This is a genomic window from Gordonia neofelifaecis NRRL B-59395 (assembly GCF_000192435.1).
Taxonomy (GTDB): Bacteria; Actinomycetota; Actinomycetes; order Mycobacteriales; family Mycobacteriaceae; genus Gordonia; species Gordonia neofelifaecis.
Map to the genome: position 1 here is coordinate 1 of NZ_AEUD01000010.1, position 56,164 is coordinate 56,164.

General features: G+C 68.6%; 54 protein-coding genes, 1 tRNA gene and 1 pseudogene (1 of these 56 cut by a window edge). 35 read left to right on the forward strand and 21 right to left on the reverse strand.

Going from position 1 to position 56,164, the window contains the following annotated elements; genetic code table 11:
* Window positions 1-390 (reverse strand): DUF222 domain-containing protein (locus SCNU_RS11950; RefSeq protein ID WP_009679636.1); only part of this gene is annotated, 390 nt, incomplete at its 3' end.
* A 112-nt stretch (window positions 391-502) separates the two neighbouring features.
* Complete coding sequence (locus SCNU_RS11955; RefSeq protein ID WP_009679637.1) at window positions 503-1,105, reverse strand: DNA-3-methyladenine glycosylase; 603 nt, start codon at window positions 1,103-1,105, stop codon at window positions 503-505.
* Here SCNU_RS11955 and SCNU_RS11960 point away from each other — a divergent pair.
* Window positions 1,104-1,541: a type II toxin-antitoxin system Rv0910 family toxin gene (locus SCNU_RS11960; RefSeq protein ID WP_009679638.1), complete on the forward strand. Its 438-nt coding sequence runs from the start codon at window positions 1,104-1,106 to the stop codon at window positions 1,539-1,541. The two genes, SCNU_RS11955 and SCNU_RS11960, sit on opposite strands and share 2 nt — an antisense overlap.
* Before the next feature lie 9 nt (window positions 1,542-1,550).
* Here SCNU_RS11960 and SCNU_RS11965 read toward each other — a convergent pair whose 3' ends face one another.
* Together SCNU_RS11965 and SCNU_RS11970 are read right to left on the reverse strand one after the other, a co-directional pair.
* The gene (locus SCNU_RS11965) at window positions 1,551-2,294 is read right to left on the reverse strand and encodes a sunset domain-containing protein (protein WP_009679639.1); all 744 of its coding nucleotides are present in this window, start codon (window positions 2,292-2,294) and stop codon (window positions 1,551-1,553) included.
* A gap of 66 nt (window positions 2,295-2,360) precedes the next feature.
* Window positions 2,361-2,433: transfer RNA gene (locus SCNU_RS11970), tRNA-Arg, on the reverse strand.
* Between the two features lie 190 nt (window positions 2,434-2,623).
* On the opposite strand from SCNU_RS11970, the gene SCNU_RS11975 reads away from it, so the two are divergent.
* The gene (locus SCNU_RS11975) at window positions 2,624-2,776 is read left to right on the forward strand and encodes a hypothetical protein (RefSeq protein ID WP_009679640.1); all 153 of its coding nucleotides are present in this window, start codon (window positions 2,624-2,626) and stop codon (window positions 2,774-2,776) included.
* Between the two features lie 14 nt (window positions 2,777-2,790).
* On the opposite strand, the gene SCNU_RS11980 is transcribed toward SCNU_RS11975, so the two are convergent.
* The 7 genes from SCNU_RS11980 to SCNU_RS20040 all read right to left on the reverse strand — a co-directional run bounded on the left by SCNU_RS11980 (window position 2,791) and on the right by SCNU_RS20040 (window position 10,672).
* A complete protein-coding gene (locus SCNU_RS11980) occupies window positions 2,791-5,508 on the reverse strand; it encodes a fumarate reductase/succinate dehydrogenase flavoprotein subunit (protein WP_009679641.1) in 2,718 nt (905 codons plus the stop codon).
* Window positions 5,505-6,266 carry an ABC transporter ATP-binding protein gene (locus SCNU_RS11985; RefSeq protein ID WP_009679642.1) on the reverse strand — a complete coding sequence of 254 codons (762 nt, stop codon included), beginning with the start codon at window positions 6,264-6,266 and terminating at the stop codon, window positions 5,505-5,507. The genes SCNU_RS11980 and SCNU_RS11985 overlap by 4 nt, the downstream gene beginning before the upstream one ends.
* Complete coding sequence (locus SCNU_RS11990) at window positions 6,263-7,081, reverse strand: ABC transporter permease (protein ID WP_083812601.1); 819 nt, start codon at window positions 7,079-7,081, stop codon at window positions 6,263-6,265. The genes SCNU_RS11985 and SCNU_RS11990 overlap by 4 nt, the downstream gene beginning before the upstream one ends.
* A 47-nt stretch (window positions 7,082-7,128) precedes the next feature.
* Window positions 7,129-8,508, reverse strand: coding sequence for an ABC transporter substrate-binding protein (locus SCNU_RS11995; protein ID WP_009679644.1), 1,380 nt, complete (start codon window positions 8,506-8,508; stop codon window positions 7,129-7,131).
* Window positions 8,509-8,555: 47 nt separating this feature from the next.
* The gene (locus SCNU_RS12000; RefSeq protein ID WP_009679645.1) at window positions 8,556-8,783 is read right to left on the reverse strand and encodes a 4Fe-4S dicluster domain-containing protein; all 228 of its coding nucleotides are present in this window, start codon (window positions 8,781-8,783) and stop codon (window positions 8,556-8,558) included.
* 23 nt (window positions 8,784-8,806) lie between these two features.
* On the reverse strand, window positions 8,807-9,553 hold the full coding sequence (locus SCNU_RS12005) for a GntR family transcriptional regulator (protein ID WP_009679646.1): 747 nt from the start codon (window positions 9,551-9,553) through the stop codon (window positions 8,807-8,809).
* A gap of 222 nt (window positions 9,554-9,775) precedes the next feature.
* Window positions 9,776-10,672, reverse strand: coding sequence for a DUF4189 domain-containing protein (locus SCNU_RS20040; protein WP_009679647.1), 897 nt, complete (start codon window positions 10,670-10,672; stop codon window positions 9,776-9,778).
* A 104-nt stretch (window positions 10,673-10,776) separates the two neighbouring features.
* Here SCNU_RS20040 and SCNU_RS12015 point away from each other — a divergent pair, with 104 nt between their 5' ends.
* Together SCNU_RS12015 and cobF are read left to right on the forward strand one after the other, a co-directional pair.
* The gene (locus tag SCNU_RS12015) at window positions 10,777-11,601 is read left to right on the forward strand and encodes an SDR family oxidoreductase (protein ID WP_009679648.1); all 825 of its coding nucleotides are present in this window, start codon (window positions 10,777-10,779) and stop codon (window positions 11,599-11,601) included.
* 17 nt (window positions 11,602-11,618) lie between these two features.
* On the forward strand, window positions 11,619-12,359 hold the full coding sequence (gene cobF / locus SCNU_RS12020; RefSeq protein ID WP_009679649.1) for a precorrin-6A synthase (deacetylating): 741 nt from the start codon (window positions 11,619-11,621) through the stop codon (window positions 12,357-12,359).
* Window positions 12,360-12,369: 10 nt separating this feature from the next.
* Here cobF and SCNU_RS12025 read toward each other — a convergent pair whose 3' ends face one another.
* Entirely contained in the window at window positions 12,370-13,119 is a 750-nt protein-coding gene (locus SCNU_RS12025) for a 3'(2'),5'-bisphosphate nucleotidase CysQ (RefSeq protein ID WP_009679650.1), read from the reverse strand.
* A 70-nt stretch (window positions 13,120-13,189) separates the two neighbouring features.
* Between SCNU_RS12025 and SCNU_RS12030 the strand changes: the two genes are divergently transcribed.
* Window positions 13,190-14,074, forward strand: a complete 885-nt coding sequence (locus tag SCNU_RS12030) for a DNA-formamidopyrimidine glycosylase family protein (protein ID WP_009679651.1) — start codon at window positions 13,190-13,192, stop codon at window positions 14,072-14,074.
* Window positions 14,075-14,077: 3 nt separating this feature from the next.
* Here the strand turns inward: SCNU_RS12030 and SCNU_RS12035 are convergent, their stop codons facing one another.
* On the reverse strand, window positions 14,078-15,283 hold the full coding sequence (locus SCNU_RS12035; RefSeq protein ID WP_009679652.1) for a DUF4185 domain-containing protein: 1,206 nt from the start codon (window positions 15,281-15,283) through the stop codon (window positions 14,078-14,080).
* A 102-nt stretch (window positions 15,284-15,385) separates the two neighbouring features.
* Window positions 15,386-16,732: a DUF4185 domain-containing protein gene (locus tag SCNU_RS12040; protein ID WP_009679653.1), complete on the reverse strand. Its 1,347-nt coding sequence runs from the start codon at window positions 16,730-16,732 to the stop codon at window positions 15,386-15,388.
* 134 nt (window positions 16,733-16,866) lie between these two features.
* Here SCNU_RS12040 and SCNU_RS12045 point away from each other — a divergent pair, with 134 nt between their 5' ends.
* The 3 genes from SCNU_RS12045 to SCNU_RS12055 all read left to right on the forward strand — a co-directional run bounded on the left by SCNU_RS12045 (window position 16,867) and on the right by SCNU_RS12055 (window position 20,051).
* On the forward strand, window positions 16,867-17,607 hold the full coding sequence (locus SCNU_RS12045) for an SDR family oxidoreductase (protein WP_040518322.1): 741 nt from the start codon (window positions 16,867-16,869) through the stop codon (window positions 17,605-17,607).
* A gap of 44 nt (window positions 17,608-17,651) precedes the next feature.
* The gene (gene pgi / locus SCNU_RS12050; RefSeq protein ID WP_009679655.1) at window positions 17,652-19,349 is read left to right on the forward strand and encodes a glucose-6-phosphate isomerase; all 1,698 of its coding nucleotides are present in this window, start codon (window positions 17,652-17,654) and stop codon (window positions 19,347-19,349) included.
* A 96-nt stretch (window positions 19,350-19,445) separates the two neighbouring features.
* Window positions 19,446-20,051: a hypothetical protein gene (locus tag SCNU_RS12055; RefSeq protein WP_009679656.1), complete on the forward strand. Its 606-nt coding sequence runs from the start codon at window positions 19,446-19,448 to the stop codon at window positions 20,049-20,051.
* 173 nt (window positions 20,052-20,224) lie between these two features.
* Here the strand turns inward: SCNU_RS12055 and SCNU_RS12060 are convergent, their stop codons facing one another.
* Window positions 20,225-20,581: a chorismate mutase gene (locus SCNU_RS12060; protein ID WP_009679658.1), complete on the reverse strand. Its 357-nt coding sequence runs from the start codon at window positions 20,579-20,581 to the stop codon at window positions 20,225-20,227.
* 61 nt (window positions 20,582-20,642) lie between these two features.
* Here SCNU_RS12060 and SCNU_RS12065 point away from each other — a divergent pair, with 61 nt between their 5' ends.
* A complete protein-coding gene (locus SCNU_RS12065) occupies window positions 20,643-22,475 on the forward strand; it encodes a TgpA N-terminal domain-containing protein (RefSeq protein WP_040518355.1) in 1,833 nt (610 codons plus the stop codon).
* Window positions 22,476-22,669: 194 nt separating this feature from the next.
* Complete coding sequence (locus tag SCNU_RS12070) at window positions 22,670-25,174, forward strand: UvrD-helicase domain-containing protein (protein WP_009679660.1); 2,505 nt, start codon at window positions 22,670-22,672, stop codon at window positions 25,172-25,174.
* Between the two features lie 100 nt (window positions 25,175-25,274).
* Here the strand turns inward: SCNU_RS12070 and SCNU_RS12075 are convergent, their stop codons facing one another.
* The gene (locus SCNU_RS12075; RefSeq protein ID WP_009679661.1) at window positions 25,275-26,189 is read right to left on the reverse strand and encodes a M23 family metallopeptidase; all 915 of its coding nucleotides are present in this window, start codon (window positions 26,187-26,189) and stop codon (window positions 25,275-25,277) included.
* Between the two features lie 382 nt (window positions 26,190-26,571).
* On the opposite strand from SCNU_RS12075, the gene sucC reads away from it, so the two are divergent.
* From sucC to SCNU_RS12115, 8 genes are all read left to right on the forward strand, one after another.
* The gene (gene sucC / locus SCNU_RS12080; protein ID WP_009679662.1) at window positions 26,572-27,735 is read left to right on the forward strand and encodes an ADP-forming succinate--CoA ligase subunit beta; all 1,164 of its coding nucleotides are present in this window, start codon (window positions 26,572-26,574) and stop codon (window positions 27,733-27,735) included.
* 16 nt (window positions 27,736-27,751) lie between these two features.
* Entirely contained in the window at window positions 27,752-28,654 is a 903-nt protein-coding gene (gene sucD, locus SCNU_RS12085; protein ID WP_009679663.1) for a succinate--CoA ligase subunit alpha, read from the forward strand.
* Window positions 28,655-28,754: 100 nt separating this feature from the next.
* Window positions 28,755-29,345 carry a hypothetical protein gene (locus SCNU_RS12090; RefSeq protein ID WP_009679664.1) on the forward strand — a complete coding sequence of 197 codons (591 nt, stop codon included), beginning with the start codon at window positions 28,755-28,757 and terminating at the stop codon, window positions 29,343-29,345.
* On the forward strand, window positions 29,338-29,778 hold the full coding sequence (locus SCNU_RS12095; RefSeq protein WP_009679665.1) for an RDD family protein: 441 nt from the start codon (window positions 29,338-29,340) through the stop codon (window positions 29,776-29,778). The genes SCNU_RS12090 and SCNU_RS12095 overlap by 8 nt, the downstream gene beginning before the upstream one ends.
* 81 nt (window positions 29,779-29,859) lie before the next feature.
* Window positions 29,860-30,576, forward strand: a complete 717-nt coding sequence (locus tag SCNU_RS12100; RefSeq protein WP_009679666.1) for a DUF5336 domain-containing protein — start codon at window positions 29,860-29,862, stop codon at window positions 30,574-30,576.
* Between the two features lie 143 nt (window positions 30,577-30,719).
* Entirely contained in the window at window positions 30,720-30,920 is a 201-nt protein-coding gene (locus SCNU_RS20630) for a hypothetical protein (RefSeq protein ID WP_009679667.1), read from the forward strand.
* A 52-nt stretch (window positions 30,921-30,972) separates the two neighbouring features.
* Window positions 30,973-32,286, forward strand: a complete 1,314-nt coding sequence (locus tag SCNU_RS12110) for a carboxyl transferase domain-containing protein (protein ID WP_083812602.1) — start codon at window positions 30,973-30,975, stop codon at window positions 32,284-32,286.
* Between the two features lie 13 nt (window positions 32,287-32,299).
* Window positions 32,300-32,914, forward strand: a complete 615-nt coding sequence (locus SCNU_RS12115; protein WP_009679669.1) for a TetR/AcrR family transcriptional regulator — start codon at window positions 32,300-32,302, stop codon at window positions 32,912-32,914.
* A gap of 246 nt (window positions 32,915-33,160) precedes the next feature.
* Here the strand turns inward: SCNU_RS12115 and SCNU_RS12120 are convergent, their stop codons facing one another.
* Window positions 33,161-34,255 (reverse strand): oxidoreductase, encoded by a 1,095-nt coding sequence (locus SCNU_RS12120; RefSeq protein WP_238526440.1) that lies wholly within the window; start codon window positions 34,253-34,255, stop codon window positions 33,161-33,163.
* Between the two features lie 56 nt (window positions 34,256-34,311).
* Window positions 34,312-34,827: a nuclear transport factor 2 family protein gene (locus SCNU_RS12125; protein WP_009679671.1), complete on the reverse strand. Its 516-nt coding sequence runs from the start codon at window positions 34,825-34,827 to the stop codon at window positions 34,312-34,314.
* Between the two features lie 149 nt (window positions 34,828-34,976).
* Here SCNU_RS12125 and SCNU_RS12130 point away from each other — a divergent pair, with 149 nt between their 5' ends.
* The 12 genes from SCNU_RS12130 to purH all read left to right on the forward strand — a co-directional run bounded on the left by SCNU_RS12130 (window position 34,977) and on the right by purH (window position 49,998).
* Entirely contained in the window at window positions 34,977-36,548 is a 1,572-nt protein-coding gene (locus SCNU_RS12130) for a carboxyl transferase domain-containing protein (RefSeq protein ID WP_040518324.1), read from the forward strand.
* Between the two features lie 11 nt (window positions 36,549-36,559).
* Window positions 36,560-38,608: an acetyl/propionyl/methylcrotonyl-CoA carboxylase subunit alpha gene (locus SCNU_RS12135; protein WP_009679673.1), complete on the forward strand. Its 2,049-nt coding sequence runs from the start codon at window positions 36,560-36,562 to the stop codon at window positions 38,606-38,608.
* 70 nt (window positions 38,609-38,678) lie between these two features.
* The gene (locus tag SCNU_RS12140) at window positions 38,679-39,827 is read left to right on the forward strand and encodes an acyl-CoA dehydrogenase family protein (RefSeq protein WP_009679674.1); all 1,149 of its coding nucleotides are present in this window, start codon (window positions 38,679-38,681) and stop codon (window positions 39,825-39,827) included.
* Window positions 39,824-40,354 carry a MaoC family dehydratase gene (locus SCNU_RS12145; RefSeq protein WP_009679675.1) on the forward strand — a complete coding sequence of 177 codons (531 nt, stop codon included), beginning with the start codon at window positions 39,824-39,826 and terminating at the stop codon, window positions 40,352-40,354. Before SCNU_RS12140 ends, SCNU_RS12145 begins: the two co-directional genes overlap by 4 nt.
* Window positions 40,351-41,187 carry an HpcH/HpaI aldolase/citrate lyase family protein gene (locus SCNU_RS12150; protein ID WP_009679676.1) on the forward strand — a complete coding sequence of 279 codons (837 nt, stop codon included), beginning with the start codon at window positions 40,351-40,353 and terminating at the stop codon, window positions 41,185-41,187. The genes SCNU_RS12145 and SCNU_RS12150 overlap by 4 nt, the downstream gene beginning before the upstream one ends.
* Window positions 41,188-41,264: 77 nt before the next feature.
* The gene (locus SCNU_RS12155) at window positions 41,265-42,941 is read left to right on the forward strand and encodes an AMP-binding protein (RefSeq protein WP_009679677.1); all 1,677 of its coding nucleotides are present in this window, start codon (window positions 41,265-41,267) and stop codon (window positions 42,939-42,941) included.
* Window positions 42,938-44,875 (forward strand): acetoacetate--CoA ligase, encoded by a 1,938-nt coding sequence (locus tag SCNU_RS12160; protein WP_009679678.1) that lies wholly within the window; start codon window positions 42,938-42,940, stop codon window positions 44,873-44,875. The genes SCNU_RS12155 and SCNU_RS12160 overlap by 4 nt, the downstream gene beginning before the upstream one ends.
* A 107-nt stretch (window positions 44,876-44,982) precedes the next feature.
* Window positions 44,983-45,936, forward strand: a complete 954-nt coding sequence (locus SCNU_RS12165) for a DUF5336 domain-containing protein (protein WP_009679679.1) — start codon at window positions 44,983-44,985, stop codon at window positions 45,934-45,936.
* A gap of 184 nt (window positions 45,937-46,120) precedes the next feature.
* Complete coding sequence (locus SCNU_RS12170) at window positions 46,121-47,509, forward strand: cell division protein PerM (protein WP_009679680.1); 1,389 nt, start codon at window positions 46,121-46,123, stop codon at window positions 47,507-47,509.
* A 45-nt stretch (window positions 47,510-47,554) separates the two neighbouring features.
* Window positions 47,555-47,737, forward strand: a complete 183-nt coding sequence (locus SCNU_RS20445; RefSeq protein ID WP_139025986.1) for a hypothetical protein — start codon at window positions 47,555-47,557, stop codon at window positions 47,735-47,737.
* 108 nt (window positions 47,738-47,845) lie between these two features.
* Entirely contained in the window at window positions 47,846-48,427 is a 582-nt protein-coding gene (purN, locus tag SCNU_RS12175; RefSeq protein WP_050792820.1) for a phosphoribosylglycinamide formyltransferase, read from the forward strand.
* Window positions 48,424-49,998, forward strand: a complete 1,575-nt coding sequence (gene purH / locus SCNU_RS12180; RefSeq protein WP_009679683.1) for a bifunctional phosphoribosylaminoimidazolecarboxamide formyltransferase/IMP cyclohydrolase — start codon at window positions 48,424-48,426, stop codon at window positions 49,996-49,998. The genes purN and purH overlap by 4 nt, the downstream gene beginning before the upstream one ends.
* A 216-nt stretch (window positions 49,999-50,214) precedes the next feature.
* On the opposite strand, the gene SCNU_RS12185 is transcribed toward purH, so the two are convergent.
* From SCNU_RS12185 to SCNU_RS12195, 3 genes are read right to left on the reverse strand one after another with little or no spacing between them, the layout of a single operon-like run.
* A complete protein-coding gene (locus SCNU_RS12185) occupies window positions 50,215-50,916 on the reverse strand; it encodes a hypothetical protein (RefSeq protein WP_009679684.1) in 702 nt (233 codons plus the stop codon).
* A complete protein-coding gene (locus SCNU_RS12190; protein ID WP_009679685.1) occupies window positions 50,913-51,839 on the reverse strand; it encodes an ABC transporter ATP-binding protein in 927 nt (308 codons plus the stop codon). Before SCNU_RS12190 ends, SCNU_RS12185 begins: the two co-directional genes overlap by 4 nt.
* On the reverse strand, window positions 51,836-52,228 hold the full coding sequence (locus SCNU_RS12195) for a GntR family transcriptional regulator (protein WP_009679686.1): 393 nt from the start codon (window positions 52,226-52,228) through the stop codon (window positions 51,836-51,838). Before SCNU_RS12195 ends, SCNU_RS12190 begins: the two co-directional genes overlap by 4 nt.
* A 96-nt stretch (window positions 52,229-52,324) precedes the next feature.
* Here SCNU_RS12195 and SCNU_RS12200 point away from each other — a divergent pair, with 96 nt between their 5' ends.
* The 5 genes and pseudogenes from SCNU_RS12200 to SCNU_RS12220 all read left to right on the forward strand — a co-directional run.
* Window positions 52,325-52,720: a YchJ family protein gene (locus tag SCNU_RS12200; RefSeq protein WP_040518362.1), complete on the forward strand. Its 396-nt coding sequence runs from the start codon at window positions 52,325-52,327 to the stop codon at window positions 52,718-52,720.
* Window positions 52,721-52,908: 188 nt separating this feature from the next.
* A pseudogene (locus SCNU_RS12205) lies at window positions 52,909-53,698 on the forward strand (ABC transporter permease).
* Window positions 53,695-54,744, forward strand: a complete 1,050-nt coding sequence (locus tag SCNU_RS12210) for a taurine ABC transporter substrate-binding protein (protein WP_009679690.1) — start codon at window positions 53,695-53,697, stop codon at window positions 54,742-54,744. The pseudogene SCNU_RS12205 and the gene SCNU_RS12210 overlap by 4 nt, the downstream one beginning before the upstream one ends.
* Entirely contained in the window at window positions 54,725-55,510 is a 786-nt protein-coding gene (locus tag SCNU_RS12215; RefSeq protein ID WP_040518325.1) for an ABC transporter ATP-binding protein, read from the forward strand. Before SCNU_RS12210 ends, SCNU_RS12215 begins: the two co-directional genes overlap by 20 nt.
* A gap of 35 nt (window positions 55,511-55,545) precedes the next feature.
* Window positions 55,546-56,164: the 5' portion of a TauD/TfdA dioxygenase family protein gene (locus tag SCNU_RS12220; protein ID WP_009679692.1), read on the forward strand. It continues 251 nt past the right edge of the window; the window shows 619 of its 870 coding nt (coding positions 1-619); the start codon lies at window positions 55,546-55,548; its stop codon lies off the right edge, out of view.

The window sequence follows — 56,164 nt, forward strand, 5'->3', positions numbered from 1 at the left end:
GATCGCCCCCTCGGCGACCGCGGCAGCGGTGTCGGGGAGTACCGGCGCCAACGTCTCACCCGTCAACGCGGTGAAGCGGCCGATCGCGGCGGCGCTAGTGCGACGCCGCGTCGCTGCACCGTCACCCAGCCGCAGTCCCTGCGCCAGGTAGGAGTGCACCGACAGGTAGCCGGCTTTGCGGTAGGCGCCGCGGTCGGAGATCTCGACCAGCAGTGCCGCGTCGAGGCCGTCGAAGCGGCGGTGAGTCCGCTCCAACGACTCCGACACCGACAGCAACGCGTCCTCGGACACCGCCGCCAGCGGCAACCGCGCGAACCGGGCGACGACCGCGTCGAGCAGGGCGGCGAGCTCGGCCGGATCATCCGGCAACTCGACTACGCTGCCATTCATCCCACTCATCCGGCTCACCCCCTCGGGACCCTGCACTCCGGCGTTCGAATCTATGTCTGAACACTAGCGCGACCCTCTGACAATTTCGGATCCAGCGACTTGCGACGAGCCCTTACGCCTTCGGATGTCGTCGGTACGCCGAGACCGACGGCTCCCCGTCGAGCCAGAACCGCCACGGCCGGTCGGCGGCCAGTCGGACCCCGACGCGCGGGCCCGAGCGGATCCGCTCCGCGGCGATCGTCTCGGAGGCCGGAAGCAGGTGCACGCCCTTCGCGTCGAGCAGATCGGTGTGCAGGTCGGCCTTGGTGATGCCCAGCGCTCTGGTGAGATTCCCAGGCCCGCGGGCGAGCAGATGGTCGGCCACGTCGCCGCGGCGGTCGTGGGCCAGGGCGAGGCCGTCGACGATCGCACCGGCGCGGATCAGGACCGCCGAACCCCGGCCCTCCGGGCTCGTGACGATGTTCGCGCAGTGGTGCGTGTGGATCTGGTACACGTACAGCCGATTCGGCGGCCCGTACATGATCTCCGAGCGGGCGGTGCGCTTGAACGCGTGCGACGCCGGATCGTCCGGGCCGTTATAGGCCTCCACCTCGGTGATCAGCGCGGATACGCCGTGACCGACGAACACTCGGCCGAGGAGTGCACGGGCGGACGCCAGGACGGGCGGGTCCTGATCTACCTGTGACGACTGGTTGCGGTTAGTCTCTGTAGCCATGGCCAAGACCAGTGATTCGATTCATGTCGCGCTCTCCCCGGAAGACGCTTTCGCGTGTGCCGCAGACCTCGAACGGTACGACGACTGGCTCGTGCTCCACGACGGCTGGCGCAGCCCGCTGCCCGCCGCCGACGAGCTGAAGAAGGGCACCAAGGTGTCCTCGGTCGTCTCGGTGAAGGGCGCGCGCGTGCGCTTCGCGTGGGAGATCGAGAAGTTCAACCGGCCGGGCGAGGTGGCACTCAAGGGCAGCGGCAAGGGTGGCGTCAAGGCCAAGATCAACCTGCTCGTCGAACCCGAGGGCGACGGATCCAAGGTCACCTTCCTCATCGACCTCGGCGGACTGCCGCTGATCGGACCGGCGGGCAAGGCCGCCGCGATGGCGGTGAAGGGTGACATCGAGAAGTCGCTCGTCAAGTTCAACGAGCTGTTCGGGTAGTCGGACGCGTCATCCGTCGGCAGGCGCGAAGCCGCCCTTGTCGGCGGTCGGCGCCGTCGCGAACCAGAGATCGGGAGTCACCGACTCGTAGTCGGGATGAGCCGGCCGGTAGTAGAGCCCGGACTCGGTGACCGCCTTGATCGGATAGCCGTCGGGCGCTCGCATCGGATCGTCGTGCAGTGGTCGCGATGCGCCGATGGGCAGCGGCACCGCCCCGCCCTCGGACGGGACACGTGCTCCCGGACGCGCGGGCACCGCGGCCGCGGCGGCGGCCGCCTTCGCCTTGTCGGCCCTGGCGATCGCGCCCGCGGCGCTCGACTCCGTGCCGTCGGCGAGTGCCTTCAGTCGGGCGGCGCGCTCGTCGGAGATCGGCGGGAAACCCGGCCCGGTCGCGGGCGCGAACGTCGCGTAGTCGTAGGAGTTGCGCCCGCGCAGCCACACCAGGATCAGCCCGACCACCGGGACCAGCAGAAGCAGCATCCACCACCATGCGGAGACGTCGTCGGAGTCGGAGTCCTCGGCCTCGGCGACTGGTCCGTGCTCGTCGGCTGCCTCGATCGACAGGACTTCAGCGACCGAGGGATCGTCGGAGTCGGTCACCAGCGGGACGCCGGGGAGCGGCTCGTACGAGGCGTCGTAGATCGCGGGTAGCGAGTCGTTCTGCGCATCCGCGTGTACGGGGGCGGTGACCGACAGCGCGGCGGTGGCCGCGACAGCGAGTGCGATGGTGAGGGCGCGGGTACGCGACGTCATCACTGGTGGATCCTCCTGAGCTGAATCGCACTGGAAAGTGCTTCGCTCAAGACTCTAGACACTGCGTGCTCCCGGCAGGATTCGAACCTGCGACACCCGCTTTAGGAGAGCGGTGCTCTATCCCCTGAGCTACGAGAGCGGAGACCGGCTGTGTCGTGGCAGCAGTCCGGTGGTCGGCTGCCGGGCCGGTCGCGTCGACGGCGCAGGTGGGGATTGCGTCGCCGACGAGAGCAGTCTACGTGAGGCCTTTCGGGCCGGTGGGGTCGACCAGAAGCAGGTGATTGCACCGGGGTCTGGAAAGCATCCCGGAATGCGCATAGCGTGAGGTCATGGCTGATTCAGAACACGAGACCCACACGCACCCCGACCACACGCACGGACCCGACTGCGGCCACGAGGCGGTGGAGCACGACGGGCACATCGACTACATCCACGACGGGCACCGCCACTCACCGCACGGCGACCACTACGACGAGCACTGAGCACCGACTTCAGGTCACCGCGCCGCGGCCCGTACATCGGCGTCCTCGTCGTGGCCGGCGAGGGCCATGAGCTCGGCGACGTCGGGGTGCTCGGACCAGGGCCGGAGCGTCTGAACGGCCGCTTTGCGGACGTCACCGTGACGATCGGTCACCAGTTCCGCGAGAGCGGCGACGGTCTTCGGTCCGGGTGCCACCGCCAGCCCGGTCGCCGCGCCCTTGCGGACCTGCCAGGCGCTGTCGCGCAGGGCTTTTCGGAGCACGTCGCCGTCGGTCTCGGCGTCGCCGAGAGCGGCGAGCGCGGTGAAGGCAGCCGCTCGGACCAACGGGTCGATATCGGTCGACAGCTCCCGTAAGGTGGCGGCGCCGTCGCCGATCGTCGCCAGACCCTGGGCCGCCACCACTCGAACCTCGCGGTTGGCATCCCGGGCCGCGACCGCGACCGACGGCGCGTCGTTCAGCGAGACCAGCCCGCGGATCGCTTCGATGCGAACACGATGATGCGGGTCGGTCAGGGCCCGATCGAACAGACCGGGCTCCGCGGCCTTGAGCGACCGCAGGAGATCGAGGACCCCGGCCCGGACCAGATGGTCCTCCGAATCCGCCACCTCGTGGAGGGCTGCGACGAACCCGGCCTCGGCGGACAGGATCTCGACCAGTTCACGGAGAGCCTCGACAGCGGTGCGACGCACGGCGGCATCCGGGTCGGACAACGCGGCAGCCAGCGCTGAGTCGAATCCGTCGGGAGTGTGCTCGGTCAGCGTGGCCAGCGCTGTGCGGCGCACCGCGGGATCCTCGTCCTCGAGATAGTCGGTGAGTTCCTCGACCGTGACCGACTCCATGCGGACCAGCTCGGCGATCCGCGGCGACAGCGGCTCGTGCGTCGCCGGGGTTTCGGGGCGGGTGTCGTCCGGGACCGGGCCAGGGGTCCCACCGACGGTGACGGCGGGGCCGACGCCGCTCCGGGGCTGCTCCACTGCGATCACCGAACGATCTTGCGGCGGAATGTGATTGAGGCCCTCGACGGGAACGAGGTACGGCGCCACCGGGCGACCGATGAACTCCATCGCTCCGCCTGCATTCTTGCGGACGTTGAGGTGATAGCCCCACCGCGCGTCGTCGCGATCGGGGAGGTCGTCGCGCTGGTGGTACAGCCCCCATCTGCTCTCCGTGCGTGTCAGCGAACTGCGGGCGGCGAGTTCGGCGCAGTCGCGGATGAAGTTCACCTCGGCGCAACGCATGAGCTCGTGCGGAGTTCGCCCGCCCATCTGCGCGATCTCGCCGCGCATCCGCTCGAACGTCTCCACCGCGATGCCGAGTTTGTTCGACGTCTTCGGCGGCGCGACGTAATCGTTGACGAATCGCCGGAGCTTGTACTCGACCTGTGGCTGGGGCGGCCCGTCGGGATTGCGCAACGGCCGGTAGATCAGCTCGTGAGCGTCTGCGATCTGGTCGGCGGGCAGCTCACCCGGCGCCGGGGTGTGCTTCGCGCGGTCGCTGGCGTGGCTGCCCGTCAGCTCGCCGTAGACGAACGCGCCGATCATGTAGTTGTGCGGGACGCAGGCCAGGTCGCCCGCGGCGTAGAGTCCGTCGACCGTCGTCGCCCCGTTCTCGTCGACCCAGACCCCTGAGGCGGAATGTCCACTGCACAAACCGATCTCGGAGACGTGCATCTCGATGTCGTGCGTGTGATAGCTGTGGCCGCGATTCGCGTGAAACGTTCCGCGCGTCGGACGTTCAGTGGTGTGCAGGATCGATTCGAGGGTGTCGATGGTCTCGGTCGGCAGATGCGAGACCTTGAGATAGATCGGGCCGCGGGCGGAGTCGATCTCGCGGACCACCTCCTTCATCATGTCTCCGGACCAGTAGTCGGAGTCGACGAATCGATCTCCGTCGGCGTTGACCTGGTAGCCGCCGAATGGGTTGGCGACGTACGCGCAGGCGGGGCCGTTGTAGTCCTTGATGAGCGGGTTGATCTGGAAGCACTCGATGCCGCTCAGCTCGGCTCCTGCGTGGTACGCCATCGAGTACCCGTCGCCGGCATTGGTCGGATTCTCGTACGTGCCGTACAGGTAACCGGAGGCCGGCAGTCCGAGCCGTCCGCAGGGGCCGGTGGCCAGGATGACCGACTTCGCGCCGATCACGTAGAACTCGCCGGTGCGGGTGTGCAGCGCCGCAGCGCCGACGGCACGGCCGTTCTCGGTGAGGACGCGCACCGGCATCAGCCGGTTCTCGATGGTGATCTTCTCGCGCATGTCACGACGCCGAAGGACGCGGTACAGAACCTTCTTGACGTCGCGGCCCTCCGGCATCGGCAGCACGTACGAACCAGACCGGTGCACCCGGCGCACCGCGTACTCGCCGTACTCGTCCTTCTCGAACTTCACGCCGTACCGCTCCAGACGCGAGATCATGCCGAATCCGCGCGTCGCGGTCTGATAGACGGTCTTCTGGTCGACGATGCCGTCGTTGGCGCGGGTGATCTCGGCGACGTAGTCCTCGGGCACCGCCTTTCCCGGGATCACCGCGTTGTTCACGCCGTCCATCCCCATCGCCAGCGCGCCCGAGTGCCGGACGTGCGCCTTCTCCAGAAGGAGGACGTCGGCGCCGTTCTCGGCAGCGGTCAGGGCGGCCATGGACCCCGCGGTGCCTCCGCCGATCACCAGGACGTCGCAGTCCAGGCGATGCGCAGCCGAGACTGCCGGTGCAGTGAACTCTGCGTGTGCTGCGGTCATCGGTTCGTCTCCTGTGGTGTCGAAAGTGTGTTGTGCGCGGTCAGGGCTTCGATGACGGCGGCCCGTGCGCCGTCGTTGGCCGGGCTCGCCTGCCGCGGCCGTGGAACGTCGACGACTCGCCGGACTGGCTCACCTGCGGCACCGAGGACCACGACACGGTCGCCGAGCAGGACGGCCTCGTCGACGTCGTGCGTGACGAACACGACCGTCGCGGGATGGGCGTGGAGGGTACGGATCAACAGTTGCTGCATGGAAGCCCGCGTCTGGGCGTCGAGCGCTCCGAACGGCTCGTCCATCAGCACCACGCGGGGTGCTCCGGCGAGCCCGCGCGCCAACTGCACGCGCTGCCGCATGCCGCCCGACAACTCGCGTGGCAGATGGTCGCCGAAACCGTCGAGGCCGATCTCGGCGATCCACCGATCCGCCTCCGCCGACCGACGGGCCCGTGGCACACCGCGCAACTGGAGGGCGAGCAGGATGTTCTTGCGAACGGTCCGCCACGGGTGGAGGGCGTCGTCCTGGAACACCATGGCCCGATCGCGCGAGGTGCCGACGATCGCCGCACCGTCGGCGGTGACGGTTCCGCCGTCGAGGGGACGCAACCCGGCGACGGCGCGCAACAGGGTGGACTTCCCGCAGCCCGAGGGCCCGGTGACGACCAGGATCTCGCCTGACGCGATGGTGAGCGACAGTCCGTCGACGACGGCCCGGTCGCGGTGCTTGAGGATGAGGTCGGAGATGTCGATGGTGGTGCTCATGGTCGCCCTTCTCCGCGCGGGAGCCACCGGGTGATGCGGCGTCCGATCAGCTCGATCGCTCCCGAGGTCGCCGCGCCGAGGGCGGCGATCGTGAACATGCCGACGAACACACCGGGGTAGTCGACGACGGTGTAGCTCTGCCAGGTCTGGTAGCCGATGCCGAGCCTGCCCGAGACCATCTCGGCAGAGATGAGGCAGATCCATGCCACTCCGATTCCGACCGACAGACCGCCGAACACGCCCGGTGTGATGCCCGGCAGGATCACTCGAAGGAGCACGTCGCGGCGCGTGCCGCCCATGGTCAGGACCGACTCCTCCCAGATGGTCGGCAGCGCGCGGACCGCATGCCGGGTGGAGACGATGATCGGAAAGACGGCCGCGACGCAGGTGATGAAGACCATGCCCGACTCGTCACTGGGGAACACCAGGATCGCGATCGGAACGAGGGCGATCGCCGGGATCGGCCGAGCCAGTTCGGTGAGTGTTCCCACGGTGTCGCCCGCGGCCTGCGAACGGCCCAGCGCGATACCGAGGGGCACGCCGACCACCGCGGCGAGGGCGAAGCCGCTGCCGATCCGGATCAGCGACTGCGCGATGTCGATGTAGTACGCGTCGGTGTGCAGGCGCGCCCACCAGGCGGACGCCACCTCCGTGGGGGACGGGACCGTGTCGAAGTGGAGCCAGAACACGACGTCGCCCGCGGCCAGGAGCTGCCAGACGCCGACGGCGACCAGGACCGTCGCGACGCGCAGCGCCCAGCGGCGCGCTGAGTGTCCGCCGCGGTGACCGGGATCGGCGGTCGGAGTCACGGGCATGTCGAGGGGCCGCTGGGCCGGCGGTGCGGCGGCGATCGTCGGCGTACTCACGGCGTCACCTGCGAGACGGCCTCGTCGTAGGTGACGGGGGCGGCGTCGGGATGGGTCGAACGATACTTCTCAGCACTGTCCGACGTGGTGAACGCCTGGAACCGATCTCCCTCGCGGAGCCAGACCGCGTGATCGGCGAACCATCGGGTTCCGAGCACCGGGTCGGTGACGTATGCGGCCTTCACCGCGGTTCCGTTGTTGCGGGCGGAGCGGATGAGACGTAGGACCCCGGTGTCGTCGGAGGTCTTGGTCGCCCGCGATCCGCCGTACCAGACCTCGCCGACGGCGACCGACTCGTTGCCTGCGCGATCGACCAGCGCCCGATAGTCGCCGCCGGTGGCGGCCACCGCTCGGCGCAGCGGACCGTCGTCGACGAAACTCGACAGATCGACGGGGTTCGGGAAGCTGCCGATCGAGGTCAGATACGGAAGGTCGTCGGCGAGAGCAGCGGTCAACGAGGGCTTGATCGCGGGGTTGAAGTCGGTGCCGCCCGGTCCGTTGTAGAGGTACACGACTTCGGCGGGCAGTCCGCTGTGCTCGGCGACCTGCTCGGCGGCCTTCAGCGGATCGTGGACGAGCGCGGCGGTCGCGTCGAGCTGAGCCTTCAGGAATGCTTCGACCACTTCGGGCTGCTGCTTGATGAACGAGTTGCGGGCGATCGTTCCATGCAGGGTGGGCCGTCCGAGCTCGGCGCCGTCGTAAACCAGCTTCGCCTTGTGCTGGAAGACCAGCAGCCCCGGCCACGCGACGAACTGGGCGAGTGCGTCGACCTTGCCGCTCTCCAGAGCTGTGGCGCCGATCTGCGGTTGCTGATTGGTCACATCGACGTCGCCTGCCGGAATCCCGGCTCGATCGAGAGCGGCGATCGCGGTGCCGTGTCCGGCCGAACCGACGCTCGCCGAGACGCGCTTGCCGCGAAGGTCGCTGACGGATCTGATCGGCGAGTCCGGACGCGTGACGATCATGTTCAGCGACCCGGTGGGCGACGACCCGGTGATCGACAGGATCGAGGTCGCTGTCGAATCCGACGCATTCGCGCGGGAACCGTTGACCAGCAACGGATAATCGCCCATCGATCCGATGTCGATCTTGCCCGCGATCATCCCGGTCGTGATCGGTGCGCCGGTGTCGTAATCCTCCCAGCGAACGTCGTAGGTCTTACCGTTCGCCTTGCCGAGTTCGGCGAGCCGTCGCTCGAAGTCTCCGCGTGCTCTCAGGAGGGTTCCCGCGGTGACGGTGTTGATCGTCTTCGACTGATAGCCGACGACGATCGGTGTGGTGCCGTCCGCGGCGTCAGACGACAGGGAGCAGGAACTGGCGCCGACCACGACGGCTGCGGCGATGACCGGTGCCAGGAGATGGCGGACTCTGGGCATGACGGATCCTCACAAAGACAGAAGGGGAGCGAAAGGGGGTTCGGACTTCAGCGGAGCAGGTACGGCATGTTCACGGTGACGGCACCGGTGGGGCACCGGATCGCGCAGGGGCCGCAGTACCAGCACTCGTCGACGTGCATGAACGCCTTGCCCGACTCCGGATTGATCGCCAGCGAATCGAGGGGGCACGCCTCCACGCAGACGTTGCATCCCTCGATGCAGAGGGACTCGTCGATGGTCACGGGGACGTCGACGCGGTTGGTGACTTGAGCCATGGGGGATCTCCGATCTCGAAGGGTCAGTGTTCGGATGCCGCGCGCAGCGCCGTCGCATGGAGCGTGATGCGGTCGCTGCGCATCCGGATGTACTCCAGGTCGACGGGGCGTCGTTCCGGGCCGAGTGCGGTGAGCCGTTCGATCAACAGCAGTGCGGCGCCCGGCGGCACGTCGAGGATCGCGGCCGAATGCGGGTCCGCGGTCGCGGCTTCGACGCTGTGTCGTGCGGAATGGAGTGGTCGGCCGGTGCTGTGCTCGATGAGGCCGAACACGTCGTGGTTCTCGAGGTCGAGCCCGAGCAGCGGGACGCCGACGTCGGGCACGAGATAGGTGAGGTCGAGGCTCACCGGCTCCTGGTCGAGAAAGCGCAGCCGCTCGATGTAGACCACGTCGGCGGACGGCTCGAGATGCAGTCGTCGTGCGACGGCGGCCGGGGCTCGAACGATCGTCGCGACCCGAATCTCGTTGCGGACGCATCCGTACCCGGCCAGCGTCTCCGAGAGACCGCAGAGCTCATCGATTCCGTGCTCGGCCCGTCGACGGGCGACGCGGGTGCCGACTCGGGGGCCGCGGTCGATCCGTCCCTCCGCGGACAGCAAGGCGAGAGCATCGCGGATCGCATTGCGCGACACCCCGAACTCGTCGGCGAGACGTTGTTCGTCGAGTCGATCGGCGCGGTCGCCGCGGTCGATTCCGCGCCTCAACACGTCGGCGACGAGGCGCGCGGCGTCGGCCCTGCGTCGACGATTCAGGTCAGGCGATTTCGGCATGGATGGGAGCCTAAGGGCACCCGCGCGACCATCCGCTGAACGTTGATTTCAGTCGTCGACGGCTACCGGAAACCCGCCATCTCGACACCGGAGATCATGCCACTGACCTGCGGGGATGTATGCCTGATCGGCGAATGCGCCACCCGATGGGCGCGCTCGGGTAATTCAATTCAGCGCGGGCCTAAATGCGGCCGGCGAACGATGACGCGGTGAGGCGCCTGCTCACTGCGCGTTCGCGGTGCACTGCACCGTCAGCAGCTTCGGATCGGCGCCCTTCACCTGCCCGATCGCGGTGTCGATGGCGCCCTGGCGGGTCGCCGCCCAGCCCCATCCCCAGTAGAGGTTCTCCTGCGACTGCGCCACGGCACCGCAGGCGTTCCAGAATCGAAGAACGGTCTCGCACGTGGAGGCGCCGCACTTGCTCATCGCCGCGCTGACCGCGGACTCCTCGGTGAGGTTGTTGATCGAGTAGCCGATGTCGCCAGTGGTGCGCGAGATCGCGATCGAGCCGTAATAGGTGGTGGACGACGTCGTCGGGACGGCCGGTGGAACGTTCGGATACGACGGCGAGTACGACGGAGACGGCGACGACGTGGGCGGCGTGGAGTACGGCGTCGACGTCGACCCCGGTGACTCGGGTGCCGACGACGAGGTGCCCGCCGCGTTGTGGGGCGTGCTGTCGTCGCCGCGCGTGCCGAACCAGACCGCGATGCCCGCGCCCAGCAGCACGAGCACGGCGATAGCGGCGATCACCGGGACGTGTCTGTTCGACGACCCGTTCCCGGTCGGGGGCTGCCCGCCGCCCGGGTACTGGCCGTACGGCTGCTGTCCGTACGGAGGCTGCGTGGGCGGCGGTCCGTACGGCGGCTGACCGTACTGCGGAGGTCCGCCGTACTGGGGCTGTCCGTACTGGGGCCCGCTCGGTGGCGGCCCGCCGTATTGCGGTCCGTTCGGCGGCGGCCCGCCGTACGGGGGTCCGCTCGGAGGAGGCTGCTGCTGCCCGTACGCGGGCCCGATCTGCGTCTGGTCGTAGGCGCCCGGCTGCGCGTCTCCGTACGGATTCTGCTGGGGATCGCCCTGCGGTCGATCGCCGGGATACGGGCCGGGCTGCTGGTTCATGCGATAAGCATGTCACCGACGCGGGCCGGTTGCGATCCCCGGTACGACGAACGGTGGACACAGTGTCCGCGCAGCGCCGATGGGCCCCCGCTACCGTAGGGGCCATGACCAAATCGATCACCGGGCAGCGGACTGTGCTGGTCACCGGAGCGAGCAGTGGAATCGGTGAAGCCGTCGCACGACAGTTCGTGGCACTCGGGCACAAGGTGTACGGCACCAGCCGGAACCCGGACGCGGTGGCGAACCCGATCCCCGGAGTCACCTACGTCCGTCTCGACAACGAGGACTACGCCTCGGCGACGGAGTGCGCGGCAGCGGTCGGCGACCTCGACATCCTCATCAACAACGCGGGCGAGAGCGCGGCGGGCGCCTTCGAGGACACGCCCATGGACGCCGTCGAGCACCTGTTCAAGGTCAATGTCTTCGGGCCGGTCGCGCTGACCAAGGCCGTGCTTCCGCGGATGCGTCATCGACGGACGGGGACCATCGTGATGGTCGGATCGATGCTGTCGAGCTTCCCCGTCGCGTTCCGCACCAACTATGCGGCCACCAAATCGGCGCTCAAGGGCTATGCGATGGCTCTGCGCCGCGAGGTCGCGCCGTACGGAATCCGCGTCACCACAGTGGAGCCGGGCACCATCGCCACCGGCATCGGCGATCGTCGCACCATTCACATCAAGCCGGACTCGGTCTACCGGGAGGAGTACGAGACCCTCGCCGCGGCGACGCGGCGCAACGAGGCGAAGGGGATCTCGGCGGCGTCGATGGCCGCGCAGATCGTCGAGGCGGCACTGGCGGAACACCCGCGTCCGCTGTATGCCCGCGGCAATCGCGCGCCGGTCGTCTTCACCCTTCAGCGCTTCGTGCCGCGGCAGCTGGTGCTGGACCTGACCGCGCGCATCCACGGCCTCAAGAAGGTGCGACCCTGAACGCGACACTGCTCCGGGTGATCGGCATCGGTCCCGGCTCGCCGCGCCAGATCACCTTGGAGGCGGTCGACGCGATCGCCGCTACCGACGTCTTCTTCGTCCTCGACAAGGGTTCCCGCACCAGCGAACTCACGGCGCTGCGCGAGGGGATGCTGGCCGCTCACGCGGCACCCGGTCATCGACTCGTCGCCGTTCCCGATCCCCCGCGCGATCGGTCACCCGCCGACTACGAGGCCGAGGTCCGGCGCTGGCACACCGCCCGGGTCGACGCCGTGGAGGCAGCCGTCGCGGACCATCTGCGGCCGGGGGAGACCGGCGGTTTCCTGGTGTGGGGCGATCCCGCCCTTTACGACTCGACGCTCCGGATCCTTGCGCAGCTCGCCGAACGCGATGGCCGGGAGATCGACGTCGAGGTGATCGCCGGCGTGACGAGTGCGTCCGCGCTGACCGCGGCGCACGGGATCGTCGCCCACGGGGTCGGTGAACCGATCCTGACCACGACGGGCCGACGGCTCGCGTCGACACCGGACGGCGCCAACCTGAATCAGATCGTGATGCTCGACTCCGACCTCGCGTTCCGGGCGACCGCAGCGGCCGACGACATCGTGTACTGGGGCGCTTATCTCGGTACCGAACACCAGATCCTGGTGAGCGGACGCGTAGCGGACGTGACCGCGGAGATCGAGGAGAAACGCGCCGAGGCACGAACGCGCCTCGGCTGGATCATGGACATCTACCTGCTGCAGAAAGCGCGCTGAACCGCTCGGCTCACCAGGGCGTCGCGACGGCGTCGAGGACCGCGTCCGCGATCTCCGGGCGGCAGATGATGAAGTCCGGCATGTACGGCTGCGGGTTGTTGTAGACGATCGGCCGACCGTCGAGACGACTGCAGTGCAGGCCTGCGGCGAGAGCGACGCCGACCGGGGCGCAGTTGTCCCACTCGTACTGGCCGCCCGAATGCACGTAGGCGTCTGCGTCGCCCCGCACCACCGCCATCGCCTTCGCCCCCGCGGAGCCGATGCGCACCGCGTCCATCCCGAGCCGGTCGGCGACGGCGGCCGAATGGTACGAGTGGCCGTAGCGGGACACCGCCAGTCGACCGGTGAGCGGTCCGTCGGCCGGCGGAACGTGGTCGCTGCGGAACACCTCGCCCTTCGCGGGCAACGACACCGCAGCCACCTCCGGATGCCCGTCGACCGTCAGCGCGACGTGCACCGCCCAGTCGGAGGTGCCCATGGAGAACTCGCTCGTGCCGTCGAGGGGATCGATGATCCACACGCGCTCGGCGGTGGCTCGGTCACCGACGTCCTCGGCCTCCTCCGAGAGCACCGCGTCGTGGCGACGATGTCGGGACAGCACAGTCGAGATCCAGGCCTGCGCCATCGCATCGCCGACGTCGCCGATCAGGCGGCCGTCGAGCAGGTCCCGATGACGGACCCCGAGGAGGATCTCACCCGCGCCCTCCGCGATGGCTGCGGCGAGTTCGGCGTCGGAGATCGCGGGGGAGGACGGGCGCATCCTCTAACTAGAACACACGGCCGATTGGCGGCGGCGTGAGATTGTCAGGGGTGTAGCGCACACTGGGGACATGCCGGAGCTTCCCGAAGTGACCGCCATCGCGACGTTTCTCGACTCGCGCGCAGCCGGGCTGCCCATCCGCCGGGTCGACGTCGCGTCCCTCGCTGTGCTGAAGACTGCCGACCCGCCGTACACCGCGCTCGCCGGCCGCATCGTGTCCGCGGTCGACCGGATCGGCAAGTACCTCGTCATCCGCACGGCGCCCGGCGCCGGGGAGGCCGACGTGGAGATCGACCTGGTGATCCACCTGTCTCGCGCCGGCTGGGTCCGCTGGAGTGACGCACTGTCGCAGACGCCGCCGAAGCCGGGCGGCAAGGGACCGATCGCGCTGCGCGTGCACTGCGGGCTGCCGGGCGAGGGCTTCGACGTCACCGAGGCCGGGACGCAGAAGCGACTGGCCGCGTGGATCGTCCGGGACACCGCCGAGATCGAGCGGATCAGCAGTCTCGGTCCGGACGTGCTCGGCCTCAGCCGCGACGAGTTCGGCGCGATCCTGGCGGGCAGCACCGCACGCATCAAGAACTTGATCACCGACCAGCGGGTGATCTCCGGAGTCGGCAACGCCTACTCGGACGAGATCCTGCACACCGCGAGACTGTCGCCGTTCGCGACGTCGAAGTCGATCTCCGACGACCACGTCGACGACCTCTACGAGGCGACACGGTCCGTGCTGCTCGGGGCGATCGAACGACTCGAAGGGCAGGAGGTGGCGCGACTGAAGTCGGAGAAGCGGACCGGGCTGCGCGTGCACGCCCGGACCGGGATGCCGTGCCCGGTCTGCGGCGACACCGTCCGCGAGGTGTCCTTCGCCGACCGGTCGTTCCAGTACTGCCCGACCTGCCAGACCGGTGGCAAGGTGCTCGCCGACCGGCGGATGTCGCGCCTCCTCAAATGAGGATCACCGCACGTTGGTGCGGACCAGCAGCACGTTGTAGTCGTCCCAGCGGCTGGCGTTGAAGTACAGCTCGGGTCCGGTTCCGCGCAGGGCCGGTGAGTTCGGCAGCATCATCGGCGCGTAGAGCTCCAAGCTCGACGGCGCGACGAGCCGCGGCGGGCTCCACGGTCCCTGCGGTGAGGACGCGGTGCGCAGCCGCACGCCGCGCGGACTGTCGAGCATCACGTACTTGTTCAGGACCGGGCTCCAGTTCACCGACAGCTCGGTGACCGGGCCGCGGACGATCGGGCGCGCGGCGTCGGGTGTCGGCGCCCAGCCGCGGCCGGTCCAGTACTCGTACTTGCCGAGATCGAGGATGTCCGACGGCCGGAACCGTGCCACGTAGGCGGGCCCGAAGCGGCCGTTGGGCGTTCCGTACTGGAACACCCAGCCTGCGTCGGCGCCGCTGCCCTTCACGTACGCGCTCTGCTGGAAGTTCGCGTCACCCGCCTGCATCGACGGCGAACCGGCCCCGAGCGGGACGGTGACGCCCGCATTGATCCGGATGGTGTTCTGCGGGGTGAACCAGCTGTGGCCGTTGTCGCTCGAGACCGCTGTCGCGGAGTAGTTGGTGTACCAGACGCTGGGCGGACCCCAGGCGCGGACCGACATGTAGTTCACGTACTGCTTGCCGTTGATCGAGATGCCCGCGGTGGGGATCGTCGTCTTCTCGATGCCCTCGAAGCCGAGAGCACCGAACATCTGTCCGGCGTAACCGCCGCCGTCGAGGCGGAGACCGTCGGCGAGGTTCTGGTCGCCCGACCGCAGCAGTGCGTTGTGACGCCACTGCTGATCGCCGGTCAGGCAGTTGCCGAACGTGTCGCCGAACGCGAGGAGGGTCTGCCCGCGGCCGTTGTCCCAGGCGACGCCGACGTCGGTGCCCGAGACGCCGAACCGGCCGAACGTCTTGTTCATGCTGCGCGGGCCGGTGACCCACGCGACCGTCTTGGTGCGACCGCTGTCGTAGACCGGCATCGCCTTCTGCGGACCTGCCGCCGCGCCGATCTTCGGCAGGAACCGGCCGATCAGCGGAATCGGGACGATCGGCCCGCTGTTGCTGCACGCGCGAGCGTCGGCGACACCAGGTGTCGCGACGGCGGTCAGCGCGGATGCGGCGACGATGGCACCGGCGAGCAGAGCCTGGAACGAGCGGTGTCTCGGACGGCGCATGATTTCCAATCTGTGGCAGGAGTGTTGATCGTGCCTTCCTTGTTAACAGGCTTCTCAGCTCTCGTACAGGAACCGGGCCATCACGAAAGGGACTCGAATGCGTCAGCGAGACAACCGGGATCGGACTAATGCGACGTTGTAGTCCTTCCACAGGCTGCCGTTGAAATACAGGTCGGGACCCGTTCCGCGCAGTGCCGGCGACTGCGGAAGCATCATCGGCGCGTACAGGCCGACCGTCCCGGGAACCAGGGTTCGCGGCGCGCTCCACGGACCTTCCGGGTGATCCGCGGTCCGGATGCGCACCGCGGTCGTGCTGTCGAGCATCACGTACTTGTTCAGGTACGGACTCCACGCGACAGACAGCTCACTGATCGGCGCCCGGACCACCGCGGCCGCATCGCCTGCGGGCAGCTCGTCGATGGAGTCGGCCCACCGATCGCCGGTCCAATACTGATACTTGCCGAGGTCGAGGACGTCGGCCGAGCGGAAACGTGTGAGGAAGGCCGCGCCGAAGCGGCCGTTGGGGGTACCGAACTGGTACGTCCATCCCGCCTCGTCCCCGTGTCCGGCGACGTAGGCGCTCTGCTGGAAGTTCGTGTTCGCGGCGTGGACCGAGGGCCAGCCGTCCGGCAGCGGGACCGTGACGTTCGCGTTCACCCGGATCGTGTCGAGCGCGGTGGTCCACGTCTGACCGTTGTCCGACGACACGGCGATCGCCGAGAAGTTGGTGTCCCAGACGCCCGCGGGTCCCCAGTGCCGCACCGACATGTAGTTGAGGTACTGCTTACCGTCGATCGCGATCGCGGCGGTGGGGATGGTGGTGATCTCGACGCCGTTCCAGCCGATCGCGCCGATCATCTGACGGGCGAGCTGTGGCGCGTCGGCCGAGACCGACGCGCCGGAGGCGATGTCGCCGGGGACACCGTCGGGCACGGTGATCCCGTCGGCGAGGTCGTCGTCGGTGGTGCGCAGCAGAACATTGTGGCGCCACTGCTGGCCGGAGGCGCTGCAGTCGCCGAAGGTGTCGCCGAAGGCCATCAGTGTCTGGCCGGCGCCGTTGTCCCAGGCGATGCCGAGGTCGGTGCCGGAGATCGCGAATCGGGAGAAGGTGCGGTTCCGGCTGCGCGGTCCGGTGACCCACGACCGCAGGCTGGTCGTGCCGTTGTCGAACCAGGGCAGTGGCCCCTGCGGTCCTTGCGCGCCGTCCGACGAGCCGGAACCCGATGAGCCGAGGGAGCCGGACGATCCGAGCGATCCGGAGTCCAAGGACCCGGATGAACCCGATGAGCCCAGGGAGCCGGAGTCGAAGAACGGGAGGGACGAGCCGTTGCCCTGATTGCCGCACGGTGCCGCGGCGGCCTCGCCGACGAACGGGACGGCGGCGAGCAGAGCGGTGGCAAGGGAGGCCGCGGTCGCCGCCGCGATCGCGTTGCGCCTGAGCAGGCCCATGCGGAACTCCTGTTACGAAAGTTACTGGTGTGGCAGAAGTGACTAAATTCTCAGAAATGTTCCCATTCGCGACAGCTGGAGTGCAACCGGTCACTGCGAGGAGAGGCCGGATCGTGACCGGTAGATTCGGCGGCATGATTCGCGACAAGATCATCATCACCGGAGCGAGTTCGGGACTCGGCGAAGGCATGGCGCGCGAGTTCGCCGCGCGCGGACGGAGTCTCGGCCTCGCGGCCCGTCGGATCGATCGTCTGGACGCGCTCGCGAGCGAGCTCGAGCCGTCCGCGGCGGCGGTCGCCGTCGCGCAACTCGACGTCACCGACGTCGACGCGGTGCCCATCGCCTTCGACGCGCTCGCCGAGGAACTCGGCGGCGTGGATCGGGTCATTGTGAACGCCGGGCTCGGCAAGGGTGCGCCGATCGGGACCGGTCACGCGGCCGCGAACATCGAGACCGTGCAGACCAATCTGGTGGGTGCGCTCGCGCAGATCGAGGCCGCGATGGCGATCTTCCGCAGACAGAATCACGGCCACCTGGTGCTCGTCAGTTCGATGAGCGCGGTGCGCGGGCTGCCGAAGGCGCAGGCCGCGTACTCGGCGTCGAAGGCCGGCGTCTCGGCGCTGGGCCAGGGGCTGCAGGCAGAGCTGGCGGGCAGTCCGATCGCCGTCACCGTCCTGCTGCCCGGCTACATCGAGACCGATATCAATCGCGGTGTGAAGACGTCGATGATGACCGACACGGAATCGGGTGTGAAGGCGATGGTCGCCGCCATCGAATCCGAGCGTTCGCGGGCCGCGGTACCCGCCTGGCCGTGGACGCCGATCTCCTGGGCGCTACGAATTCTGCCGGATTCTATATCGGCGAGATTGATATAGCCACACGTCGCCAACATCTCAATCGACCGCATAATGTGGGGCCAATGATGACGAATCTGCGCGGACGGCTCGACGGGGGCGATGAATTCGACATCACGTCGACCGTCTCGTGGCACGCGCTGGCTGCTCACCAGCAGCATATGTACTCCCTCCACCTGCGAGAACTGTTCGTGATGGACCCCGATCGGGGTCGCGAACTGGTGGTCGACGCGGCTGACCTGCACATCGATTTCTCGAAGAATCTGATCACCCGCGAGACCGTCGAGCTGCTCGCCGCACTCGCTCGGGAAGCGGGGGTCGAAGAGCAGCGTGACGCGATGTTCGCGGGCGCCCACCTCAATACGTCGGAGGATCGGGCGGCGCTGCACATCGCCCTGCGACTGCCGCGCGACGCACAGCTCATCGTCGACGGACAGGATGTGGTGGCCGACGTCCACGACGTGCTCGACCGGATGGGCGACTTCACCGATCGCGTGCGCGGCGGGGACTGGACCGGGCACACGGGCAAGCCGATCACCGACGTCGTGAACATCGGAATCGGCGGCAGCGACCTCGGGCCGGTGATGGCGTACGAGGCGCTGCGGCACTACCGGCACCCCGGGATCACCGGACACTTCGTCTCCAACAGCGATCCGTCGGACCTCGTGTCGGTGCTCGCCGGGCTCGATGCCGAGACCACGCTGTTCGTCGTCTCGTCGAAGACGTTCACCACGCTCGAGACCATCACCAATGCGACGGCGGCGCGGTCGTGGCTGCTGAGCCGGCTGGGGCTGTCGGACGGTGACTCCGACGCCGTGGCCAAGCACTTCGTCGCAGTCAGCACCAACGCCGACGAGGTGGCGAAGTTCGGCATCGACACCGACAACATGTTCGGATTCTGGAACTGGGTCGGCGGCCGCTATTCGATCGACTCAGCCATCGGACTGTCGTTGATGATCGCTATCGGCCGTGAGCTGTTCGATGAGTTCCTCGCGGGATTCCACGCAGTCGACGAGCACTTCCGCACCGCGCCGCTGGAGCAGAACGCGCCGGCGATCCTGGCTCTGGTCGGCCTCTGGTACTCCAACTTCTGGGACGCGCAGTCGCAGGCGGTGTTGCCCTACTCCAACGACATGGCGCGGTTCCCGGCCTACCTGCAGCAGCTGACGATGGAGTCGAACGGCAAGACGGTGACCGCGGGCGGCCATCACGTCACGTCGCCGACCGGCTCGATCTATTGGGGCGAGCCGGGGACCAACGGCCAGCACGCCTTCTACCAGCTCCTCCACCAGGGGACCTGGCTGATCCCGGCCGACTTCATCGGCTTCGCTCAGCCGCTCGACGATCTGCCCGCGGCCGACGGCAGGTCGATGCACGACATTCTGATGAGCAACTTCTTCGCGCAGACCCAGGTGCTCGCGTTCGGCAAGACGGCCGACGACATCGCGGCGGAGGGCGTTCCGCCGAAGCTGGTACCGCACAAGGTGATGCCGGGCAATCGTCCGTCGACGTCGATCCTGGCGCCGAAGCTGACTCCGTCGGTCCTCGGCCAGCTGATCGCGCTCTACGAGCATGAGACCTTCGTCAAGGCGATGGTCTGGGGCATCAACCCGTTCGATCAGTGGGGCGTGGAGCTCGGCAAGAAGCAGGCCGTCGACCTGGTCGGCGTGATCAGCGACGACCCGGCGCCGTCACCGCTGCCCGACTCGTCGACCGACGCCATGGTGCGCTGGTACCGCGGGATGCGGGGTCGCGCGACGTAGTCGCGGGTCGCGTGACGGTCGGCGGGATGGCGAGGCCGGACACGCCCGGCTTGTGGGCTCGTGAAACCTGTTCGGGAGGCCGTGCGTCTAAGAGGCATGGGTCTGACGCGATCGGTCGAGTTGAGCGCCGCCGAGTATCTGGCCGAACACGACGGCGTGATCACCACTGCGCAGGCGCGCACGCCGGGAATGTCGCCGGGGCAGGTGCGATCGCGGCAGCTCCGCGGTCTGTGGATCCCGCATGCGCGGTCGACGTTCCTGTCCGCGGAACACCGCATGACCGAGATGGCGCGAGTCCGGATCGCGGGTGCGGCGCACGCGGGTTCGGTGGCGGTGAAAGACATTGCGGTGACCGACCTTCCGCTCACCGTGCTGGCGTCTGCGGCGGAGCTCGACGACGGTATCGCGATGATGGACGGGGCGCTCCAGATCAAGCGAGTGACGCTGAAGGAACTGCGTGCCGCGTTGGATCGGAACGTCGGCGCCGCGGGCATGGGCCGCGCGCGGAAGCTGCTCACGTCGGCTGAAGACCTGTCGGAATCGGAGCTGGAACGCAAGTTCGTGCGCTTCTTGCGACGGCTGGGCCTTCCACCACCAGCACGACCGCTGGGAGAGCGACAACGCGACCATGAGCGAACTGGTCTCGATCGGCTGGCTCCCTCTGCCGTACACCTGGAAACGCTTGGAGTTCCAGCCCGATGAGGTGCGCTCTGAGCTCCAGCGAGCCTCCAGCGAGCATTGGAACTCCGCCGCGGTGTCGCGTGAGCGGAAATAGTGCGACATTCGGCGTTCCTGGGAACGCCGAATGTCGCACTTTCGGTCAATGGCAGTTCAGCCGGTCCGCCGCAGACAGCGCCTCCACGCCTACTGTGCGGTCATCGCCCGAGCGGGCCGCGCCCGAGGCGGAGGAGAAGCATCGCCAGAGTGTGGCCCTCGGACCCGAGGGCGGAGAAGCGGTCGAGGACCTTCATCTCGCGACTGTGGACCAGGCGCGGGCCGCCGGCCGCCATCCGATGCGCGCCGATCTTCTTCGAGACCGCACTGCGCCGCTGGATCGCCGCGAGGATCACCGCGTCCATGCGGTCGATCTCGACCCGCAGTTCATCGATGTCCTCCGGCAGGGCGGTGACATCTGCGCTCAGGTTGAGGGCGTCGAGATCCAGGTCGAACGGACTGCCGCCGTTCCCGTCGGCCGAACCGCTGCTGCGCTGCTGATCATCCCGGTCACTCACGCTTCCCGATTTTGCCACGCGCGGTTCGCGGGCCGAACGGCGCGTGGTGAACAATGCAGTGATGACCACCGCCAGGAAACTCGGAGCCGTTGCGCTGGCGCTGATCGCGGCGCAGATCGTCGTACGTGCAGTGCTGGTGATCTGGGGGAACTTCTACTGGGACGACCTCATTCTGATCGGCCGCGCGTCGTCGTACCCGATCCTGTCCTGGGACTATCTCGGCTACAGCCATGACGGTCATTTCATGCCCGCGGCCTTCCTCGTCGCGGGGCTCACCACGGTGATCGCGCCCGTGCAGTGGTGGCTGCCCGCGCTGACCCTGGTGGTGCTGCAGGCCGTCGCGTCGCTGGCCGTGTGGCGGATGATCCGCATCATCGCGCCGCGAGCTCGCGGCTGGGCGCTGGCGGCGTTGACGTTCTATCTGTTCGTGCCGATGACGGTGAGCGCCTACGTCTGGTGGGCGGCCGGACTCAACACCCTGCCCATGCAGGCCGCGATGGCGGTGGTCGTGGGCAACGCGATCGTGCTGGTGCGCGATCAGCCCGACGCGGCGCGTAGTCGTCGGCTGATGATCGGCGCGGTGGCCGCGTTCGTCGTCGCCCTGCTGTTCTTCGAGAAGTCACTGTTCATCCTGCCGGTCGCGTTCGTCGCCGGGCTGCTGGCGCTGCGGGGGTCGATGCGACCGCAGTGGCACGGCGAGGAGACCGACTACCGGTCATCGGTGCTCAGCCAGACCTTTCTGCGGGCTCGCACACTGTGGCTCACCCTCGCCGGGGTGTTCGTAGCCTGGTCGGCGCTGTTCCTCGCGACCTCGACGGCCACCGCCGGGGTCCATTCCTTCGGACAGACCGCACACCTGGTCTGGCGCAGCATCAACGACGCGATCATCCCGTCGCTCGTCGGCGGTCCGTGGGTGTGGGACCGGTGGACGCCGTCGCCGCCGATGGGCTTCCCGAGCGTGTGGATGATCGCGCTGGGCTGGATCGTGCTCGTCGTGCTGATCGTGGTGACCTCCCGCGCCAAGCGGGGAGCCCCGCTGATCTGGTTCTGCGCGCTGCTCTACGCGGTCGGGGCTCAGATCCCGGTGATGTGGAACCGGTCGAGCACCAACACCGCGCTCGAACTCGCGCAGACGATGCGCTATCTGCCCGACACCGCTCTCGTCCTCACCATCGCGCTCGCATTGATCGCCGCGGCGCCGCGAGACCTCGGCGCGCACCTCGCCGACAAGCCCGCGCCGGACCCGCGCCTCGCGTACGCCGGCGTGGTCTCCTGCGTCCTGTTCGCGGTCTCGGCGATGGTGGCGACCATGTCGTTCGGCCAGTCCTGGCGCGACGACCCGACCGGTGACTACCTCGTCACCGCGCGGGCGTCGCTGGCCGAGATGGATGGAAAGACGATGTTCGACCAGCCCGTCCCGCTCGAGGTGCTGCTGCCTGTCGCGCACCCCAACAACATGATCAGCCACGTGTTCGGCCGGCTGCGGGAGCGTCCTGACTTCGGGAACGTGACCGACGACCTCAAGGTGCTGAACCCGAAGGGACAGCTCGTCGCGGGTGCGGTCAGCCCGCAGCGGACGTTCGAGCCGAGCCGTGGCAGCTGCGCCCGTCCGGGGATCGATGAGCCGACCCGCCTGCGGCTGAGTGGACCGCTGATCGACTGGCAGTGGACGGTCGGATTCAGTTACTGCGCCGATCGCGCGGGCACCGTCGAGATCCGCCTCGAGGGCGGCGACCCCGTGCAGGTCCCGGTTCAGGCCGGACTGCACGCGGCCTACGTCCAGCTCGACGGTCGCGGGACCGAACTCCGGATCCGGCCGGTCACGCCGGGGCTGAAGCTGCACACCGGCGACGGCCGCGTCGGCCAGCCGGTGATGGCCGAGCTCGCACCCTGACGCGGTGCACAGTGTGGTTGCGCACAACATCGACCGCTGAAGCCTTGTCGGGGCCGATTTCCGATGCCTCGCGCGGGATCGGTCAATGCTGTGCGCGGCGCCGCACCGTCCGATCTAGACCTGCGCGGGGACGAGGTCGTGGCGGGACCTCCACGGGCAGGAATGTCCGAGGCCGCGGGTAGCCTGGACAGGCGATGAACTCTTCACTTGCCACCTTCGACGAGTCCCAGCTGAGCGATCGGGGACGTGAACTCCTCGACGGTTTGAATCCGCAGCAGCGAGACGCCGTGTTGCACACGGGGTCTCCGTTGCTGATCGTCGCGGGCGCGGGATCGGGCAAGACTGCGGTGCTGACGCGGCGCATCGCCTTCCTGCTCGCCGAGCGGGATGTGACGCCGGGCCAGATCCTCGCGATCACGTTCACCAACAAGGCGGCGGCCGAGATGCGTGAGCGGGTCATCGACCTCGTCGGCCCGCGTGCCGCGTACATGTGGGTGTCGACCTTCCACTCCACGTGCGTCCGGATCCTGCGGGCGCAGTCGGGCCTGCTGGGCAATCGGAACTCGAACTTCTCGATCTACGACGCCGACGACTCCCGGCGACTGCTCGGCATGGTGGTCCGCGACCTCGATCTGGATCCGAAGAAGTTCTCCCCGCGCGGGGTCGGCACCCAGATCTCCAACTTCAAGAACGAGCTGAAGGACCCCGACGACGCCGCGGCCGAAGCAGAGGCGGACGGGCAGACAGACCTCGCGGCAGGCACCATCGCGCAGATTTACGCCGAGTACCAGCGCAGGCTCGCGGCGGCCAACGCCTTCGATTTCGACGACCTGATCGGTGAGACCGTCTCGCTGCTGCAGCGACATCCCAACGTCGCCGAGTACTACCGCCGGCGGTTCCGGCACGTCCTGATCGACGAGTATCAGGACACCAACCACGCCCAGTACGTTCTGGTCCGCGAACTGGTGGGCGACGAGACCTCGCAGTCCGGGGTCGACCCGTCGGAGCTCTGCGTGGTCGGTGACGCCGACCAGTCGATCTACGCCTTCCGCGGCGCGACGATCCGGAACATCGAGGAGTTCGAGCGCGACTACCCGAACGCCGAGACGATCCTGCTGGAGCAGAACTACCGCTCCACCCAGACCATCCTGTCCGCCGCGAACGCGGTGATCTCGCGCAACGCCAACCGTCGCGAGAAGAAGCTGTGGACCGACTCCGGCGACGGCGATCTGATCGTCGGCTACGTCGCCGACTCCGACCGAGACGAGGCGGCGTTCATCGCCAAGGAGATCGAGGAGCTCGTCGACTATTCGATCGGCGGCTCGGCGAGTCACACCTATGCCGACCTCGCAGTCTTCTACCGGACTAACACCGGGTCCCGGTCGCTGGAAGAGGTGTTCGTCCGGCACGGCATCCCGTACAAGGTGGTCGGCGGCACCAAGTTCTACGAGCGCAAGGAAGTCCGCGACATCGTGGCCTACCTGCGCGTGGTGGCGAACCCGGATGATTCGGTGAGTCTGCGGCGCATCCTCAACACTCCGCGCCGCGGCATCGGCGACCGCGCCGAAGCATGCGTCGCGGTGCATGCGGAGAACCTCGGGATCAGCTTCTACCAGGCGCTGGTGGAGGCCACCGAGAATCGAGTGCCGCTGCTCAACACCCGCGCGGTCAAGCAGATCACGCTGTTCGTCGACCTCATCGAAGGGCTGCGCAGCGACTTCCTGATGGCGTTCGGCGCCGTCGGTGGTGAGTCGGTCGATGACGCGGTCGCCGACGCGACCACCGAAGGCGCCGACGTCGGCGAACTGGTGGATGCGATCGTCGACCGGAGCGGATATCGCGCGGAGCTGGAGGCGTCGAACGATCCGCAGGACGCCGCCCGTATGGACAATCTCAACGAGCTCATCGCCGTCGCGCGCGACTTCAGTGTGGAGGCCGCGCAGCGCGACGACGACGATCTCGACGACGCAGACGAGGCGACGGACGACGCTGAGGTGGTCGGCGACGGGGAGCCCGAGCCTGGCTCGCTGGCCGCGTTCCTGGAGAAGGTGGCGCTGGTGGCCGACGCCGACCAGGTGCCGGACGAGGGCGAGGGCGTCGTGACGATGATGACGCTCCACACCGCGAAGGGTCTGGAGTTCCCGGTCGTCTTCGTGACCGGCTGGGAGGACGGACACTTTCCGCACATGCGGGCGCTCGGCGATCCGGCGGAGCTCAGTGAGGAACGACGATTGGCGTACGTCGGGATCACCCGTGCCCGGCAGAAGCTCTACCTGACGCGCGCGATGTCGCGTGCCTCGTGGGGGCAGCCGGTCTCGAACCCGGAATCGCGCTTCCTGCAAGAGGTTCCGCAGCATCTCATCGACTGGCGTCGGACCGAGCCCAAACGCGGGATGCGGGAGTTCGGGTCGCGGGGCGGGAGCTTCGGCTTCGGCTCGGCAGGCGGGTCGTCGAACGACTCCGGCTTCTCCTCCGGTATGCGCGGACGGTCGTCGTACTCGTCGGACCCCACCCGAGGCCGCAACAAGAACGTGCACTACGAGATCGGCGACCGGATGAACCACCCGCAGTACGGCATGGGCAAGGCCGTCGCGAAGGAGGGCAGCGGTGTCACCGAGAGGATCACCTTCGACTTCGGTGGCAACGTCGGCCGAGTGACTCTGATGACCGTCGGCGGACTGCCGGGGGAGAAGCTGTAGTCAGGCCCCGCAACGACAGACGCTCCCGCAACTTGCATCCGCGGACGCCCGGAGGGGAGCGGATGCAAGTTGCAGGAGCGGCTGCAGAGAGAGTGCGCGTTTAGCCCGTCAGCGCGGAGAGGCGGACGCCGACCTTGGCGAGCCAGATGGCCGGGTCGATCTTCACGTATGCGCCGCCCGGGCCCTTGATCCACTTCTCGAAGTGGAGGTGCGGGCCGGTGGACTGACCTTCCGAGCCGACGAGGGCGATGACGTCGCCCGCGGTGACCTGCTGGCCCTTGTGAACCAGGACGCCGGAGCTGGCCATGTGGCCGTAGACCGTGATGGTGCCGTCCGGTGCCTTGAGGCGGATCCAGTTGCCGAAGCCGGACGCGGGACCGGCGTCGACCACTTCGCCGTCGGTCGCGGCGTGGATGGGAGTGCCGAGCGGAGCAGCCATGTCGATGCCGCCGTGGAAGGTGCCCCAGCGCGGCGCGAACGCCGACGTGAGCTGGTAGACACCCATCGGGATCGGGCTCGTGACGAGCGGCTTCTGCTTGGCGGCGATGGCCGCGGCCTGCTCCTTGGCGATGTTCACGCCCTGCTTCAGCTGGGTCGAGTAGTCGCTCAGATCTGCCTGCGACGACGATCCGACCACACCGGGACCGGTGTCGTCCGACGAGACGTTCGCGACGGGCGCGACATTCGAGCCGTCGACCGGTGCCGGCTCGGCTGGCGCCTGCGCGATCGGGCTCGACTGCCCGTCGGAGGCCGAACCGGTGACCGCCATCGCGGTGGCGCCTGCAGCGATCGCGAACAGTGCGGTGCGGGCGCGGAGGGCCGACGACGGGGCACGAAGTCGATGCTTCGGCTTGTTCCGCTCCGGCTCGGCGGCGACTGCCGGAGCGGCGTCGGCCTCGTCCGAGGAATCGCGGGTGATCAGGATCTCGGTGGTGCTGACGGTGTCGTTGTCGAGGTCGCCGGAGCCGAGTCCGAGTCGGAGATCACGGGAGGGGAGCGGAAAGTCGCGGGTCACGGGGGTTTCGAGGGATGCGGAATCGTCTTGGCGGGCGATAGTGCCATCACGGTCGAGAAGGCTCCGTGTTGCCAAGTCGTTCACCTCAATCCCTCTGCGCTACCGCCGCCACGGCGGTCCGCTTGTCGTGACCTCGTCGTTATCAACCTCAATGACGGTAACGAACCACCGGCGCTAAGTCCACCGCGTCTTTCCGTGACGTCCTCATTCTGGCTGCTCAGCGGCAACATCTTCGGTGCATACGGGGTTACTGGCGAGTAGCGCGTGATATGTCGCACAAGGATGGGGCCGCGTTCGGATGCGACCGGGTCGGGGGTTTAGAGTCGCCTATGGCCCGCGTTACACCGAAGCGGGCGGAACATTACTTCAGATGGTGAGCTGAATGGATCTCTTCGAATACCAGGCGAAGGAACTGTTCGCCAAGCATGGAGTACCCACCACACCAGGTCGGGTGACTGACACTGCCGCCGATGCGCGGGCGATCGCCGAGGAAATCGGTAAGCCTGTGATGATCAAGGCGCAGGTCAAGGTCGGCGGCCGTGGCAAGGCGGGTGGCGTCAAGTACGCCGCGACTCCTGATGACGCACAGACGCACGCTGAAAACATCCTCGGGCTCGATATCAAGGGCCACGTTGTCAAGAAGCTCCTCGTCGCCGAGGCCAGTGACATCGCCGAGGAGTACTACATCTCCTTCCTGCTCGATCGCGCCAACCGCACCTACCTGGCCATGTGCTCGGTCGAAGGCGGCATGGAGATCGAAGAGGTCGCTGCGACCAAGCCGGACCGGCTCGCTCGTATCGCCGTCGACGCCGTCAAGGGTGTCGACCTGGCCTTCGCGCGTGAGATCGCGGAGAAGGGCCACCTGCCCGCCGAGGTTCTCGACGCCGCAGCCGTGACCATCCAGAAGCTGTGGGAGGTCTTCGTCGCCGAAGACGCCACGCTGGTGGAGGTCAACCCGCTCGTCCGTACCCCGGACGACCAGATCCTGGCCCTCGACGGCAAGGTCACCCTGGACGAGAACGCCGAGTTCCGTCAGCCGGGCCACGAGGAGTTCGCGGACAAGGACGCCACGGATCCGCTGGAGCTCAAGGCCAAGGAGAACGACCTCAACTACGTCAAGCTCGACGGACAGGTCGGCATCATCGGCAACGGTGCGGGTCTGGTCATGTCGACCCTCGACGTCGTCGCCTACGCCGGTGAGAACCACGGTGGCGTGAAGCCCGCCAACTTCCTGGACATCGGCGGCGGCGCGTCGGCCGAGGTCATGGCGGCCGGCCTGGACGTCATCCTCGGTGACTCGCAGGTCAAGAGCGTCTTCGTCAACGTATTCGGCGGCATCACCGCGTGTGACGCCGTCGCCAACGGCATCGTCGGCGCGCTCGCCAAGCTCGGCGACGCCGCCAGCAAGCCCCTCGTGGTCCGCCTCGACGGCAACAAGGTCGAAGAGGGTCGCAAGATCCTGGCCGACGCCAACCATCCGCTGGTGACCCTGGCGGACACCATGGACTCGGGCGCCGACAAGGCCGCTGAGCTGGCGAACAAGTAGGAGACGAAGAAGAGTCATGTCGATCTACCTGAACAAGAACAATAAGGTCATCGTCCAGGGCATCACCGGCGGCGAGGGCACCAAGCACACCGCGCTGATGCTGAAGGCCGGCACCAACGTCGTCGGCGGCGTCAACGCTCGCAAGGCAGGCACCACCGTGTCGCACGTCGACGCCGACGGCAACGCCGTCGAGCTGCCGGTGTTCGCGTCGGTTGCCGAGGCCATGGAGTCCACCGGGGCCGACACTTCGATCGCCTTCGTGCCCCCCGCCTTCTCGAAGGACGCCATCATCGAGGCCATCGACGCGGAGATCCCGCTGCTCGTGGTCATCACCGAGGGCATCCCGGTGCAGGACTCGGCGTACGCCTGGGCGTACAACGTCGAGAAGGGCGCCAAGACCCGCATCATCGGCCCGAACTGCCCCGGCATCATCACGCCGGGCGAGGCCCTGGTCGGCATCACCCCGAACAACATCACCGGCAAGGGCCCGATCGGTCTCGTGTCGAAGTCGGGCACCCTGACCTACCAGATGATGTACGAGCTGCGTGATCTCGGCTTCTCGACCGCCATCGGCATCGGCGGCGACCCGGTCATCGGAACCACCCACATCGACGCCATCGAGGCGTTCGAGAAGGACCCGGAGACCAAGCTGATCGTGATGATCGGCGAGATCGGCGGCGACGCCGAGGAGCGCGCGGCCGACTACATCAAGGCCAACGTCTCCAAGCCGGTCGTCGGCTACGTCGCGGGCTTCACCGCTCCGGAGGGCAAGACCATGGGCCACGCCGGCGCCATCGTCTCCGGCAGCTCCGGCACCGCGGCCGCCAAGAAGGAGGCCCTCGAGGCCGCAGGCGTCAAGGTCGGCAAGACCCCGAGCGAGACCGCCGCACTGGCGCGCGAGCTCTTCGACGCACTCTGATCGGACTCCGGCCCCCGCGGTCGGACGATCGAGCGAACCCCGGCCCCGGGGCGGCAGCAATGCCGCCCCGGGGCTTTTCGCGTTCAGCCATAATCAACGAGTGATCAACGAATTGGTCTCGGGCACCGTGAATCGGGTGATGGGCGTTCCCCGCGCGGTCATCCGAGGAGTGCTGTCCGAGGCGATCGAGTTCCTCACCGAGGAAGTCGATCTGACCGAGGTACTGCTCGCCGCCGTCGACCTGGACCGCGTACTGCGCGAGGTGAACCTGCAGGCCGTCGTCGAGCGGCTCGATCTGAACGCGCTCCTGGAGACCGTCGACCTGCAGAAGGTGCTCGACGGCATCGATCTCGGGCCGATTCTCGCGCGACTCGACCTCAATCCGGTGCTCGCAAAGCTCGATCTCAATCCGGTGCTCGCGAAGCTCGACATCGACGCCGTCGTCGCGGGCGTCGATCTCAACAAGGCCGTCGGGTCCATCGACCTAGATGAGGTGCTCGCCAACGTCGATCTGGTGGTCGTCGGCAACCGGGTGATCGACGGCGTCGACCTGTCGTCGATCGTGCGCGACGCGAGCTCGACGGTGACGACCGAGATGATCTCGGACGTCCGGACCAGCAGCGAACGCGCCGACGACGCGGTCGAGGGATTCGTGAACCGGGTGTTGCGGCGTAAGTCGGACGATGACTGAGCGGCAGCCGGCGGCGCCGCGGGCGGCCGGGATCGTCACCCGAGCTATCGCGGCCGTGATCGACACCGTCCTGGTGTTCCTGGTGCTCGGACTCGGATACCTCGGGACCGCGTTCGTGCTCTTCACGATGGACGTCACCAACTTCGCGTTCCCACAGGTGAGCTGGTGGTTCACCACGACCGGGTTCATCGCGATCGCCGTCGTGTACCTGGTGGCCTGCTGGTCCATGACCGGGCGGACCGTCGGGAACGTCCTGATGGGACTGCGGGTGGTGCGCGTGAGCGGCGAGCCCATGCATTTCGTGCAGATCGTGCTGCGGTCCGTGACCTACGTGTTCTTCCCCGTGGGGCTGTTCTGGGTGGTCTTCTCGCCGCGGCGGATGTCGCTGCAGGACGCCGTGCTCCGGACCAAGGTGGTCTACACCGAGGGCTGATCCGCGGCGGGGTCGTTCAACCGTCGGACACCGGACTCGCGACCACCGCCGGTTGTCGGACCCGAGTGGTTAGATACGGACATGACGAACCCGCAATACCCAGGTCAACCGGACCCGGACGCGACGACGACCATCGGGCAGAGCAGCGACCCCGCGTCGACGACCGGGCAGTGGACCGCTGCGAATCCGATGCCCGGCTATGCGCCGCAGCCCGCCGCACCCACCGGACCGCTGCCGCCCGGCCCGCCGCCTGCCGGCCCGTACGGTGCGCCGGGATATCCGCAGCCTGCCAGGCCGCCCCTGCTGTCCCGACTCCCGATGCCGGTGATCCTGGCTCTGGGCTCGGCAGTGGCGGGCGTCGTCACGTTCTTCATGGGTTTCCTCGGCTGGGTGACGGTGTCCGAGACGATCGAGCGCAAGGCCGACGACTGGGCCGCGGACATGAACGGCAGCTTCGACATCCCGGCCTATCTGAGCCCTTCGCTGATCCTCAGCCCCGGCTGGTTCTTCCTGCTCCTCGGCACGATCGGCGTCGCCGCGGCGGGCCTGATCGCGCCGAAGTGGCGGCGATTCCTGCCCTACCTGGCCTTCCTCGCCGTGTTCGGCTGGCTGGGACTGTTCGTCTGTGCGCTCGGGCTGCCGCCGTTCCTCAGTCTGGGCGCCGGCGCCTACGTCGCGTTGACCGTCGGCTTCATTCAGGCTGCACTGCTCGCCGTCGCCGCGGTCCTCGACGGGATGGCGCCGACGCCGCCCGAGCCGTTCCGGCCCGGACCGATGGGGCCGCCGCGGGGATACTGATTCGCTCGGATCTCATCGTCGCAGGCACGGGCGAGGATCCGTCCGTCTAGCCGACGTCCGCCCCTGGACTGTGCCGTCGGGCCGTCGTAGCGTCGAAGGCAGAGCGCTTGCCGAAGGCAGTCCACGTGGATTGGAGGCTTGCCATGATCCGCAGAATCACGCTCGCCATCGCCGCATCGGCGGTTGGAATCGTTCTCGTCATCGTCGGTGCGCCGGCGGCGTCCGCCGCGCCGGTCGCCGCACCGCCGCCACCGATGTTCTGCACCGGATCGGTGTGCTTCCTCGTCTGTGCGACGATCGACGCGGTGATCCCCATTCCGCAGAGATGGTGCTATCCGTTCTGAGTCGTGAGGCATCATCGGTCGTATGCGAGCTGACCGGCCTGATGCTGTGGCGATGATCCGATCGGTGATCGACGATGGAACGTGGCTGTCGTGGGACGAGACGGCCGAACCGGAATCGGTGTCGACAGGTCGCGGTGAAGCGGGTGGTCGAGCGGTGGCGCTGATCGTGAGCGAGTTCGGCTTCGCCGGAGGCTCCATCGGCGCTGTCGCGGGTGCTCGGATCGTGTCGGCCGTCCGGCGCGCGACCGCCGAGCGACTGCCGCTGCTGGCATTCCCGGCCTCGGGAGGGACCCGCATGCAGGAGGGGACGCCCGCGTTCCTGCAGATGGCGGCGATCACCGCGGCGGTCGTGGAACATCGTGAGGCGGGCCTGCCCTACCTGGTCTACCTGCGGCATCCGACGACCGGCGGAGTGTTCGCCTCCTGGGGTTCGCTGGGTGACATCACCTGGGCGCAGCCCGGCGCCCTCACTGGATTCCTCGGGCCCAAGGTGTACGCGGGCATCTACGGGCGGGACTTCCCGGCCGGGGTGCAGACCGCGGACAACCTCCATCGCCTCGGATTGATCGACGACGTCTTCGTTCCCCAGTTGCTCGGGGAGCGGCTGGCGGTCGTGCTCTCGGTCCTGTCGGGTGTGGCCGGACCGCGTACACCGATGGCCGGGCCGCTCGCCGAGGTCGTCGACGACGCGTGGTCGGCGGTCACCGCGACCCGAGACGAGCGACGCGTCGGGCTCGCCGAACTGGTGGCACATCTCGGTGCCGTGCGCCTCGCCGGCCGTGGCGCGGTCCGGATCTTCCTCGCGTCGGTCGGCGGCCGGCCGGTGGTCGTGGTGGGACAGGACCGCCGCGCCCAAGCCGACGGCCGCCTCGTCTCCGCCGACGACCTGCGAGTCGCGCGACGTGCGGTCGGACTCGCGGTGCGGTGGCGCTACCCGCTCGTCACCGTGGTCGACACCAGCGGCGGCGAATTGTCCGCGGCTGCAGAAGAATCCGGTCTCGCACGCCAGATCGCGCATTGCACCGCGGAGCTGCTGGCGGCACCGATCCCGACGGCGTCGATCCTGCTCGGTCAGGGGACCGGAGGTGCGGCGCTGGCGATGTTCCCTGCCGACCGGGTGATCGCGGCGGCAGACGCGTGGCTCTCGCCGTTGCCGCCGGAGGGGGCGAGCATCATCATGCACGGCGACGTCGCTCATGCGCCGCAGTTGGCGCGGTCGCAGCACATCTGGGCCCGGGACCTGCACGCCCTCGGCATCGTCGACGAGATCGTCAGGACGCTGGACGACGTCGTCGCGGCGGTGGACCGCTGGGCGGCGTCCGAGCCGGAGGCCGATCGCGCCGGGAGGATCCGAGTCGGGCGGTAGAGTCGGTGAGGTCATGTCTTCCGAAATCGCTCCGCCTCCACGTCCGGCCACCCGCCGTGAGCAGGCGAAAGCCGCCCGGAGGGTAGAGATCCTTGAGGCCGCCGCACGGCAGATCGCGCAGCGTGGCTACAACGGCGTTCGGCTGGAGGACATCGGCGCGGCAGTCGGCATCAGCGGTCCGGCCATGTATCGCCACTTCGAGTCGAAGTCCGAGCTGCTCGACACCATCCTCGTAGACGTCAGCGAGCGGCTGCACGACGGCGGCGTGGCCGCCGCTGCCGAGGGCGGCACTCCGGCCGAGATCTTGCGGCGGCTCATCGAGTTCCACATCGATGTGCTCGTCAGTCGTCCCGATCTCATCAGCGTGCAGGACCGCGACCTGTGGTCGTTGTCGGACGCGGCCCGGCATCGAGTCCGGTCGTTGCAGCGACGGTACGTCGAGGTGTGGGTGAGCGTGCTGATCGAGCACGCGTCCGACCGAGGCGTCCAACTCGAGGCGGTCGAGGCACGGGTCCGGATCCACGCGATGTTCGGACTGCTGAACTCGTCGCCTCGCCTGCCGGAGTTTCCCCGCGATCGGCTGCGCGGCCTGTTGACGAGCATGGCGATGGGCGCGTTGGAGGGGTGAGCGAGCCCGTCGGTTGAGCGGGCGCCCCCCGTCGGTTGAGCGAGCGCAGCGAGTCGAAACCATCTGCGCACGAGCGACCCTCGTCGGTTGAGCGAGCGCAGCGAGTCGAAACCATCTGCACCGGGGCTGGGACTCAGCCCGTGTGGCAGGGGTTTCGACTCGCTGCGCTCGCTCAACCAACGGAGGGCTGCGCTCAACCAGCGAGGGGACCAGCGCGAGGGTGGCTCGCTCGACCAGCGACGCTGATCAGTGCAGGTTCGCCTCGTGTCGGTCGCGGTCGAACTCCACGGGATCGAGACCGTCGCGGATCCTGGCGACCAGGTCCGGATTCGACAGGTGCAGACGGCCAATGGCGACCAGGTCGAACTCGCCGGACTCGACGCGGTCGGCGGCGTCGTCGATCGTGTGATCGTTGGCGACGCTGGTGTCGGTGGTGTTGTTGCCGTGCGCGGTCATCGCCGCCGACGCCGCACCCTTGGGCATGCCGATGCTGCCGACCGCCATTGCGGCTTTGCCGGTCAGCTTCTTGGCCCAGCCGGCCAGCGTCAGATCGCTGCCCTCGAACGCCGGGGTGTTGAAGTAGCGGATGCTGGCGTCGAAGACGTCGACGCCGGCGTCCGCCAGCGCGCCGAGGAGCACGCCGAGTTCGTCGGGGGTCTCGGCGATCCTGGCCTTGTAGTCCTGCTGCTTGTGCTGCGAGAAGCGGTAGAAGATCGGCAGGTCGTGGCCGATCTCCGCGCGGATCGCCCGCACGACCGCGGCCGGGAACGCGGCACGACCGGCGGCGTCACCGCCCCACCGGTCGGTGCGGCGGTTCGTGTCCGACCACATGAAGGCGTCGAGCAGGTAGCCGTGTCCGCCGTGCAGCGCGATTCCGTCGAATCCCGCTTCGGCCGCGTTGCGCGCCGCCGTGGCGTAAGCGGCGATGACCTCGTCGATGTCCTCGTCGGTCATCGCGCGGACCGCGGGCAACGACCGCTCGATGTACTCCTGCGGATACGCGGTGGTGCCCGGTGTGCCCCACAGGCCCGACGGCCGCATGGGGGTGACGTCGGGGTCGACCTCGGTCATCGCACCCCAGAGCGGTCCGACGTGCCACAGCTGCGGGACGATGCGTCCGCCCTCGGCGTGGACGCCGTCGACCACGGCCTTCCATCCGGCGAGCGCGTCGTCGCCGAACAGTCGCGGGACGTCGGGGCTGTCGACCGACGAGGAGTGGTCGATCGCGATGCCCTCGGTGACGATGAGGCCGGTGCCGCCCTCGGCGCGCTTGCGGTAGTACTCGGCGACGTCGGCGCCCGGGACGCCGAGCGGGGAGCGCTGCCGGGTCATCGGTGACATCACGATCCGGTTGGCGACCGTGAGGCCGCGGACCGTGAACGGGGAGAGCAGAGTGGTCACAGCTTGCCGATCATGTCGAAGAAGCCGGGAGTCTGGTCGACGCGGATGCGGACCAGGGTGCGGTAGCTGATGAGCCACTTGTCGCCGACCTTGCGGTACCGCTCGTGGTAGTGGCCGTAGCCGTGCAGGTGCTCCTCGTGGTCGCCGTTGGTCCACCACAGCATGTCCTCCATGGCCCAGATGCCGGTGGCCGTGGTGTCGGAGGTCAGGACGATCTGCGGGGTGTGCGCCTGGTGCACGGTGGTGACCGGGAACTTTCCGTCGAGGAGTCCGCGGATGGCGGCGGTCAGCGCCTCGGGGCCGACGACGTGGTTCGCCTCCCCGTCGGTGTCGGGCTGCTTGTCCTCGGGCAGTCCGCCCCAGGTCTCGGACACCATGTCGTCGGTGTGCAGCGTCGGGTAGATGTGCCACTCCTTGGCGTCCATGCAGCGCAGACGTTCGGAGAACGTCCACTTGATGGCCTCGATCGCCTCGAGCCTCTCCGCTGTGGACAACGTGATTTCTGAAGTCATACGCGCACGTTATGGCGAGCGCGTCGACCCCGAAAGGGTGGGGCCCACTGATCGGGACTCGAACCGCGGACATCGCACAATCACTGGCGGCTGCGGCCTGCGTCACCTATTGTGTATTTCAGTTAATGAAAGCTAACTGAAAGGCCGGCATGACGTCGACAACCTCTTCAGACGCGCACCACGCCAATGTGGACGTGCTCCGGACTCGCCTGCTCGACGCGGCGCAGGGTGGCGGCGAGAAGGCGCGAGAGCGCCACCTCTCGCGAGGCAAGCTGCTTCCGCGGGACCGGATCGACGCGCTCATCGACCCGGGATCGCCCTTTCTCGAGGTGGCGCCGCTCGCCGCGTACGACATGTACGACGGGAAGGCTCCCGCTGCGGGCGTCGTCGCGGGTGTCGGACGGATCCACGGCCGCGAGTGCATGATCGTCGCGAACGATGCGACGGTCTCCGGCGGCACGTACTACCCGGTGACGGTGAAGAAGCACCTGCGCGCGCAGGAGATCGCCTCGCAGAACCGGTTGCCGTGCATCTACCTCGTCGACTCGGGCGGCGCGATGCTCCTCAACCAGGACGACGTGTTCCCGGACCGCGAGCACTTCGGGCGCATCTTCTTCAATCAGGCGAATATGAGCGCCGCGGGCATTCCGCAGATCTCGGCGGTGCTCGGTTCGTCGACGGCGGGCGGCGCGTACGTCCCGGCGATGAGTGATGAGAACGTCATCGTGCGCAATCAGGGCACCATCTTCCTGGCCGGTCCGCCGCTGGTGAAGGCGGCGACGGGCGAAGACGTGACGGCCGAGGAACTCGGCGGCGGGGCGATGCACTCCGGGGTCTCCGGTGTCACCGACCATCTCGTCGACAACGACGAGCAGGCCCTCGCGAAGGTCCGCGAGATCGTCGCGACGCTGGGACCGCGTGAGCCCGCGCAATGGGAGACGGTGCCGACGCGGGCGCCGCAGCGCGATCAGTCGGACCTCTACGATGTGGTCCCGACCGATCCTCGCATTCCGTACGACGTCCACGAGGTCATCGAGATCCTCTCCGACGGCGGCGAGTACACCGAGTTCAAGGCGGGCTACGGCACGTCGCTGGTGACCGCGTTCGCGAAGATCCACGGACACCCGGTCGGGTTCGTCGCCAACAACGGAGTGCTGTTCAGCGAGTCGGCGCTCAAGGGCGCGCACTTCATCGAACTCTGCGACCAGCGCCGCATCCCGCTGATCTTCCTGCAGAACATCACCGGCTTCATGGTCGGCCGCCAGTACGAGGAGGGCGGCATCGCCAAGAACGGCGCCAAGATGGTCAACGCCGTCGCCTGCGCGCGTGTGCCGAAGCTGACGGTGATGATCGGCGGCTCGTTCGGTGCGGGCAACTATTCGATGTGCGGCCGGGCGTACTCGCCGCGCTTCCTCTGGATGTGGCCCAACGCGCGCATCTCGGTGATGGGCGGACCGCAGGCCGCGGACACGCTCGCGACCGTCCGGCGTGGCGGCATCGAGCGGTCCGGAGGGACGTGGTCCGACGCGGAGGAGGAGTCCTTCAAGCAGCCGATCCGCGACCAGTTCGAGCGTCAGTCGGACGCGTACTACTCGACCGCGCGGCTGTGGGATGACGGGATCATCGACCCCGCCGACACCCGCACCGTGCTGGGGCTGGCCCTCGAGGCCTGCCGGTACGCTCCGCTGACCGACCCCGCCTACGGCGTCTTCCGGATGTGAGGCAAACACACGTGAACACCACTGACACCCGTACCCGCAGCATCCGCAAGGTCCTCGTCGCGAACCGCGGCGAGATCGCCTGCCGCGTGATCGCGACCCTGCACGACATGGGCATCACCTCGGTGGCCGTCTACTCGGACGCCGACGCGGATGCTCCCCACGTCAAGGCCGCGGACGAGGCGGTCCGGATCGGTCCCGCCGCCGCCACGGAGAGCTACCTCCGCATCGACAAGGTGATCGAAGCGGCGCGTCTGACCGGTGCCGACGCCGTCCACCCCGGCTACGGCTTCCTGTCGGAGAACCAGCAGTTCGCCGAGGCCCTCGCCGAGGCGGGCATCGTCTTCATCGGTCCGCCGGCCTCCGCCATCGCGACGATGGGCGACAAGATCACCGCCCGCGACGCGGTCACCGAGCGCGACGTGCCGGTGGTTCCCGGCATCTCGCGCCCGGGCCTGTCCGACCGGGAACTCATCGACGCCGCCGAGGGCGTCGGATTCCCGGTGCTGATCAAGCCGAGCGCGGGCGGCGGCGGCAAGGGCATGCACCGCGTCGAGGAACCCGCCGGCCTGGCCGAAGCACTGGTGACGGCGCGGCGCGAGGCCGCGTCGGCCTTCGGCGACGACACGCTGTTCCTCGAACACTTCGTCCTCACCCCGCGGCACATCGAGGTGCAGATCCTCGCCGACGAGCACGGCAACGTGATCCACCTCGGCGAGCGCGAATGCTCGCTGCAGCGCCGCCATCAGAAGGTCATCGAGGAGGCGCCGTCGGCCCTGCTCGACGAGGCCACCCGGGCCCGGATCGGCGCCGCGGCGTGTGACGCCGCCCGCAGCGTCGGCTACACCGGCGCGGGGACCGTGGAGTTCATCGTCTCCGCGGCGGCACCCGAGGACTTCTTCTTCATGGAGATGAACACCCGGCTGCAGGTGGAGCATCCGGTCACCGAGATGGTCACCGGCGTCGACCTGGTGGAGCAGCAGGTGCGCATCGCGCGCGGCGAGAAGCTGTCGCTGACCCAGGACGACATCGTGCTCACCGGGCACGCCGTGGAGGCGCGCGTCTACGCCGAGGATCCGGCGCAGGGCTTTCTGCCGACCGGCGGCACCGTCGAGCGGTTGTCGTGGCCGCGCACCGCTTCGACCGTCCCCGGCCAGGGCACCGGCGTCCGCGTCGACAGCGGCATCGCCACGGGCTCGGTGATCGGCAGCGACTACGACCCGATGCTCGCCAAGGTGATCGCCTACGGCGCCGACCGTGTCGAGGCTCTCGATCGCCTCGACGAGGCGCTGTCGGAGACCCGGCTGCTCGGGGTCGTCAGCAACATCGACTTCTGCCGACACGTCCTCGCTCAGCGGGAAGTGCGCGACGGCGTGCTCGACACCGAACTGCTCGACCGGATCGCCGTCGACTACGCCGCCCAGGCGCCGGATCCCCGAGCACTCGTCGCGGGCACCCTCGGTGCCCTCGATCTCGGCGATCCGAACGACCTGTGGTCGTCGGCGCTGGGCTTCCGGATCGGCGCGCCGTCGCCGGTGGTCGCGCGGCTCGCCGAGTCCGGCCACCGCTACACGGTGTCGGCGCAGATCACCGGCACCGCACCCGGCATCCTCGACGCCGACGTCACGGTGTCCTACGACGACTCCGACCGTGAGCCCTGGCATGCTCCGGTACGACTGCGGCGGGTGGCCGACGGCGTCTTCGACCTGGTGCTCGACGGCCGTCGTCGTCGCTGGGAGATCGCGGTCGACGCGCACGGCGGTCGGCGGTGGGTGTCCGGGCAGCCGGGAACCTGGATTCTGCACACGGTCCGCGCCCTCTCGGAGCACGATGAAGGCGATGCCGCGGGCGACATCGTCAGCCCGATGCCTGGCACCGTCGTCGCGGTCCCCGGCGTCGACGGTGAGACGGTCGCGGCGGGCGATCCGCTCGTGGTCGTCGAGGCGATGAAGATGGAGCACACCTTGCGAGCACCGATCGACGGCGAAGCGTCGATCACCGTCCGAGTCGGCGAGAAGGTGGACGCGCAGCAGCGGCTCGCGCACGTCCGCGCCGCCGACTGAACCTCCCGACCAACGAATCCGCCGGGCACGGCTCGGCGAGACCACACCGATGAAGAGGAACTCACACCCCATGGAACTGACGCAGGAATACACCGACCTGGTGAACACGGTGCGCGATTTCGCGCAGCAGGTGGTGGCCCCCGTCTCGGCCAAGCACGACGAGGAGAAGAGCTTCCCGTACGAGGTCGTCGCCCAGATGGGCGAGATGGGCCTGTTCGGTCTGCCGTTCAGCGAGGAGTTCGGCGGCATGGGCGGCGACTACTTCGCACTCGCCCTGGCGCTCGAGGAACTCGGCAAGGTGGACCAGTCGGTCGCCATCACCGTCGAGGCCGGCGTCGGACTCGGCGCCATGCCCATCTACCGGTTCGGCACGCAGGAGCAGAAGGAGACCTGGCTGCCCGACCTGCTCGCGGGTCGCAAGCTCGCCGGCTTCGGTCTCACCGAGCCTGGAGCGGGCTCGGACGCCGGCGCCACCGCGACCACCGCGCGCGAGGACGGCGACGAGTGGGTCATCAACGGCGGCAAGCAGTTCATCACCAACTCCGGCACGGACATCACCTCGCTGGTCACCGTCACCGCGGTGACGGGTCAGCGTGACAACGGCCGCAAGGAGATCTCGACGATCATCGTGCCGTCGGGGACCCCCGGGTTCACCGCCGAACCCGCTTACAACAAGGTCGGCTGGAACGCGTCCGACACCCATCCGCTCAGCTTCGACGACGCCCGCGTCCCACGGGAGAATCTGCTCGGCGAGCGCGGCCGCGGCTATGCGAACTTCCTGTCGATCCTCGACGAGGGCCGCATCGCCATCGCGGGTCTGGCGACCGGCGTCGCCCAGGGCTGCGTCGACGAGTCGATCAAGTACGCGCGCGAGCGGAAGTCGTTCGGCAAGGCCATCGCCGAGTTCCAGTCGGTGTCGTTCGCGATCGCCCGGATGGAGGCCCGCGCTCACGTCGCCCGCATGGCGTACTACGACGCGGCGGCCAAGATGCTGGCCGGGCAGCCGTTCAAGAAGGAGGCCGCGATCGCGAAGATGGTGTCCTCCGAGGCCGCGATGGACAACGCTCGGATGGCGACACAGATCCACGGCGGCTACGGCTTCATGAACGAGTATCCGGTGGCCCGCCACTACCGCGACTCCAAGATCCTCGAGATCGGCGAGGGCACCACCGAGGTGCAGCTCATGCTCATCGCCCGCGCGCTGGGACTGCCGGCATGACCCCGGGCGAGGGCGGCGACCGCGGCATGACCGGCGACGACGTCAAGCGCATCACCCAGCGCGGCCTCTGGTTCGAGGAGTTCGAGGTCGGCACCGTCTATGAACACCGTCCCGGACGCACCATCACCGAGGCCGACAACACCTTCTTCACCACGCTGACGATGAACACCCAGGCGCTCCATCTGGACGCGGCGTGGTCGGCGACGCAGCCGGGATTCGGTGGTCAGCGGCTGGTGAACTCGATGCTCACGCTGTCGACGATCGTCGGCCTGTCGGTGGCGCAGCTGACCCAGGGGACGCTCGTCGCCAACCTGGGCTTCCACGAGATCGCCTTTCCCGCACCGATGTTCGCGGGCGACACGCTCTACGGAGAGACCGAGTGCACCGGCAAGCGGCTCAGTAAGTCGCGGCCCGGGGAGGGCATCGTCGACCTCACGCACGTCGGCCGCAATCAGGACGGCGTGATCGTGGCGCGCGCCGCGCGGTCGACTCTCGTCCGCGTCCGGCCCGAGGGGGAGCAGCGGTGAGTGTGGAGACCTGGACTCCGGCCGGGCCGGCGCTGCTGTTCTGTCCCGCCGACCGCCCGGAGCGCTACGCCAAGGCCCTGGACCGTTCCGACGTGGTGATCCTCGATCTGGAGGACGCCGTCGCCGCGGTCAACAAGGCGCAGGCGCGCGAGGCCCTGATCGGGAATCCGGTGGCCGCCGACCGTGTGATCGTGCGGATCAATCCGGCCGACACCCCGGAGCATCGGCGCGACCTCGACGCCGTGCAGTCCACCGCGTACCGCGTCGTGATGCAGGCGAAGGTCGAGTCCGCCGCCCAGATCACCGCGCACGGACTGCCGACCATCGCGCTGATCGAGACACCGCTGGGCGCGGTCCGCGTCGAGGAGATCGCCGCCGCGCCGAACTGCGTCGGTCTGATGTGGGGTGCCGAGGACCTCGCCGCCGGGATGGGCGGTACGTCGAGCCGGTTCGACGACGACGAGCCGGACACCGGCGCCTACCGCGACGTCGCCCGGCACGTTCGGGCACGGGTGCGACTGGCCGCCGCGGCCTTCCGGGTCGCCGCCATCGACGCCGTGCACATCGACATCGCCGACGTCGACGGGCTGGTCGCCGAGGTCCGCGACGCCGTCGCGCAGGGCTACACCGCAACGGCGTGCATCCATCCGAGCCAGGTGGAACACATCCGCGCCGGGTACGCGCCGTCCGCCGACCGCGTCGAATGGGCGCGGAAGGTGATGGACGGGGCGGTCGCCCACGAGGGCGGCGTGTTCGCCGTCGACGGTCAGATGATCGACGGCCCGCTCATCGCCCAGGCGAGGGCGATCCTGGCGCGGGTCACGCAGGGCTGACCGATGCCCTGTCGGATCCGCCGGCTCCGGCCTCGTCGCCACCTCGACTTCAGATTCACTCACACACGGAGGACATCATGACCGGAAGCACCGCCGCTCCCTCGTATGCGATCGGTGAGACCGACCCGCCGCTTCTCACGCAGACCATCGGCGCAACCCTGGCGGCGACCGCGGCGAAGTACCCCGACTCCGACGCGCTGATCGACGCCGCCGTCGACCGGACCTGGACGTATGCCGAGTTCCGCCGGGACGTCGTCGCGCTTGCGGCCGGACTGCTGCGACACGGGGTGGCGCCCGGCGACCGCGTGGGACTGTGGGCTCCCAACCGCTTCGAATGGGTGCTGACCCAGTTCGCCGCCGCCGAGATCGGCGCGATCCTGGTCGTCATCAACCCGTCGTACCGGCGCCACGAGCTCGCCTATGCACTCAAGCAGTCCGGGACCTCGCTGGTGCTGGCGGCCGAGCGGTTCCGCGACTCGGAGTACGCGCAGATGCTCGACGACGTCCGCGACCAGACGCCGGATCTGCGCGAGGTGGTCCTCTTCGAGTCGGCGACGTTCACCCAGATGCTCGAGGCACCGTCGGACGAGGAGATGGCGCAGGTCGCCGAGATCGCGGCCGGTCTGCGGGCCGACGACCCGATCAACATCCAGTACACGTCGGGCACCACGGGTTCGCCGAAGGGCGTGACCCTGACACACCTCAACATCGGTAACAACGGGTATCTCGTCGGCGCGCTGCTCGAATACACCGAGGCCGACCGCATCTGCCTGCCCGTGCCCTTCTATCACTGCTTCGGCATGGTGATGGGCAATCTCGCGGCCATCGCCTTCGGCTCCGCAATGGTGATCCCGGGGCCGGCGTTCGACCCGAAGACCGCGCTGGCCGCGGTCGAGAAGTACCGCTGCACCAGCCTGTACGGCGTTCCGACGATGTTCATCGCCGAGCTGGCCCTGCTCGATTCGGGCGCCGGGAGCGAAGCGAGCGGGCCCTCTGCGCACGGCGAGACGTTCGACCTGTCGTCGCTGCGGACCGGCATCATGGCCGGCTCACCGTGTCCCGAGCAGGTGATGCGCCGGGTGATCGGCGAGATGAACATGTCGCAGGTCTCGATCTGCTACGGAATGACCGAGACCAGCCCCGTCTCCACACAGACTCGCATGGACGACGACCTCGACCTCCGCGTCGCGACCGTGGGCCGCGTCGGACCGCATCTGGAGATCAAGATCGCCGATCCGATCACCGGTGAGACGCTGCCGCGCGGAGAGACCGGCGAGTTCCGCACGCGCGGCTACTCGGTGATGAAGGGGTACTGGAACGATCCCGAGAAGACCGCCGACGCGCTCGACGCCGACGGCTGGATGGCGACCGGCGACCTGGCAGTGATGGGCGACGACGGCTACGTCCGGATCACCGGGCGGATCAAGGACATGGTGATCCGCGGCGGCGAGAACATCTACCCGCGTGAGATCGAGGAGTTCCTCTACACGCACCCCGACATCGTTGATGCGCAGGTGATCGGCGTGCCGGACGAGAAGTACGGCGAGGAGCTGATGGCCTGGATCCGGGTCCGCGAGGGTGCGCAGCCGATGACGGCCGAGACGATCCGGGAGTTCGCCGCGGGCAACATCTCGCGGCACAAGATCCCGCGATACGTGCACGTCGTCGATGAGTTCCCGATGACAGTGACCGGTAAGGTCCGGAAGGTGGAGATGCGCGAGCGGTCGATCGAGTTCCTGGGGCTGGGTTCGTGACGGTCTTCGAGCGCTTCGCGGCGCAGTTCTCCGACGCGGTCGGGCGACCGCTGACCTCGTACGACGAGGTGTGGCAGCAGTCGGTCACCGACCTGCCGACCTTCTGGCGGACCGTGTGGGACTTCTTCGCGCTCGACGAGATCGCCGAATCCTCGCCGGCGGCCGGTGACGACGCGGTCCTCGCCGACGACTCGATGCCGGGCGCCGTCTGGTTCCCGGGGATGCGACTGAACTACGTCGACGCGGTGCTTCGACACGCCGGGCAGCCGGGCGAGGCGATCGTCGGGCTGGACGAGGACGGGAACAGATCCGCGGTCACCTGGGCGGAGCTTCCGACTCGGGTCGCGGCGGGCGCGCAGGCGCTGCGCGACGCCGGCGTGGAGCGCGGGGACGTCGTCGCGGCCTACCTGCCCGACGTACCGGAGGCGGTGATCGCCTTCCTCGCGACCGCGTCGCTCGGCGCGATCTGGTCGGGCTGCGGTCAGGACTACGCGCCCGAGGGCGCCGCGGGACGGCTCGCTCAACTGGAGCCCAAGGCCCTCGTCTCGGCAGCGGGCTACCGCTACAACGGCAAGGACGTCGACAAGCGTGCCGATTCGGTCGCACTCGCCGGCCTGCTCGGCGACGACGTCGCGCACATCATGGTCGGTGATCCGGGCGACGCCGCCGCGCAGCGATGGTCGGACATCGTCGCGGACGAGACGGGCGTTCCGGATCCGGTGAAGGTCGACTTCGACCACCCGCTGTGGGTGCTGTTCTCGTCGGGAACCACCGGAAGGCCCAAGGGGATCGTGCACGGACACGGAGGCGTGGTCGTCGAGCATCTCAAGAGCGCGGCGATCCAGTCCGACCTCGAACCGGGCTCGGTGTTCTTCTGGCAGACGGCGCTCAGCTGGATGATGTGGAACTACCAGGTCGCCGGGCTGCTGGTCGGTGCGACCATCGTCACCTACAGCGGATCGCCGCTGTACCCGGACGCCGATCGACTGTGGCGGGTCGTCGCCGACGAGCACGTCACGTTCTTCGGAACCAGTCCGGGGCAGCTGCAGGCGTCGCGCAAAGCCGGGCTGCATCCCGGCGTCGACCACGATCTGTCCTCGCTGAAGCTGCTGGGCAGCACGGGGTCGACGCTCGCTGCCGACCTCTTCGGGTGGGTCGACGAGAATGTGAGAGCAGGTCTGCCGATCTCGTCGATCAGCGGCGGCACCGACGTGGTCAGCGCCTTCGCCGGCGGTACCACCGGGGTGCCGGTGGTCGCGGGCGAGCTGTCGGCGCGCTATCTCGGCGTCGCGCTCGAGAGTTGGTCGCCCAGCGGACAGCCGCTCGTCGGGGAGGTCGGCGAGATGGTCGTGACGGCACCGATGCCGTCGATGCCGGTGCGCTTCTGGAACGATCCGGACGGCGAACGGTACCGCAAGGCGTATTTCGCACATGAGTGGGAGGGCGACGAGCCGGTGAAGCCGGTGTGGCGGCACGGTGACTGGGTCACGGTCACCGACCGCGGGTCGCTGGTGATCCACGGTCGCAGCGATGCGACGCTCAACCGGCACGGCATCCGCATGGGGTCGGCGGACATCTACGAGGTCGTCGAGGGGATCCCCGAGGTCGCGGAGGCGTTCGTCCTCGGCGTCGACGGACCCGACGGCAAGTACTGGATGCCACTCTTCGTGACCCTCGTCCCGGGCGCCGAACTGACCGATGAGCTGTCCGCGCGTGTCGCCGCCGAGATCAAGACACGACTGTCGCCGCGGCACGTGCCGGACGAGATGGTGGTCGCACCGGGCATCCCGCACACGCGCACCGGGAAGAAGCTCGAGGTGCCGGTCACCGCGATTCTGGCCGGTCGCAGCGAGGTCAACGTCGATCCGAAGTCGGTCGACGACTACGCCCTCATCGATTGGTACGCCGAGCAGGGACGCGCGCACCGCTGGTGATTCGTCCGGCGGACGGCGTTCAGCGGACGACCAGGGTCGTGTATTAGCGTGGACCTGAAGTTCCGCAGGCCACAGAACGTGGCCCTCGTCTCACAGGGAGTGATTGGATGACGTACCCGCAGTCGGGGTCTGGCTATGGCCAGGGCGACGCCGGATCCCAGTCGGCCTACGGTCAGCAGCAGTACGGCCAGCAGTCCGGCTACGGTCAGCAGCAGTACGGGCAGCAGGCCGGTTACGGCCAGCAGTACGGCGGGCAGCAGTACGGCCAGGAGCAGTACGCCCAGCAGTATGCGCAGCAGCAGTACGCGCAGCAGGGTTACGGCTACCAGCAGCCCAAGCCCGCCGGCCAGGGTCTGCCCGCGAACACCCCGACGATCCTCGCCGCGGTGATCGGCGCGCTCGGCGTCATCACGCTGTTCTGCGGGTTCGTCGCAGGCTTCAAGGAGACCGGACCCTACGGTGCCAGCTACACCGCGAAGGTATTCGAGACCGAGTTCGCGACGCCGTACAGCCTTCTCGCGGTCGCAGGCGTGCTCGCACTGGTGACGTTCCTGCTCGGCACCGAGAAGTGGGTGACCGGCGTCGTGTTCGCGCTGACGACCACCGCCGCGCTCATCACCGTCTTCCAGTTCGCCACCGCCGACGCAGGCAAGGGTGCGGGCGCGATCATCCTGCTGATCACATCGATCCTGGCGTTCCTCGCCGCCGTCGTGTGGCTGCTGATCGACTCGGGCCAGATCAAGACCGCTGCGGTCGCGGAGACCGCTGACGCTTCCGCAGTCGCTCAGGCTCCGGCCGCCCACGCCGCACCGGCTGCCGCCGACCCGTCGGCATCGGCGTACGGGTACGGCACGTACGGCCAGCAGGCCCAGCAGCCCGCCGCCGGATACGGCCAGCAGGCCCAGGCCTCCTACCAGGCCGGATCGTACGGGCAGCAGCCCTCTGCGGCGCCGTCTTACGGCCAGGCCGACTCGTCGTCGACCCCGGCGCAGGCCTCGGACGCCAACGCGACCACCGCTTTCGTGAAGCCGGATGCGAACAAGGAGGGCGAGCAGCAGTAGCTCGCACTCAGCAGTCAAAGAACTGTCGAGTTGTGGTTCGCTGAGAACCGCGACTCGACAGTTTTCTTTCCACGACCACCCGGACTCGCCGATCCTGAGGTACGCCTGTGTGTTCGGCCCCATTCGCGGGACGCGCGGCGCGTCGGAGGGTGACGATTCCGGCGACGTGACACCCTGATAATCGATGTCCGCGCCTTCCGCTCAGAATCTGGCGACCCGTCTCCGGCAGGTCCGTCTCGCTCGGCGTGCCGATCAGACTCCGAAGCTCCCTGCGACCTGGGACGTCATCAAGGTCGGGCTCACGGTTCCGACGATCGCCTGGCTCGCGGTGCTGGTGGTCGTGGTGATCACGAAGGCCGCGGCCGGTGCCGGCTTCTCCGGGCTGGGCGCCGCGACCGCCGCGGGATGGTTGATCGCGAACCAGACGCCGCTGACCATCGGTGGGGTGGCGATCGGTGTGCTGCCGCTGGTGCCGACGCTGCTCGTCGGGTTCGGCACGTACCGGGTGGTGCGGCGTGCGACGGTCGACGCGACGTCGTTCAACGAACTGCTGCGCATCGCGGGCACCGCCGTCCTGGGGCCGCTGCTCGCGACGGCGCTCGCACTCGCGGTGGTCGCCGACGGCGCGTCGTCGGGACCGGTGGGCAACCCCGCTCCGCTCGGTGCATTCGGGATGACGGTGGTGGTGCACGGCGTCGCCGCGATCGGCGGTCTGCTTCCGCGCGTCACCCAGCCCTTCCTCGACGAGTTCGCGATTCCGGCGTCCGACCGGGTCGGCGCGAGAGCCGGAACCGCGGCATTCTTCGTCCTGATCGCCGGGGGCGGCATCGCGGTGTTCGCGGGATTCGTCGCGCACTTCGGCGCGGTCGCCGACATTCTCGGTCTCGGCAACACCTTCGACGGTTACCTCGGGCTCACGGTGCTCTCGATCCTCTACCTGCCGAACGTGGTGGTGAGTGCCGCGGCGGTGACCGCGGGTGCGAGTGCGACGCTCGGCGGCCTGACCGTCGACGCATTCAGCACCCACCCCGGAACGTTGCCCCCGGTGCCGATCGCCGGAGTGGTGCCGACGTCGGACCTGGGTCCGTGGGGCGCCGTGCTGTTCGCGGTGCCGCTGGTCGGCGGGGTGCTACTGGGGTGGTACACGCGCAGCGACGACGTGGTGGCGCACCTGCGCGCGGTCGGCGTCGGCGCATCGGTCGCGTCTGGGCTGATGGTGGTCGCGGTCGCACTCTCCGGCGGCCGGCTCGGCGAGATGGGGCAGGCGGGTGTCAGCGTTCCGCTCGCCGGCGTCTTCACCCTGACGGCGCTCGGTGTCACCGCGCTGCTGACCGTCGGCGTCCTGTGGCTGCGGTCGTCGACGGCGGGCCGGTCGACGCGGCGGTCGTCGGCGATCGTGGCCGACGACCCGGACGAGCTCGTGGCAGAGGACGAGGACCTCGAGGCCGACGATCCGGACATCGACGGGTCCCCGGAGGACGACGATGCCGCCGCCGACGACGACCGCGACGACCAGGCGGACCCGGAGTGGGACGTCGCGGAACCGGCCCGCGACAGCGACGCCGCTGTCTGAATGACGCGGCTTTGCCGGACCGGCGTGTGTTCGTACGATCGCTGCATGAGCAACGGCGCACCCATGACGCGAGACCAGCGGCGAAAGATCGCGGTCATCGGATATCTCGTCGCGATGTGCGGACTGTGCGTGCTGCTCGGGGTGACGGTCGGGTGGCTGTTCGGCGTCTTCGTCACCCTGTTCGGGATGGGCTTCGCGGTGCTGAAGTTCGGCGCCTGGTGGCGCTGACGGCACCGGCTCGCGGCGGCGACCGACCTACCGGCACCGTGCTCGTTCAGGACAACTAAGCTGTACGTCGTGACATCAGCCCAGGACGCCCGTGTGCCCGTGGTCGTCATGGCATCCGGAACCGGATCGTTGATGGCCGCAGTCCTCGACCTCGCCGCGGCGGACGACTCACCGTTCCGCGTGGTCGGCGTGGTGGTCGACCGCGACTGCGCCGCCGCCGATCGTGCCGTGGAGGCCGACCTGCCGGTGGTGCTGTCGGAGTTGCGCGACTACCCCGACCGTGCCGCCTGGGATGCGGCGCTCACCGCCGCGGTCGTCGAGCTGGCCCCCGAGTGGGTGGTCACCGCCGGTTTCATGAAGATCCTCGGTCCCGCCTTCCTCGAGCGTTTCGGCGGTCATATCGTCAACTCGCATCCGGCGCTGCTGCCCGCGTTCCCGGGAGCGCACGGGGTGGCGGATGCCCTCGCCTACGGCGTCAAGATCACCGGAACCACGGTGCACCTGGTCGACAGCGGTGTCGACACCGGACCGATCCTCGCGCAGCGCATCGTGGAGGTGCTGCCCGACGATTCCGAAGAGACCCTTCACGAACGCATCAAAGAAGTCGAGCGCGTGCTGCTGCCTGAAGTGGTGCATGCGGTCGTGACCCGTGGCGTTGTCACAGATGGACGAAAGGCCCACATCAAGTGAATGCACCTGCAGATTCCGGAACGCGCGCCGTCAAGCGTGCGCTGATCAGCGTCTACGACAAGAGCGGACTCACCGATCTGGCCACCGCGCTGAACGCTGCGGGCGTCGAGATCGTCTCGACCGGCTCGACGGCCAAGACCATCGCCGGCGCGGGCGTGCCGGTGATCGAGGTCAGCGAGCTGACCGGCTTCCCCGAGTGCCTCGAAGGTCGCGTGAAGACCCTGCACCCGCGCGTGCACGCCGGCATCCTCGCCGACACCCGCAAGGACGATCATCTCGCGCAGCTCGACGAGCTGGGCGTCGCGCCGTTCGAGCTGGTCGTGGTCAACCTGTACCCGTTCACCGAGACGGTCGCCTCGGGCGCGACGCCCGACGAGTGCGTCGAGCAGATCGACATCGGCGGTCCGTCGATGGTCCGTGCCGCGGCCAAGAACCATCCGTCGGTGGGCGTTGTGGTGGACCCCGCCGACTACGCCGACGTCGCCGCCGCGGTGGCGACCGGCGGCTTCACGCTGGCCCAGCGCAAGCAGCTGGCCGCCAAGGCCTTCCGGCACACCGCCGACTACGACGTCGCCGTCGCGTCGTGGATGAGCTCGGTGGTCGCACCCGACGAAGAGGGATCGCAGTTCCCGGTCTGGGCCGGGGCCACGTGGAAGCGCTCGGCCACCCTGCGCTACGGGGAGAACCCGCACCAGGCCGCCGCCCTGTACGTGAGCAACGACGCCGCGCCGGGTCTCGCCGAGGCGCAGCAGCTGCACGGCAAGGAGATGTCGTTCAACAACTACACCGACGGCGACGCCGCCTGGCGTGCCGCGTACGACCACGCCGAGCCCGCCGTCGCGATCATCAAGCATGCGAATCCGTGCGGCATCGCGGTCGGCGCCGACATCGCCGAGGCCCATCGCCGAGCGCACGCCTGTGATCCGGTGAGCGCCTACGGCGGCGTCATCGCCACCAACCGCGAGGTGTCGGTCGAGATGGCCGAGCAGGTCGCGGAGATCTTCACCGAGGTCATCATCGCTCCGGGGTACGCGGACGGCGCCGTCGACGTGCTGTCGCGCAAGAAGAACATCCGCATCCTGATCGCGGGCGCGCCCACCGAGACCGGCGTCGAGATGCGTCCGGTGTCGGGCGGACTGCTGATCCAGGAGCGCGACGTCATCGACGCCGACGGCGACGACCCCGCCAACTGGACCCTGGCCACCGGAGAGGCCGCGGACGAGCAGACCCTCCGCGACCTGGTCTTCGCCTGGCGCGCCTGCCGCGCGGTGAAGTCGAACGCGATCCTGCTGGCCAACGACGGCGCCTCGGTCGGCGTCGGCATGGGCCAGGTCAACCGTGTCGACTCCGCGCACCTCGCGGTGAACCGCGCCGGTGAGCGTGCCGCGGGTTCGGTCGGCGCCTCGGACGCCTTCTTCCCGTTCCCCGACGGCCTGCAGGTGCTGATCGACGGCGGCGTCCGGGCTGTCGTGCAGCCGGGCGGTTCGGTCCGCGACAACGAGGTGATCGAGGCCGCGAAGGCGGCCGGTGTCACCATGTATCTGACCGGAGCGCGCCACTTCGCGCACTGAGTTCCTCTCGCTCGCTGGGCTGGTTTCAGCGCGCGGTCCCTTCCGCCGATTGAGCGAGCGCAGCGAGTCGAAACCCTGTGACGTCGGGCTGGTTCTGAGACCCAGCCCGGGTGCGGTGGTTTCGACTCGCTGCGCTCGCTCAACCAGCAGGAGGGCCGCTCGCTCGACCGACGGGAGGACCGCTCACTCAACCAGCGAGAAGGGACCGACTAGGACTCAGGGAACGGCACGGCGGAGCGTCGCGTACGAGACGCCCGACAGCACGACCACCAGCGCGAGACCGTAGCCGCCGAGCTCGACCGGGGTGAGGTCGGCGAACCACCGGCCGACGGCGGGCCAGCCGTCGCCGAAACTGATGCCGAGCACCGACAGTGCGACGACGGCGGCCAGGCAGGCACCGATCAGGACCAGCGTGAGCATTCCGAACCGCTTGTACACGGTGGCGGCGAAGAAGCCGACGGTGAACGTCAGCATCGGAGCCACGAAGTACAGCAGGGTGGCGGCGGCCGCGCCCTGGTCCCAGATCCAGGGGACGGCGAAGAAGTAGCCGTCCATGCCCCAGCCGTCGGTGGCCTTCTCGATCAGTCCGCCGATCAGATAGACGACGGCCAGTCCCGCGGACGCGAGCATCGCGGTGAGTGTGGTCCCGAGATAGAACTCGCGGCGCGTGACGCTCATCGCCTGGGAGAACGGGAACGTCAGCGACATCGCCTGGATACCGATCACTGCGAAGTACCAGAGCGGAGCCTGCGACCCGCCGCCGTAGATCGGGCCGGCGTCGTCGCTGAACGCCGCGTAGACGGATCCGTAGATGATCAGCGAGATGGCGAGTGCCGACCCGAAGATGATCAGCGGGATCCAGATGAAGATCTTCTTGTTGATCAGCTGCATGCGGACGACGTTTGCGGTGCGGTTCATCGCTGGGCTCCCATCGGACGGGCGGAGGCATCGCGCCGGTCGGCGCGTGTGGTGAGGCGGACGATCAACTCCTGCAGGGAGACCGGTGCGGTGGTCAGCCCGCGGTCGGACAGGTCTGCGTAGTCGGCGGCTTCGAGTCGGCCCATCACGGTCACCGACGCCACCGGGCCGAGCCGCTCACGGTGGAGTTCCTCGCGGTCGGCGATGAACTCGTCGACCACCGGTTCGGCGCCGACGACCGTGAAGGCGATGCCGCGGAGGTCGTCGGCCGACTCATCGAGAACCAGCCGCCCCTCGTCGACGACGAGTACCTGTTCGACGAGGTTCGAGACCTCGTCGATCAAGTGGCTCGACAGCAGCACGGTGCGCGGGTGCTCGCTGTAGTCCTCGAGCAGGCGGTCGTAGAAGATCTGTCGGGCGACCGCGTCGAGTCCGAGGTAGGGCTCGTCGAAGAAGGTGACTTCGGCCCGCGAGGCCAGGCCGATGATGACGCCGACGGCGGAGAGCTGACCGCGGGAGAGCTTCTTGATCCGCCGGCAGTCGGGGAGGCGGAAGTCCGCCACCAGCCGATCGGCGAAGTCCTGGTCCCAGTTGGGGAAGAACAGGCTCGCCATCTGGAAGGCCTGGGCGGGATTGGAGTCCTCGGGGTAGCGCTGGCTCTCCCGGACGAAGCAGATCCGCGGCAGCACGCGCGTGTTCTCGTAAGGGTCCTCGCCGAACACCCTGGCCTCGCCCGAGGTGGCGAAGTTCTGCGCGGTCAGGATCGACATCAGGGTCGTCTTGCCCGCTCCGTTGCGCCCGAAGAGGCCGCAGATGGTGTGCTCGGGCAGGTCGAAGGTGACCTCGTCGAGGGCGGTGGTGGATCCGTAGCGCTTGGTGAGACCTCGCGCGCTGACGGCGTGTCGATTCGTGGTGCTGGTCATGGCCGGGCTCCTTCCGACGAGGTATCGGCGGTTCGGTTCGAACGTTCACGGATGAGGGCGACGACGTCGTCGGTGGTCAGGTTCAGACGTCGCGCCTCGATGAGGAGGGGAGTCACGAACCGGTCGGCGAACGCCGTCTGGCGGCGAGCGCTCAGCGCGGTCCGCGCGCCGGCGGCGACGAACATTCCGACGCCACGCTTCTTGTAGAGGACGCCTTGGTCGACGAGCAGGTTGATGCCCTTCGCCGCCGTCGCGGGGTTGATCCGATAGAAGGCGGCGAGCTCGTTCGTCGAGGGGGCACGGGTCTCCTCGGCCAAGGTGCCGTCGATGATCGAGTCGGCAACGTGGTCGGCGATCTGTTGGAAGATCGCCCTCCCGTCGTCAATCATGAGACCACCTCGGTTTCCTGGTTAATTACTCGACTAACTAACCATGCAACTGATCGGCAGCCCGTGTCAAGAGGTGGCGTGCGCTACGGTGCCCAGATGAGTGATCGGCGATGCCCGTGCGGGTCGGGTGAGGTGCTGTCGGCCTGCTGCGGCCGCTATCTGACCGGATCGGGCGAGGGGAGACGTGCGCCGACGGCGGAGTCGCTGATGCGCAGCCGGTTCACCGCGTTCGCCCTCGGGGACGAGGCGCATCTGCTCGCTACCTGGCATCCGGACACACGGCCGGTGCAGTGCCCGCCCGACCCCGATGTCCGCTGGCTGCATCTGCGGATCGACGAGGTGGTGGACGGGTCGCCGTTCCACACGACCGGGACCGTCGCCTTCACCGCGGTGTTCCGCGACTCGGATGGACGCGGCGAGATGCACGAACGCAGCAGGTTCGAGCGGATCGACGGCGCCTGGTTCTACCTCGACGGGGTGCACGCCGGCTGACGATGCATACGCGCTGACGGTTCGCCGGGTTAAATCCGCGGCGCGTTTTTGCCTGGGCGGACGCTCCGCTGATCCGTACAAATCTCTTCGTGACCATCACGACCGAGACACCCGCGACAGGCGCGCAATCGCCGTCGGCCGAGCCGGATTCCGCGACCGCGGCGCCGCCCGGACCGACGCGGCGGAGCCTGCCATACCGCGCCGGATACGCCGTCGCCGTGCCGCTCGCCTCCGTCCTCGTCTTCGCCGGACTGTGGCAGCTGGCGGCGTCGAGCGGCCTGTGGAGTACGACCTTCGTGCCGCCGCTCGGGAGCATCTGGCGGGCGTTCGTCGAGGTGTCGACCACGCACGACGGCGTCCGCGGATATGGGGGATACCTCCTGTCCGAGCATCTGTACATGACGGTGCGGCGAGTGTTCTTCGGCGTCACCGCGGGCGTCGTCGTGGGCGTCGCGCTCGGAACACTCATGGGGCTGGTGGGCTGGCTGCGCAGGCTGGTCGAGCCATGGCTCACCTTCCTTCGCGGTGCCGCCGCTCGCCTACTTCTTCCTGCTGGTCATCTGGCTGGGCATCGATGAGGCACCGAAGGTGACTCTGCTCGCTCTGGCGGCGATGCCGCCCGCGGCGGTCGCGACGGCGTCCGCGGTGGCGGCGACTCCGGTCGCGCTGGTGGAGGCGGCACGCGCGATCGGGGCCACCAGGTTCGGCGTGGTGCGCGACGTCGTGCTGCCGTCTGCGCTGCCGGAGACCTTCACCGGTATCCGGCTGTCGGTCGGGATCGCCTATTCCTCGGTCGTCGCCGCCGAACTGTTCAACGGTGTCCCCGGCGTCGGCGGAATGGTCAAAGACGCGTCCAACTACAACAACACTCCCGTCGTCCTCGTCGGCATCATCGCGATCGGACTGTCGGGCCTGATCATCGACGTCGCCCTCCGGGCCGTCGAACGGCGCGCCGTCCCCTGGCGCGGAAAGGCATGAAGCACATGAGATCCCGAATCAAGGCGGCTCTGACGGCCGCCCTCGCGATCACCGGAGTCGTGGCCGCGGCCGGTTGCGCGGTAGGTGACGGCAGCGCCTCCTCGGGCGACGAGATCCGAATCGCCTATCAGTCGTTCCCCAGCGGGGACCTGGTCGTGAAGAACCAGCACTGGCTCGAGGACGCACTCCCGGGCAAGACCGTCAAGTGGATCAAGTTCGATTCCGGGGCCGATGTGAACACCGCGTTCGTGGCCGGTCAGGTGGATTTCGGTGCCATCGGATCGGCTCCGGTGGCGCGCGGGCTGTCGGCTCCGCTCAACATCGGCTACCAGGTCGCGTTCGTCCTCGACGTCGCGGGCGACAACGAGGCGCTCGTCGCGCGCAACGGCACCGGCATCGACTCGGTGGCCGGGCTGCGGGGCAGGCGCGTGGCGACGGCGTTCGCGTCGACGGCGCACTACAGCCTGCTCGCAGCGCTGAAGGAGGCCGGCGTCGATCCAGGTGAGGTGAAGCTGATCGACCTGCAACCGCAGGCCTCGCTCGCCGCGTGGGAGCGCGGAGACGTCGACGCGGTCTACACGTGGCTGCCGACTCTGGATGAACTGAAGAAGTCCGGAAAGGTGCTGGTGACCAGCCGGGAACTCGCCGAACGAGGGCAGCCGACCCTCGACCTCGGGGTGGTGTCCACGGCGTTCGCCGAAGCCGAACCCGCAGTCGTCGATGCGTGGCGGAAGGTGCAGGCGCGGGCGCTCGACCTCATCCACGACGACCCGGACAAGGCGGCGGCCGCCGTCGCCGCGGAGATCGGCACGAACCAGGCCGATGCCCGTGCCCAACTGAGTCAGGGCGTGTTCCTGACGCGTGACCAACTCGTCTCAGACCAGTGGCTCGGAACGCAGGGGAAGCCCGGGCGGGTCGCCGACAATCTGCAGAGCGCCGCGGTCTTCCTCGCCGGTCAGCACCAGATCCCCGCCGCGCCGTCGATCGACGCCTTCCGGGCGGCGATCTACACCGAAGGACTTCCCGATGCCATCACCGGTCACTGAAACCGCCTCCGCGGTGGACCTGAAGGGTCTGACGAAGACGTACGGCACCGGTACGACCGCCGTCGCCGCGCTCGGCCCGATCGACCTGACCGTGGCACCGGGCGAGTTCCTCGTCCTGGTCGGGGCATCGGGTTGTGGCAAGTCGACGCTGCTGCGGCTGGTCGGCGGGCTCGACTCGCCGACGGCCGGCACCGTCTCGATCGCCGGCGACGCCGCCGTCCCCGGACGGAACGTCGGCGTCGTCTTTCAGCAGCCGCGGCTGCTCCCGTGGCGCACCGTCGGCGGCAATGTGGAACTGGCGCTTCGCTACGCGGGCGTCCCGCGGGCGGAGCGCCGCGACCGGGCGGCGGACCTGCTCGACCGAGTCGGACTGCCGGACGTCGCGCGGCGCCGCGTCTGGGAGATCTCCGGCGGTCAGCAGCAGCGGGTGGCCATCGCCCGGGCCCTCGCCGCGCCGACGCCGGTGCTGCTGATGGACGAGCCGTTCGCCGCCCTCGACGCCCTCACTCGGGAACGACTGCAGGACGACGTCCGGCAGGTGGGCGCGGAGTCCGGACGCACCACGGTGTTCGTCACCCACAGCCCGGACGAAGCCGCGGTCCTGGGGACTCGGATCGTCGTGCTGAGCCGCCACCCGGGACGCATCGCCGCCGACCTCGCGTCGCCGCTATCCCGGGACGCCGACGGAGCTGAACTGCGTGAAACCGCGGATTACGTGGGTTTCCGCGCCGAGATCGCGGCCGCCGTCCGGGCCGCTGCCGCCTGACATCCGACATCCGCCTATCCGCAAAGGAGCACATCATGACAGTCGCACTCGATCGCCACCCCTCGCAGACCGGCCTCACCGTCGAACTGCTCGGTCCCCACATCGGCGCGGAGGTGTCGGGCGTCGACATCGCCTCCGCCGACGATGCACGGATCGCCGACATCCGATCGGCCCTGGTCGACCACAAAGTGCTGATCCTGCGCAATCAGCATCTCGACGACGCCGAGCACATCCGCTTCGCCCGCAGGCTCGGCGACGTGACGTTCGGCCATCCGGTGTGGGACAGCGGAGACGTGCCCGACGAGGTCTATTCGCTCGACAGCACCGCCGACGGTTTCGCCGACACCTGGCACACCGACGTCACCTTCATGGCCCGCCCGCCCGCCGCATCGATCCTGCGCCCGGTGATCCTGCCGAGCGTCGGCGGTGACACCAACTGGGCGGACGGCGAGGCCGCGTACGCGTCGCTGTCGGCGCCGCTGCAGCGGTTGGCCGATGAACTCGTCGCGGTGCACGACGGCAACCGCGAGTTCGGCTACTACCTGCGTCATCGGCGCGGCGGCGAGGGGAATCGCTGGGACGGTGAGCGTGTGACCGAGCTGGCGCCGGTTCGGCATCCGGTGGTCCGAGTCCATCCGGAGTCCGGCCGCAGAA

Bases quoted from the DNA above. Each gene is read 5' to 3' on its own strand.
- SCNU_RS11960 (WP_009679638.1), top strand. From the start codon at position 1,104: ATGGCCAAGACCAGTGATTCGATTCATGTCGCGCTCTCCCCGGAAGAC.
- SCNU_RS11955 (WP_009679637.1), bottom strand. From the start codon at position 1,105: ATGGCTACAGAGACTAACCGCAACCAGTCGTCACAGGTAGATCAGGAC.
- SCNU_RS11965 (WP_009679639.1), bottom strand. From the start codon at position 2,294: ATGACGTCGCGTACCCGCGCCCTCACCATCGCACTCGCTGTCGCGGCC.
- SCNU_RS11975 (WP_009679640.1), top strand. From the start codon at position 2,624: ATGGCTGATTCAGAACACGAGACCCACACGCACCCCGACCACACGCAC.
- SCNU_RS11980 (WP_009679641.1), bottom strand. From the start codon at position 5,508: ATGACCGCAGCACACGCAGAGTTCACTGCACCGGCAGTCTCGGCTGCG.
- SCNU_RS11985 (WP_009679642.1), bottom strand. From the start codon at position 6,266: ATGAGCACCACCATCGACATCTCCGACCTCATCCTCAAGCACCGCGAC.
- SCNU_RS11990 (WP_083812601.1), bottom strand. From the start codon at position 7,081: ATGCCCGTGACTCCGACCGCCGATCCCGGTCACCGCGGCGGACACTCA.
- SCNU_RS11995 (WP_009679644.1), bottom strand. From the start codon at position 8,508: ATGCCCAGAGTCCGCCATCTCCTGGCACCGGTCATCGCCGCAGCCGTC.
- SCNU_RS12000 (WP_009679645.1), bottom strand. From the start codon at position 8,783: ATGGCTCAAGTCACCAACCGCGTCGACGTCCCCGTGACCATCGACGAG.
- SCNU_RS12005 (WP_009679646.1), bottom strand. From the start codon at position 9,553: ATGCCGAAATCGCCTGACCTGAATCGTCGACGCAGGGCCGACGCCGCG.
- SCNU_RS20040 (WP_009679647.1), bottom strand. From the start codon at position 10,672: ATGAACCAGCAGCCCGGCCCGTATCCCGGCGATCGACCGCAGGGCGAT.
- SCNU_RS12015 (WP_009679648.1), top strand. From the start codon at position 10,777: ATGACCAAATCGATCACCGGGCAGCGGACTGTGCTGGTCACCGGAGCG.
- SCNU_RS12025 (WP_009679650.1), bottom strand. From the start codon at position 13,119: ATGCGCCCGTCCTCCCCCGCGATCTCCGACGCCGAACTCGCCGCAGCC.
- SCNU_RS12030 (WP_009679651.1), top strand. From the start codon at position 13,190: ATGCCGGAGCTTCCCGAAGTGACCGCCATCGCGACGTTTCTCGACTCG.
- SCNU_RS12035 (WP_009679652.1), bottom strand. From the start codon at position 15,283: ATGCGCCGTCCGAGACACCGCTCGTTCCAGGCTCTGCTCGCCGGTGCC.
- SCNU_RS12040 (WP_009679653.1), bottom strand. From the start codon at position 16,732: ATGGGCCTGCTCAGGCGCAACGCGATCGCGGCGGCGACCGCGGCCTCC.
- SCNU_RS12045 (WP_040518322.1), top strand. From the start codon at position 16,867: ATGATTCGCGACAAGATCATCATCACCGGAGCGAGTTCGGGACTCGGC.
- pgi (WP_009679655.1), top strand. From the start codon at position 17,652: ATGATGACGAATCTGCGCGGACGGCTCGACGGGGGCGATGAATTCGAC.
- SCNU_RS12055 (WP_009679656.1), top strand. From the start codon at position 19,446: ATGGGTCTGACGCGATCGGTCGAGTTGAGCGCCGCCGAGTATCTGGCC.
- SCNU_RS12065 (WP_040518355.1), top strand. From the start codon at position 20,643: ATGACCACCGCCAGGAAACTCGGAGCCGTTGCGCTGGCGCTGATCGCG.
- SCNU_RS12070 (WP_009679660.1), top strand. From the start codon at position 22,670: ATGAACTCTTCACTTGCCACCTTCGACGAGTCCCAGCTGAGCGATCGG.
- sucC (WP_009679662.1), top strand. From the start codon at position 26,572: ATGGATCTCTTCGAATACCAGGCGAAGGAACTGTTCGCCAAGCATGGA.
- sucD (WP_009679663.1), top strand. From the start codon at position 27,752: ATGTCGATCTACCTGAACAAGAACAATAAGGTCATCGTCCAGGGCATC.
- SCNU_RS12095 (WP_009679665.1), top strand. From the start codon at position 29,338: ATGACTGAGCGGCAGCCGGCGGCGCCGCGGGCGGCCGGGATCGTCACC.
- SCNU_RS12100 (WP_009679666.1), top strand. From the start codon at position 29,860: ATGACGAACCCGCAATACCCAGGTCAACCGGACCCGGACGCGACGACG.
- SCNU_RS20630 (WP_009679667.1), top strand. From the start codon at position 30,720: ATGATCCGCAGAATCACGCTCGCCATCGCCGCATCGGCGGTTGGAATC.
- SCNU_RS12110 (WP_083812602.1), top strand. From the start codon at position 30,973: ATGATCCGATCGGTGATCGACGATGGAACGTGGCTGTCGTGGGACGAG.
- SCNU_RS12115 (WP_009679669.1), top strand. From the start codon at position 32,300: ATGTCTTCCGAAATCGCTCCGCCTCCACGTCCGGCCACCCGCCGTGAG.
- SCNU_RS12120 (WP_238526440.1), bottom strand. From the start codon at position 34,255: ATGTCACCGATGACCCGGCAGCGCTCCCCGCTCGGCGTCCCGGGCGCC.
- SCNU_RS12125 (WP_009679671.1), bottom strand. From the start codon at position 34,827: ATGACTTCAGAAATCACGTTGTCCACAGCGGAGAGGCTCGAGGCGATC.
- SCNU_RS12130 (WP_040518324.1), top strand. From the start codon at position 34,977: ATGACGTCGACAACCTCTTCAGACGCGCACCACGCCAATGTGGACGTG.
- SCNU_RS12140 (WP_009679674.1), top strand. From the start codon at position 38,679: ATGGAACTGACGCAGGAATACACCGACCTGGTGAACACGGTGCGCGAT.
- SCNU_RS12145 (WP_009679675.1), top strand. From the start codon at position 39,824: ATGACCCCGGGCGAGGGCGGCGACCGCGGCATGACCGGCGACGACGTC.
- SCNU_RS12155 (WP_009679677.1), top strand. From the start codon at position 41,265: ATGACCGGAAGCACCGCCGCTCCCTCGTATGCGATCGGTGAGACCGAC.
- SCNU_RS12165 (WP_009679679.1), top strand. From the start codon at position 44,983: ATGACGTACCCGCAGTCGGGGTCTGGCTATGGCCAGGGCGACGCCGGA.
- SCNU_RS12170 (WP_009679680.1), top strand. From the start codon at position 46,121: ATGTCCGCGCCTTCCGCTCAGAATCTGGCGACCCGTCTCCGGCAGGTC.
- SCNU_RS20445 (WP_139025986.1), top strand. From the start codon at position 47,555: ATGAGCAACGGCGCACCCATGACGCGAGACCAGCGGCGAAAGATCGCG.
- purN (WP_050792820.1), top strand. From the start codon at position 47,846: ATGGCATCCGGAACCGGATCGTTGATGGCCGCAGTCCTCGACCTCGCC.
- SCNU_RS12185 (WP_009679684.1), bottom strand. From the start codon at position 50,916: ATGAACCGCACCGCAAACGTCGTCCGCATGCAGCTGATCAACAAGAAG.
- SCNU_RS12190 (WP_009679685.1), bottom strand. From the start codon at position 51,839: ATGACCAGCACCACGAATCGACACGCCGTCAGCGCGCGAGGTCTCACC.
- SCNU_RS12195 (WP_009679686.1), bottom strand. From the start codon at position 52,228: ATGATTGACGACGGGAGGGCGATCTTCCAACAGATCGCCGACCACGTT.
- SCNU_RS12200 (WP_040518362.1), top strand. From the start codon at position 52,325: ATGAGTGATCGGCGATGCCCGTGCGGGTCGGGTGAGGTGCTGTCGGCC.
- SCNU_RS12210 (WP_009679690.1), top strand. From the start codon at position 53,695: ATGAAGCACATGAGATCCCGAATCAAGGCGGCTCTGACGGCCGCCCTC.
- SCNU_RS12215 (WP_040518325.1), top strand. From the start codon at position 54,725: ATGCCATCACCGGTCACTGAAACCGCCTCCGCGGTGGACCTGAAGGGT.